The organism is Mycobacterium sp. NGS11, assembly GCF_059813315.1.
Genome location: NZ_JCALEJ010000026.1, coordinates 1 through 57,671 on the forward strand (window position 1 = coordinate 1; position 57,671 = coordinate 57,671).

Sequence of the window (57,671 nt, forward strand, 5' to 3'; positions counted from 1 at the left end):
TTGCGGGGCTGACAAGCCGTCCCCTCAGCCGCCCCGGGCCGCGATCATCGCCGAGCGATTGACCTTGGTTGCCGCGGTGCGGGGGATGGCGTCGACGAACTCGACGGTCTTTGGTGCCTTATAGGGGGCCAGCCGGCTCTTCGCGTACTCGATCACCTGCTGTTCGGTGACCTGCGCGCCGTCCGCGATTTGAATCACCGCGTGCACTCGGCGTCCCCACTGCCGATCAGCCAGCCCGATCACCACCACGTCGGCGATCCCGGGATGACCCGCGAGCGCCGACTCGACCTCCGCCGGAAAGACGTTGGCGCCGCCAGTGACGATCATGTCGACGCGGCGGTCGACGATGTAGAGGTAGCCGTCCGCGTCGAGGTGACCGATATCGCCGGCGGAGCGGAAGCCGTCGTCAGTTGACGGCAGCGGTGTCGCACCCCCGAGGTAGCGGGATCCCGCACTCATCGGCGCGCGCAGGTACACGTCGCCGTCCTCGCCGGGACCCAGCGGTCGTTTGTCGGCGTCCAGGATGCGGATCTCGGTATCGCGGAAGCCGCGGCCCACGCTGCCCGGGTGGGTGAGCCACTCGTCGCCGCGCAGCGCGGTGAGTCCGAGGTTCTCGGTCATGCCATACGCCGACACGATCCGCTCCGGGCTCAGGAGTTCGAACCAGGTGTGCATCAGCGACGGCGGCATCACCGCGGCGCCCTGCAAGATGAAGACGACGCTGGACAGGTCTCGCTGCCGGACGTCCGGCCGGGCCGCAATGCGCGCAAGCATGGTGGGCGTGGCGGTGAAATTGGTCACCCGAAACCGTTCGATCACATCCAACACCAGTGCGGCGTCGAACTTTTCGAGTATGACAAGGTGGTCGCCGGCAAGCAGGAAGAAAAACGTCGCAAAGCCGTTGGTGTGATACATGGGTGCCGGCACCATGATCGTCTGCGGCTGTGCCACCGGCGTCCAGTTCGACAGAAACGGCTCGCCGTGCTGAGGCGTCCACAACGACGGTGCCAAGCTCAGGATCACTTTGGGTACGCCGGTCGAACCGCTGCTGCAGATGCCGTTGACGTGCGGGGAGACGGCGGTGGGCAGCGGGCTTGCGGACTCGCCGGCCGCGCGAGTCTCCAACTCCCACCGCGTCTTTTCGTCGACCACGACGGCGGGGTCGATCACCTCACGCACCCGGTCTCGCTCCCACTCGGGAAGATCCCAGTGCATCGGGACGGGGACAGCGCCGACCTTCCAGCACCCCAGCGTCGCCAGCACCAGATGTACCGAGTTCGGAATGGCCAGTGCCACTAGCGAGCCCGCCTGCGCGCCCAGGCCGGCCAGCGCCCGGCCCCACTGGTTGGCGCGGGCATCGAGTTCGCCGAAAGTCAACGCCTCCGCGGTGCCATCGAGCGCGACAATGGTGACGCCTAAATCGTCGCGGCGTTGCTCAGCGAGCTCGTGCAATTTGGTCGCGAATGGTATTCCCTCGTCGAACGGATTGGGCGTCACCTCGGTTGCGGGGGACTCGGTCACGCCGATACCGGCCCGCTGAACAATGTCTCGAATGACCCATCCGAGACGCACGGCATGAGGCGCAACGCGAGTTCCTCGGTGCCCAGCGGCAATCGCATCAGCGGTTGGGTGTGCCGGTCGAGCACGCTCACGTCGGACTCGTCGCAGAAGCCCAAGGCTCCCAGTAACTGGTGCGACGTGCGCATCACCTGTCGTGCGGTGTCGGCGGCCTTGAGCCGAAGGATCAGGGCGTCGGCCGAATGAATCTGCGCGGCAAGCGATTCGGCGCGGCAGATGGTGAACTTAGCGAGTTCATGCAGTCCGCGGACCGCGACGGCCGCATCGGCGACGGCGAACCTGACGGCCTGAAAGTCCGCGAGCGGCTTGCCGAACTGAATCCGGGCGCGTACGTGCTCGGTGACAATCCGCAACGATTGCTGCACCGCTCCCAGAATCCGCCATGATCCCAGCACGAGATGAAGGTTAATGTCGGCGGCGGGCACGGTTGCATCGGGTGCGCTCAAGGTGGCCGGGACCAGGAACGGGCCCAGCTTGGCGCCGGTCCGCGAGGCCGGCTGAGGCCGGTACCGATTTCCGTCTAGGTCCGCCGCCACCCAGTCACCGGCCAGATCGCCATGGTCGATGCGCGGGGCCTTCGGATTGACCAGGGCAAGGCGCGCGCCATCAATGGCCAGCAGCTCCTCCACCAAGGGGTAGGGGAGCGCCGTGGCGCCGGCGGCCTGACACAGCACCGCCGCGGCCAGCAGGTCATCCGGCGCCGAGCGCACGTCGAGGTCGAACGCGCCGACATCGTGCAGCGCGACGCGCGCCGCGTCGCGGATGGCGTCGTCGGTCTCGGCGCGCAGCGCGGCCGGCGGTCCGCCCAACCGGATGAGTCGCTTGCCGGCGACTACGGCGAAATCGCTGACATCTTGTGGTAGATCGGTTTTCACCTGTGTTCTCCCAATACGTCTCGTGCCACCAGCATCCGTTGCACCTCGATGGTGCCCGACGCGACGGTCGCGGCTTGTGCGTAACGCCAGTGGTCCTCGATGGCTCCGTGCAGCGCCGCGGAACTCCCGCTGTCGAGCGCCGTCGGGCCGAGCACGTCGAACAGCAGCTCGGCGACGAGTTGGTCGCACGTCGTGGTGATGATGCGTGCGGCACTGGCGGCCGCCCCGGCCGCCGCGTCGTCCTGCAGGGATACGGCGCGATAGGCGAGCAATCGGGCGACCCGCAGATCGACGAGTGCGCGCACCCATCGGGTGCGGATTGTTTCGGGCAGCTGATCCCAGTCGTCGCCGAGTTGGGCGCGCATCCTTTCGAGCAGCGATTCACAGCGCGCGTAGCGTGCGATGCCCACTCGCTCGAAAGCCAGAGCTTCGCGCATCACCCGCCAGCCGTCGCCGACCTCGCCGAGCACGTCGCCGGGAAACGCCTGCACGTCGTCGAGGAACATCTCGTTGAGGTGGTGCGGTCCCAGCATCGACGGGATCGGCCGGACGGTGAAGCCGGCCCGGTCCATCGGAATCAAAAACAGGGTGAGCCGCTTGTTCTTTGGTGCCTCGGGGTCGGTGCACGCCGCCAACACGCACCACGATGCCATCAGCGCATACGACGTCCATACTTTCTGGCCGGTGATGCGCCACCCGTCGCCGTCGGCAACGGCGCGGGTGCGCAACGACACCAGGTCGGTTCCGGCCTCCGGCTCGGAAAAGCCCTGGCACCAGATCACATCGCCCGAGGCGATGGCCGCCAGGTGCTTGGCCTTCTGTTCGGCCGTCCCGTACCGCATCAGCGCGGGCCCGACCCAGTTGATGCCCATGTACTGCGGACCGCGCGGCTCGTGCTGTGCCCACATCTCCTCGCGCAGCACCGTCTGCTGCCAGACCGAACCACCGCCGCCACCATGCTCTTTCGGCCACGCCAGCGCCAGTAGCCCCTCGGTCGCCAGCAATTTGCAGAACGTCTCGGTGGTGGCCAGGTCCTGCGGGTTCTCGGTGCAGGCTCCCAGAAAGTCGGCCGGGATGTGGTTGGCAACCAGCTCACGCAGATGGCTGCGCAGTTGCCCTGCATCGTCGCCGAGGTCGTAATCCATTGTCGTCATCCCTTCGGCAACCCGAGCAGCCGCTCGGCGATGATGTTGCGTTGAACCTCCGATGTCCCGCCGTAAATAGTCGCGGCCAACGCGTCCTGGCGTTCGAACAGTAGATCCGGATCGGTGGCGGAAACCGGGCCCGTCACGGCCGCACTCAGTTCCCAAACACGCTGTAAGGTAAGCGATCCGAGCAACTTCATGGTGTCGGCTTCCGGACTGGGCCGTCCCGCGAGTTCGTTGCCCAAAGCGCGATATCCGGTGGCCCGCAACGCTTTAGCGTCTGCCAACAGCGAACCGAGTTCGGCATACACGTCCTGGCCCGAGTCCGCGGCGCCGGCATCACGCACCGAGGCCAGTCCGCGTTTGATCTCGACCCAGTTCATGATCCAGATCATCTGGCGTTCGTGGTGCAGCGACGACAGGGCGACATTCCAACCGCCGTTGAGCGGTCCCAGCAGATTTTCGGCAGGCACCTCGACGTCGTCAAGGAAGACCTCGCAAAAGGTTTCGTCGGAGATGGAGGCCATCCGGATGGGCTCGACCCTGACCCCGGGCGAATGCAGGTCGAGGATGAGGCAGGAGATGCCGCGGTGTTTCGGGGCTTGCGGATCCGTGCGCGCGTATAGCGTGCACCACCGCGACTCGTGTGCCTGGGTGGTCCAAATCTTGTGACCATTGACCCGGAACACGTCCCCGTCGCGCTCGGCACGGGTTCGCAGACCGGCGAAATCCGACCCGGCTTCGGGCTCGGACATGCCCAGCGCCCACCACTCGTCGCCGCGCAGCAGCGGAACGAGCAGACGCTCGATCTGGGCGGGCGTGCCGAACTGGCGAATGCCGGGAGCGGCGACGTTGGGTCCGGCGATGTTGGGCAGCTTGGGCGCCGACCGCATAGCCGCCTCGATCCGGACTTCCATGGCGTCGCGCAAGCCCAGCGATCGGCCGCCGTGCTCGCGTGGCCAGGTCGGCTGCAGCCATCCGGCCTCGAACGAGGCGCGCTGGTACTGGCGCCGCAACCCGAGATCCCATCGGTACTGCCGGTAGTTCGCGTAGTAGTCGTGGGGCAGGAACTCCGCGAGCCAAGCGCCGAATTCCGCCACGACCGTGCTCACGGGCACCGCTCCTCCTCATCGCTGCGCTCTGCATCGTCGCCGGTGCGGCTCATGCGGCACCCCCGCAAAATCGTCGCCCCACCTCGAAGTACAGGGAGCGGCTGTCGCCCAGCATTGCGGCGCCCTGCCAGGCACGCCTGACGTACAGGTGGGCGTCGTGTTCCCAGGTCTGCCCGAGCGCGCCGTGTACCTGGACGGCGGTACGCGCACAGCCGACCGCCGCGTCGTTGGCCGCCGCCTTGGCCAGCACCGCGGCGGTCCACACTTCGGTGCGCGGCGCGGCCGGATCGGCGAGAAGGGCCGCCGCCGCATAGGTCAGGCTGCGGGCGCGTTCGACGCTGACGTAGTTGTCGGCCAGTGCGTGTTTGACGCCCTGGAACCCGCCGATCGGCTGGCCGAACTGCCGCCGTGATTTGGCGTGCTCGACCGAGCGGTGCAACGCGGCGCTCGCCACGCCGAGGAGGTCGGCGGCCGCGGCCACCCAGGGCGCCGTAAATGCCGATTCGAGGTCGACCGGTGCAATAGCGATGGGCTCGGTGTCGATTTCGACGGCGGCCAACGGCTGAGCGGGATCGGTGGATTCGGTCGCCGGCACCGCGGTTACCCCGTCACCGCAGCGGGCGACGGCCGCCACAGTGTCACCGTCGTCGGTGCGAGCCAACGTGACGACGAGCTCCGCGCGCGACAGGTTGGGGACGGCAACGGCGGTGCCGCGCAGCCGTCCCTGGGACAGGGCCATCGGCGCGCCGGGCAGTCGCGATCCCTTGGCGTGGACAGCCAGGGTGGCCACCACACCGCCGGCGATGTCGGTCAGCACCGCGTCGAGCCCACTGTTGCGCAACACGCCCGCGGCCAGTCCGACGCTGCCCAGCAAGGGAATTGGCGCAAGGGCCGCGCCGCATTCTTCGAGAACCGCGGTTAGCTCGACCGGCCCGTAGTCGCCGGCGTCAGGGGCGGCCAGCTCGGTCCAGCCGAGATCGACGACGGTCTTCCACAGGGCGCGCCAGCGCTCGGGGTCGCTGATCGCTTGGCGCGCGGCGTCCGGCGGGCACTCCGTACGTAATATGTCGCGTACGGTGTCGCGCAGCGACAGCTGCTCCGAGTTCAGTCCGACATCCATAAGACCTCTAACATAGTAAAGATAATAAACTAGCCGTGCCGTCGCAATCGCACGGATATCAACGCATAGGTGGCGCATGGCCGAGTGGTATCTGTTTCTGCCGCAGGTAAGGCTGTCGGCGGCCGCCATCGCCGACCGGGCGCGTCACGCTGAGGCCAGCGGCTTCGACGGGATCGCGTTCATCGATCACCTCGAGGCCCCGGGGCTCCCCGACGAAAGCATCTGGGAGGCAATGGGCATTGCGACCTGGGTGGCGGCCAGGACCGAGCGGCTGCGGGTCGGTCATCTGGTGCTGTGTGACGCGTTTCGGCACCCGGCCGTGCTCGCCAAACAGGCCGTCACCCTGTCGGAGGCGTCCGAGGGGAGGTTCGAGCTCGGCCTGGGATCGGGATCGTGGCCCTCCGAATTCGCGAGATTCGATGTCGGCCAACAGGATCCGCGGGCCCGAGTCGAGCAACTGGGCCGTCACCTGGATCTGATCAGGCAGTACTGGGGCGACGGCGACGAAGGATCCGGCCCGGCTGCACAAGCCCCGCGCCGCTCGTACCCGATACCGCTGGTTCTGGGTGGGAGCGGACCAAGGATGATGGAACTCGTTCGCAGACACGCAGATTGGTGGAATCTGCCGGCGAATCAGCTCGACAGGCTGACCAAGCTCGCCCCGGCCGCGGGAACGGCCAGGATGTCGATTCAGCAGATGGTGGGTTTCGTGCGGTCGGGCAGCGACCCCGACACGGTGGGCGAGGTGAGCACCCGTCGGTTCGGCAACCTGGGGTCCGGACTGGTCTGCGGCGATGCCGACGAGTTGATCGGGCACTTCCGCGGTTTGGCCGCCCAGCGGGTCGAGCGGTTCTACGTGTGGTTTGCCGACTTCGCCGCCCCGGACTCCCTGCACGAGTTCGGCGAATCGGTGATCAAGGCGTTTGCCGGCGGCGGCGGGCTTCGGTAGGCACCACCGGCGGGCGGGCGAACGGGCCCCGTTCCACGGCGGACAACCGGATCTCCGGTAGATCGACCGACGGATCGACGGTGTCCAGCCAGGCGACCGCCTCGGCGACGTCGGACACTCCGATGGCGTACATCTCGAACGGAACGTCCTGCAGCATCTCGGTGGCCACCGGTCCCGGGGTGACGATGTGCACGCTGATGCCGTCGCGGTCGACTTCGAGCGCCAGGGCTCGCGCGAACGCGTTCATGCCGGCTTTCGAGGCGGAGTACGCGGTGCGGGCCGGCATGGGCTCGTGTGCGGCGGACGACGAAATGAACACCAGTCGGGAGCCCGCGGTCATTTTCGGCAGCACCGCCGAGGTGACCACGAAACACGAATCGAGGTTGGCCGACATGATGGCCTGCCACTGCTCGAAGGTCTGCTTGCGGGCGTAGGTTCCGCCGAGCGCACCGGCGGCGTGCACAACGAGGTCGATTGTCTCCAATGCGCTTATCGCGGCGCCGAATCCGCTGGGGTCGGACGCGTCGGCCACGACGTGTCGGGCACCGATCTCCTCGGCGGCCGCGCGTAACGGGGCTTCGCGGCGCGCCGAGAGCACCACGTCATAGCCGCGTTCAACGAGCTTGCGGGCGCATCCTTTTCCGATCCCGCCGCTTCCGCCGGTGACTAATGCGGTTCGCATGACCGTCGCAGGCCGCTCGTCAGGAGTGCCGAATGTCCCGCGGCCGCGACAACGCCTGCGGGGAGAGCGCATAGATGCGTTGATCGTGCTGACCGGACAGGACGTAGGTCTGCGTGTCGGCCAGGTGGCGACCCGCGATGCGGCGGGCGCGGTCGACGTTGCCCTCGGCGATCGTCTCGGTCAGCTTGACGTGCGTGTTGAGCACCGCGCGGCGCTGGGCAAGCGACGGGTAGGTGCCACGCGACGCGCTCTCGTCGGCCCACTGCCGTTCGTGACTGCTCCAGAGTGTCTCCAGGCTTCCCACGACCGCGATGATCGTGTGATTGCCGCAGCCGCGGACGATGAGATCATGGAACTCGCGTCCGATCTCGGTGAAAAGCCTTCCGTCGTCCAAGTTTTCGGCCATTGACTCGTTGATCCGGGTGAGCTCGGGCACCAGCGTGTCCGCCCGGTCCGGCCGGCGGGCGGCCAGGGCGGCGCAGGCGGGCTCGAGTTCCTGCAATGCCATGCCGAGGTCGGCGACCTCGACGGACTCGCTCTGCAGCAACAACCCGAGCATGTAGGCGGCGCTGGTCTTCGCCGGGGCGTGGACGACGGCACCGCCGCGGTTGCCGCGCCGCACCGAGACCAGGCCTTCGGTCTCCAGGATCCGCAGGGCTTCGCGCAGCGAGACCAGGCTGACGTTGAACTGTTCGACGAGCACCTCTTGGCGCGGCAAGAGATCACCGTCCGCGAGCTCGCCGTCGATGATTTGACGGCGCAACTCGTCGGCTACGATTTCGGCGATCCGCGGCGCCGACAACCGGCGCCGGGCGTCGGGGCCAATTCCCAAGGCGGTCATCCGATCCTCGAAACGAAATGCAACACGCTGGCTTAGCTATTTTAGCAGTAATGATATAAATAGCTTCTCTGATCGCTTGCCGATCGGAAGGGCGGGTGCAATTGAGCGAGCGGTCCGAAAGCCGGCCGACACCCCTAAACGATTTGTGTGTCGTCGAGATCAGTGACCGGATAGCGGGCAGCTATTGCGGCAAGCTGCTGCGCGACGCCGGCGCGCAGGTGCACAAAATCGAACCGCCGCAAGGGGATTGGCTACGACGATTCTCCGCCAGCGGTTCCCCGATTGCGCAGGAACGCAGCGCACCGTTTTTCAGTTACCTCAACGCGGGCAAACGCAGCATGACTTTCGCACCCGGGACCCAGCGCTACCGTGACGAATTGGCCGGCGCCGACGTCGTCGTCGTGACCGGCGGGCGGGCGCGCGCCGCGGCGCTGGGCGTCGACCCGCAACAACTGCTGGAACTCTCGCCGCGGGCGATCATCGTGTCCATCTCCGACTTCGGCTGGGCCGGGCCCTACGCGGACCGGGCGGCCACCGAGTTCACCCTGCAGGCGTGGGCGGGCTCGCCCGGCTTCCGCGGCGACCCCGCCGGGCCGCCGATCTCCATCGGCGGCGATCTCGGCGAGTACATGGGCGGCGTGTTCGCCGCCTTCGGCGTGCTGGCAGTCCGCCGCCGTGTCGAGCACGGCGGTCCCGGCGAACACCTGGACCTGTCCATGCTGGAAGCCATCACCACCATGCAGAGCAGCGAATGGCTGCATTCACAGCTGCTGCGCGTCCCGCCGATCCGGCGCACCACCGAGGTGCCGTCGATCGAGCCCGCCAAGGACGGGTACGTCGGGATCACCATGGTCACCGGTCAGCAGTGGCTCGACTTCGCCGCGATGGTGGAATGTCCGCAGTTGGAGGAGATCGAACAGCTGCGGTTCCAAATCGGCCGGTGGCAATACCGGGACCTGATCCGCGAGCAGATCCACCCGTGGCTGGCCGAACGGACGGTCGCCGAAATCGTCGAACTCGGGCAGCTGTTCCGGCTGCCGATCGCCGCGCTGGGCAACGGCTCGACCATCCGGGAGCTGGATTACGTGAGCGAGCGCGAGGTCTTCACCCGCAACCCCGCCGGGTTCGATCAGCCCCGGCCGCCCTGGCTGATGTCGGTGTGTGCGCCCGCGCGCTTGGGCGATACGCCCGCTCTTGGTGAGGCCGACGGCGAATCCCCTTGGCGCCGTGTGGAACCCGAGATAGAAGGGGCGCCGAACGGGCTTCCGCTGGCCGGCGTGCGCGTCGTCGACCTGACCGCGTTCTGGGCCGGCCCCGCCGCGACCCACCTGCTGGCCGCCTTCGGCGCCGACGTCGTCAAGATCGAGTCGATTCAGCGTCCCGACGGCATCCGGTACTCGGGCGGGATGCGCACCGACGTCGACGACTGGTGGGAGTACGGCTGGGTGTTCCACGCAATGAACACCAACAAGCGTTCGGTGACACTGGATTTGGGATCCGAGCAGGGCCGTCGCCTGTTCATCGAGTTGGTCGGCCGCGCCGACGTCGTGATCGAGAATTTCTCGCCACGGGTGATGGAGCAATTCGGGCTCACCGACGACGTGCTGCGCGAAGCCAATCCGAAACTGGTGTTCGCCCGGATGCCCGCGTTCGGCGTCGAGGGGCCGTGGCGGGAACGGGTCGGGTTCGCCCCCACCATGGAACAGATCGCCGGTCTGGCCTGGGTGACCGGTCTGCCGGAATCTCCGCCGGTGACACCACGCGGGGCCTGCGACCCACTGGCCGGCGTGCACGCCGCGTTCGCCGTGCTGGCCGCCCTGAACTTCGCCGAACGCACCGGGACGGGTCAGCTGGTCGAGCTGCCGATGCTCGAAACCGTGCTCAACGCCACCGCGATTCAGGCGATCGAGTCCGAAGTCTTCGGGGTGACCCTGAGCCGCCGCGGCAACCGCGGTCACAACGCGGGCATCCAGAACATCTACCGCTGCGCCGGATCGGACGACTGGATCGCGATCACCGTGCGTGACGACGCGCAGTGGCGGGCGCTGGTGGAATCGATGGGGCGACCAGCCTGGTGCGACGACGAGGAGCTTGCCACCATCGAAGGGCGCCAGGGGCTAGCCGACGAAATCGATCGCGGGCTGGCGGATTGGTGCCGCGGGCAGCCACTTGTCCCGACGGTGGAGCGCTTGGCCGCTGCGGGTGTTCCCGCGGCGCCGGTGGTGTCACCGTCACTGGTCACCGACAACTCGCAACTGCGCGAACGCGGATTTTTCGAGGCACTGCATCACGCGAGTACCGGACTCGGCCTGTACCCCTGTCCGCCGTTCGCCCGGCTCGGCGGTCAGGACCAGTGGCTGCTGCGGCCGCCACCGAAGCTGGGCGAGCACAATGAGGAGATCCTGCGCGATCGGTGCGGGCTGACCGACGAAGAACTGACACGCCTCGCGACCGGCGGGGTGATCGGGACCCGACCCAAGGGCCTCTAGAGAAGTGGAGGGCAATCAATGCGCGTGACGGTCGACGAGAACTTGTGTGAAGCCAACGGTTTTTGCGAATCGCTTGCGCCGGAGGTGTTCGAGCTGGGCGACGCCGATGTGGTGCAGATCGCGGACGGCCCCGTGCCGCCGCGGCTGGAAATCGACGTGCGCGCCGCGGTGGACCAATGTCCGAAGGCCGCCTTGCGGTTGGTCGACTGACGGCCGCACGAGCGCCGTGCGCTGACTCAGCGCCGCTCGGTCAGCTTGATGGACATCTCGTCGTAGATCGACATGTTGGTGGCCAGGTTCGGATGGGACACCTTCGCCGGACCGATCTCGATGTCGTCGCAGCGCAGAAACAGTTCGTCGAGGACCGCGCGGAGTTCCGCCCGGGCCAGCATGGCGCCCAGGCAGTGGTGCGGGCCGCCACCCCCGAAAGCCACATGAGGATTGGGCTGCCGGCCGATGTCGAAGGTGAACGGGGACTCGAAGACCTCCTCGTCGCGGTTGGCCGAACGCAGGGTGGACACCACGCGTTCGCCCTTGGCGATGTGCTGACCGTCCATCTCGACGTCGACCTTTGCGGTGCGCGTCCAGTACGCCACCGGCGACGCCCAGCGCAACACCTCCTCGACCGCGCTGGCGCGAAGGTCTTCGCGCTCGCGATACCGTTCGATTTGCCCGGGGTTGGCGACGAACGCCTGCAACCCGATGGCCAGTGCGTTCTTGGTGGTGTCGCTGCCGGCGAACGCCAGCACAAAGAAGAAGAACTCGAGTTCGTTCTCGGGGAGGCTGAACTGCTCGCCGTCGTCACCGGTGATCACCGCGGACGCGAGCGTGCTCCAGATGTCGTCGGTGGGATTGCGCCGCTTCTCGGCGGTGAGCTCCATCGCGTACCCGAAGACCTCGCCGAAGAGTTCGAGTTCCACCTGCCCGCTCGGGCCCGCCTCGGGCGCAAGCACCTTCAGGATGCGGTCGAAGATGTCGAATATCCGTGGCCGGTCTTCCTCCGGGATGCCAATGATGTCGCCGATGACCGACATCGGTAACGCGTCGGCGACGTCCTCGATCCAGTCTCCACCGCCCTGCGCGAGCAGGCCGTCGATCATCCGCGCCGCACGCGCCCGGATGCCGTTCTCCAGCTTGGCGATCGCGCGCGGGTTGAAGGCGTTGGAGATCAGTTTCCGGCGCTTGTTCAGGTCCGGCGGGTCCAGCGTGATGATCGTCGGGAACGACGAGAACATGGCGACTGGCTGAATGAGTGGGCCGTCGGCCGCGGTGAACGACTCGGTGTCGCGGTGCAGGCGGACCGCGTGACGGTGTTTGGTGGCCACCCAGAACTGACGCTGGACGGTGTCGACGACGCCCGGTGTCAGATCGTGCCGAAAAAGCGGCCTGGTGCGCCGCAGCTCGGCGAACAGCTCATCGGGAAAACCATTACGCCACAAGGCGAAATCGGAAAGGTCCACTGCAGCGGCCGTCATGCGAACCCCCATCGGCTCAGGCGTCACGCGGCGACCCGCCGGTGCCGCGTTGACGTTCAATGCTTAAAATAGTAAAAATAGACTTTAGTCGTCGAAACGCGGTGAGGTAAGAGCGGCCCATGATGCGCCCGGCCGCGTGGGAAACGGAGTTCTCGTGACGAATACGATTCCAGAATCAGACCCGTCAGAACGGGAGTTCGGGCAGGCCGGCATCGCGCTGTCGGCCTACCGCTTCCCGACGGGCTGGTTCATCGTCGCCTTTGGAACCGATCTGGCTCCCGGCCAGGTCAGGCGCGCGCACTACTTCGGTGAGGAACTGGTGCTGTTCCGCACCGAGTCGGGCCAGGTCCACGTGATGGAGGCCTACTGCCAGCACCTCGGCGCGAACCTCGGGGTCGGCGGCACGGTGGAAGGCGAGAACATCGTCTGCCCGTGGCATGGCTGGCAGTGGCGCGGCGACGGTACGAACGCGCTGATTCCCTACAGCAAGATCGGCTGCAAGAACAACGTCCGCATCCGGACCTACCCGAGCATGGAGTGGTACGGCTTCATCCTGGCCTGGCACGAGCGGCACGGACGGGCGCCCTACTGGCAGCCGCCGGTGCTGCCGGAATTGGAAACCAACGAGTACTACCCGCTGCACCCGCACACCCAAATGCTCAACCGGGTCAAGGTGCATCCGCAGATGATCATCGAAAACGCGGCTGACCCCTACCACGTTCAGTACGTGCACAAGGCCGCCAATCCGGCCACTACGGCGTCATTCGAGGTGGCCGGCTATCACCTGCACGCCACCGTCAACGCCCATTTCGGCGGGGGACGGGCGCAGACGTGGCTGACCCCGAACGGCCCGGTCGACGCCAAGATCATCTACGACAACTACTCGCTGGGCCTCGGCGTGGTGCGCTTTCCCAGCGAACTGGTTGCCACCGTGCAGGTCACCGGCCAGACGCCGGTCGACGAGGATTACACCGACTACTTCTACACCCAAGCTTCCGTACGTGAACCCGGCGACGGCGGTGACGTGCCCACCGGACGTGCCGCCCGGTTCCTGGCGCTGCAGCAAGAGGTCATCAAACAGGACTTCTTCACCTGGGAGAACATGAAATACCTGGAGAAGCCGAATCTGGCTCCCGAAGAAGCGCACGACTACGCGGCCCTGCGGCGCTGGGCGCACCGCTTCTACCCGGGTGAGGAGCCGTCGCCCTCCGACTTCGGTTACAGCGCCGACGGTGAGCCCGACCCCGCGGCCGCCAAAGCTTGATCAGAGCCAGACACCTCGATGTGCGCTGACCGCAGCGGGCCCGCACGGCCCTCCGATTTCGGCGTCGACAGTTTCACCGTGCCGGCCGTGCTCGATCGCCGCGCGCGGCAGCACCCCGATCGGGTGATGATGTCCATCGCCGGTGTCGACGTGACCTTCGAGCAGATGCGGCAGCGGTCCTGTGCGGCGGCAAACATGTTGGCCGGCTTGGGTGTCGGGCGCGGAGACCGCGTCGCGCTGTTCACCGGCACGTGTCCGGAGTGGGTGTACTTCTGGCTGGGCGCCGCGCGGATCGGGGCGGTGAGCGCGGCGGTCAATGCCGCGAACAAGGGCGACTTCCTGCTGCACGCCCTTCGGCTGTCGCAGGCCAAGGTGATGTTGACCGACGCCGAACGCCAGTCCCGCGCCGTCGAGGTTGCCGACGCGGCAGAATCTCTGACAAACATTGTGGTGCAGGGTGATTCACTGACGGAGGCGCTGGCTCGGAACGCAGAAGGCGCAGCCACCGACGCCCCCGGAGATCCGGGCGACCTTGGCTGCTTGTTCTACACGTCAGGAACCACCGGCCCATCCAAAGCAGTCGCCACGACATGGCACTACCTGTTTTCGGTGGCCGCAACCGTCGCGTCGGCCTGGGAATTTCGCGAGGGCGAAGTGCTGTGGACGGCGATGCCGCTATTTCACCTCAGCGCGGCGCCCAGCATCCTGGCGCCCATGCTGGTAGGTGCGACGACGGTGCTGGCCGGGGCTTTTCACCCGGGCGAGGTGTGGGATGACATACGCGCCCACGGTGCCGTCGGATTCGCCGGCGCCGGGGCGATGGTTTCGATGCTGCAGAGTCTTCCCGCGGATCCGGACGACGCACGGCTACCGCTGCGGTTCATTTCCGCCGCCCCGATCGACGCGAAGTCCCACCGCGACATCGAAAAGCGCTACGGCTGCCGCATCGTCACGATGTACGGGCTCACCGAGGCGTTCCCCATCGCGGTCAAGGCGCTGGCCGACGCCGGGGTTCCCGGTACGTCGGGTCGGCCCAATCCCGATTTCGACGTGCGGATCCTCGACGAACAAGGAAACCCGCTACCCGCCGACAGCGTGGGTGAGATCGCCTGCCGGCCCAGGCATCCGCACGTGATGAGCGAGGGTTACGTGGAGGCGGACTCGCGAATAAGGCCGCATCCGGAATGGTTTCGCACCGGCGATCTCGGGCGCCTCGATTGCGATCAGAATCTGACATTTGTCGACCGTGCCAAGGATGCGCTGCGCCGCCGCGGCGAAAACATCTCTTCGGTCGAAGTGGAGCGCGTCGTCATGTGCCATCCCGCGGTTGCGGAGGCCGCCGCGGTCGGCGTGCCCAGCGAACTGGGTGAGGACGATGTACTGGTGGTCGTTACGTTGCGACCAGGCACCACACTGGATTTCGTGGAGTTGCTCGACTTCTGCGCGTCACGCATGCCGTATTTCTGTGTGCCGCGATTCGTGGAGACCGTTGGCGAACTCCCGAAAAATGCGATCGGCCGGATACGCAAAGACTTATTGCGCGAACGGGGCGTCAATCCGACTACGTGGGATCGTGAAAAGAGTGGGTATGTCGTTAGCCGTTAGGTTCCGATAGTGTCGCTAGTAGTCGATGAGTTGTCTCAGTGTTCCGTCAGCCGTTGTTGGCAGTCATTTCCGAGAGAGGCTGAAAAGCGATGACCATGACTTATCAGGAACAGCAAATGCTCCAAGCGGCCACCGGACGCGGCGCCATCCTGGATTTGGATGCCCGGCACAATCGGGCCTATTCCGACGGTGACCGTGACCGCTGGATCGCCACCTTCCGCCACTCCGGCGCCAGCTACACCCGCGACGGCGAGCTGTTCAACGACCTGCGTTCGGCCTTCGACGGTGGCGATGGCCAGCGACTGATCACGGTCGATCACGAAATCCAGGTCGACGGCGTCAACGCGACTCAGCATTGCGTCGCCGTGCTTTTCGCAGCCCTTTATGGCGACACCGTGCTGCGCGCCACCGGGATATTCCGTGACACGCTGATCTACGAGCGGGGCGGCTGGTATTTCACTTCCCGCATGTTGCAGTGGGATTCGGTGCCAAGTCGGCACCCGCTCGTCATGTGAGCGGCGCCGATTACGTGGATCGGGATTTCGGTGAGCGGCTGGCCTTCGGCACGTACGACGACGCGCTGCGGATGGTCGGCGCGAAAGGCGAGCCCCGCACCGCAGCCACCGCGGTCAGCGCCGCGCGCATCCAGCTGTTCGCCGCGATGGTCCGCGACGCCAATCGCTCGTATTGGGATCCCGATTTCGCGCGCCTGCATTGGGGTGGCCTGCTGGCGCCGCCGGCGCTGTTGATGGGCTGGCTGGTCGCACCGCCATGGCAACCGGGAGGTAGGAGGGCGGCTTCCTTGATCGCCCTGCGGGTGCCGCTGCCCGGCACCACAATCATCAACGCGGCCAACGAGGTTGAGTTTCCACAACCCATCGTCGAGGGCGACGTGCTGACCGTCGTCGACGAGCTGGTTTCGGTGTCGCCGGAGAAGCGGACACGGCTGGGCGTCGGCCATTTCGTCGAGACGCTGGAGACCTATCGCCGCCAGGATCAGACCGTGGTGGCCACTTGTCGCAATACCTTGTTCCGGTTCACTCCGAAAGCGTCCACGTGAGCGCCGACGGCCTGGAGTGGCACCAGATCACCGTTCCGGTCGACCTGCCCGAGGTGATCGACCACATCAGCTACCAGCGGGTGGTGGAGAACGCCGGAGCGACGTGGGACTATTTCCCCGGCCATTTCGATCCGGAATACGCTGCGGCTCAGGGGAACCCGACAATCTACGTCAACACGATGCACCTGGCCGGATTCGCCGACCGCATCGCGACGGACTGGGCTGGCCCGCGCTCGCGCGTGGTGCGGCGGTCCATGCGGCTCGCCGGGTCGGTGTATGCCGGCGACACGATGATCGGCCGGGGCCGGGCCGTGGCGAAGCGCCGGGACACCTCGGTCGACCCTCCGCGCTGCTTGGTCGACGTCGAGATTCAGGTCACCAATCAGCATGGCGCGCTGTGCTGTCCCGTCGAGCTGACCTTGCACGTGCCCGACTCCCCGCGCGACGGCGATGGATGACGCCGGCGAACTGCATTTGGCGGTGTGCCGTCGCTTCGGCGCGGCGGTCGCCGCGGCGAACGGCAAGTGGGACCGTCCGTCGCCGTGCGATGCGTGGGACGCGCGGGGAGTGCTCGAGCACGTCATCGGGTTCCATGACGTTCTTCTATTGCGTCCCTTGGGATTGAAGCCCGACCGGCCACGCGATGATCCTCGGGCGCGGTGGCAACTCACCTACGACTCGCTGGCGAAGGCCCTCGGGTGCGGCGGAGCGACGCAGCTCGATGCCTACAGGTTGATGCCGAACCTGACCCGTGACGTCCTGGTGCATACCTGGGACCTCGCCCGCGCGGTGGGCGCCGACGACGGCGTGGACCCCTCGTGGTGCGAAATGTTCTGCGCCGCTCTCCCGGAGGACCTTCAGGCGTTGGCCGCATCGGGGATGTTCGGTGCGCCAGTCGTGATCGGCGACAGAAATGGTGCGCAGGCAACGCTTTTGGCGCGGCTTGGCCGCGACCCGCGGTGGCGAGCGGAAACCTTATACGGGCGGCAGCTGACCTTTGCAGATCAGCGTCTGCAGCTCGACATACTCATCTAGCCCCTCCGGTCCGAACTCGCGCCCGATGCCGGACTGCTTGAACCCGCCGAACGGTGCACCGATGTCCAGGGTGTACATGTTGATGCCATAGGTCCCGGTGCGGACGGCGGCCGCGACCTCAAGGCCGTGCTGGATGTCGGCGGTCCACACCGAACCGGCCAGGCCGTAATCGGTCTCGTTGGCGATGCGGACCGCGTCGTCTTCGTCACGGTAGCGAAGCACGGTCAGCACGGGACCGAAAATCTCCTCGCGGGCGATGCGCATGTCGTTGGTGGCGTCGGTGAACAGCGTCGGCTGTACATACCAGCCCCGCTCGGAAGGGCTCTGTTCGCCACCGAGCACCACGCGGGCGCCTTCGCTGCGGCCCGACTTGATGTAGTCCTGGACGCGGCGCTGTTGGCGTTGGGCCACAAGCGGTCCGATGTCCGTGGCGTCGTCGGCCGGATCACCGACATTCAGCGCGGACATCATGTCGGCCAGCGCGTCGACGACCTCGTCATGCTTGCGGTCGCTGACCAGAATCCGGGTCTGCGCGACGCACGCCTGGCCATTGTTCATCAGCCCGGCGGACTTCAGGCCCGCCACCGTCTTACCGATGTCGGCGTCGTCGAGAATGATCGCCGCCGACTTGCCGCCCAGCTCCAAGCTCACCCGCTTGAGCTGCTCGCCGCACAGCGCGGCGATCCGGCGGCCGACAGCACTGGACCCGGTGAACGCGATCTTGTCCACGCCGGGATGGCGCACCAGCGCCTCACCGATCTCGGGGCCGCCGGGCAGCACCGACACCACGCCTTCGGGTAGCCCGATCTCCTCGATCATCTCGGCCAACCACAAAGCGTCCAAAGGGGTTTCGGGTGCGGGTTTGATGATGACCGTGCAGCCGGCGATCAGCGCCGGGATCAGCTTGGGCATGATCAAGAACTGCGGCACGTTCCACGGTACGATCGCGCCGACCACCCCAACTGGGGCCCTGCGCAGATGTACTTCGCCGAGCACACCTTGGCGACGTTCCTCCCACGGGAACTCGCGCGCGGCGGCCAGCGAGAGGTGGATCAGCGCTACGGCGGCCGCCCCCTGGCCCATCCGGCTGAAGCTGCGCGGCGACCCCATCTCGTCGGTGATGAGGTCGGCCATTTCGTCGGCGTGGCCGGCGTAGATCCCGGCGAGCTGCTCGACTTTGGCCATTCGATCGGCATGGCTCATCCGTGGCCACGGACCGTGATCGAACGCGTGCCGTGCGGCGGCGACGGCGGCCTCGACGTCGTCGGGGCCCGCGACCTGGACATGCCCGACCGGCTCTTCGGAGTGCGGCGAGATCACCGAGAGCTGCTGGGGATTGGCGGGCTTGCGCCACTGGCCCCCGATGAACAGCTCGTTATAGGAGCGATGGCCGGAAGTCTCTGTCATCGGGGCACTTCCTCAGGGATCGGGCCGTGGCCGTAATTTCGCTATTCACGCTAACATAGCGAAAAAAGCAGCGAGGCCCTCTATGACCAGCGATTGGCGCAGTTACCCGTTTCAATTGGTGCCCGGCGACGGCCAGTTGGAGTTTCCCGCCGCCGAGGGCGAACACCCCGACCAGGAGTCGGACACCTGGTTCATCGCCGGGCAACTCGACTCCGCCCAGGCCGATCGGTCGTTCGCCTTCCTGACCATCTTCAACAAGAACCGGCCCGGGGGAACGGTCGTCGCAGACTTCTACACGATGGCGCTGTTCGACCTCGACACCGGTGAATACGGCACCTTCACCGATTACGACATGCCGCCTGCCAACATGGAGCCCGGCGCCCAGCGCAAGCTGACGATGGCGGTGGGCCATCTCGACATCAACTACCACAGCAGCGCGGGAACGGCGTCGTGGACGACCAGCCGCAACGGCGATGGCGAACTGCTGCCCTACACCTACCGGGTCAGCCTGGTCGGAAAGGATCAGTCCGAGCGGCCCATGCGACTTGATCTGGCCGTAACCCCAACGCGCGCACCGACACCAGTTGGTGCATCGACCTATAACGGAAAGATCGTCTGTTTCGGTCAGAGCGACACCTACTCCTATTTCCAGACCGGCATGGCGATGACCGGCACTCTGCGCTGGGGGAACGTGGTCGAGCAGGTGTCCGGCACCAGCGGTCACGTCGATCGGCAGTGGTTCCCCAAATACGCCGGCGGTGGGGGATCCGCGGGAGACCCGCGGGCCCGGTCACACGAATGGCGCACGATCAACTTCGACAACGGGGTGGACCTGAGCATCTGGCGGCAGTTCGACCGCAAAGACGGCAATGCGCTGCAGCCGTTCACCGGTGTCACGACGAGCTACCCGGACCCCGCGATCCCGCCGGAGTGTGCCGAAGACATCGAGGTCACGGTCAGCAGCTATGTGCGGTGGCCCGAGGCCATCCGGCCCCTGGTGCGGCCTCTCGCGCCGGCCCGGTACATGCCCGACCGGCACCGGATCACCTGCCCCACACTGCAATTGGATCTCATCGGCGAGCCGCTGGTGGCGGCCCCGGCCCACGGGTTGCCGATCGAGTACATGGAGGGCCCCTATCGCTACCACGGGACCATGTGGGGAAGGCCGGTGACGGGCTTCGCGTTCAATGAACGATCGCTGGCGCTGTACCGGGATTGGGAACTCGTCGAGGTGCTGTCCACGACTGTCGGGAGCCTGGCACCGCCGGAGCCCGAGCTGCAGGCGATGGTGGATCGGGTCGCGCCGCTGGTGGCGGCGGGCCGGCGCAAGGACGCCGTCGAACTGCTGTCCAACGTGGCGTCTGCCGAAAACCACACGCTGGCACAGCTTCTCGACGATCTGATCGCGGTCCTGTCAGCCGGGGTCAGCTGACCGCGACAGCGCCCGGTCCCACGTGATGTGGCGATGCTGCAACCCGGGTTCGTTGCGGCCGAAGAGCAAGTGGTCTCGGACCCCGGACTCGAGATTGGCCTGCAGCCCCTCGACCAGCCGGTAATCCTCGTCGCGCACGGTGGCGTGCGCGTACTCGAAGACGGCTTGGGCGCCGGCGGCCGCCGACTCATCGGCGAGGTCCTGCGGTGTTGCGTTCTGGTGGACGGTGATTGAGCTACCGGGCCGATCCCCGGGGTAGACCCGGAACAGCTCGCCGTTGGCGATGGTCACCGATAGCACGATGTTGGGGAACAACGCATAGATCACCACCATGTTGTGGAACGGATTCCATTGATCCTCGGGCACATCGTCGAGCTCCAGAATGGTGTTCAGCGGGAAGATCAGCCGGTGATGCGGCCCATAGGAGTCGAACACCGTGCAGTTGCTGCGCGCGATCGTGGCGAACGTCTGCTGATGCACGGTGGCGAAGTGGTAGTTCTCGGCGAAGGTGTCGATCGCCAATTTCCAGTTGATGGGGGAGTCCAATACCTTCTCGCCCAGCGGTGACCAGCGCCCGATGCCCCATGAGTCGAGCTCCTCGGCGAGCGGGCCCAAGTGTGCCGCCACATCCAACGTGGATCCGGGATTCAATGCCACCCAAAGGAATCCGGCGAATTCGGTGGCCGGGAGTTCGGTCAGACCATCGGACTTGACCGTCACTTCTGGGAAACCCTCTCGCCCGGGAACTGCCACCAGGCGACCTGTGTTGTCGTATGTCCAGGCGTGGTACGGGCAGGTGAACCGCTTTGCGGTGCCGCATCCCGTCGCCACCTGCGACTGGCGGTGCAGGCACACGTTGCTGAACGCCTTGACCGTTCCCGCTGATGTTCTGGTCAGCAGGATGGACCGCCCCATCACCGTTTTCGTGCAATACGAACCCGGAGTGGGAAGTTCCGAGACGTAGCCGACCAACTGCGGGCTGGCCAGCAGCATGGCCCGATCCCGGTGGTGCCGCTCGAGACTGGTGTAGTCACGCGCGTCGACCGTGTGCTGGGCCGGAGCGAGATCGGTCGCCTTGTCCCGCGCCAACTTCAACGCGCGCCGTGTCAGGTCGATGAGCTGGTCGTGATCCATCTGATCTCCGATTGCAGTCAAGCGCTCTCGATAACTTTACTAACTTTATAGTGACAATAAAATAAGGCCAACCGCCGTCCCGGCGCGTCAGCGGGGGCCGAGGAAGGGCAGCACCTGGGGGTATCGCCGCGCGATCGCGCGCACACGCTGATCGCTGTCGAGGTTGTGCAGGTAATCGGCGGTGGCAGGGTCAGCAGGGAAGAACGACTCGATGATCAGGCTCTCCACCGAAATGTCGAGCGGGCTACCGAAGGTCGCGATGGTGCTGACGAACCGGAGCTCGGTTTCGTCCAGGGTGACCATTCGAAACGGCACATACAGCTCGCCAGTCCGCTCGCCGCGCTGGACTTCCCGGGGCGCCGGATAACTCGACAGCTCCTCGTAAAGACGGCGGATGTCGGGTGCCGCGGTGGCCTGCGCGTGCCGGCGAACCCGACCGATGATCGCCGAGTGCACCTCGGCGCGGTTGAGTAGTCGCTGCGCCAATCCCTGCGGATGCAGGCACAATTTCATGACGTTGATTGGCGGGCGCAGCAACTCCGGGTCAACGCCCTCGGCGAGCACGACGCAACCGACATTTCCGGCTATCAGGTTCCAGCACGCATCGGTGACGATGGCCGGATACGGGGCATGGCCGGCCAGCACCGAGTCGACGGCCGCCTTCACCGGCCTCATCCGTTCGGCATCCAGGGTGTGCTCGCCGAACACGGGTGCGTAGCCGCCGTCGAGCAGCAGGCGGTTGCGCGCGGCGAGCGGAAGATCCAGCGACTCGCCGATGCGCAGCAACAGAGCGCGGCTGGGATTGGCCCTGCCGGTCTCGACGAAGCTGAGGTGGCGAGGCGAGACACCGACCTGATGCGCAAGTTCCATCTGGCTCAATCGCCGGCGAGTGCGCCACTCGCGCACCGCTATCCCCGCGGACATATTTCGAACCTAACGCGGGTGCGCGAGGTGAACCACTACCTCGAAGGTAATCGACACACTTACGTCGGCGGCGAAAACTGCAATTATGAACACCACACTGACACGCACATCGCCTCCGCAACCCAGGGTTCTGCGCCGGGCATTCACCGCGGCCGCCGTCGGGCGGATCCTGTTGGGCGCCACCGCATTTGCCTACCCGGCTTCTCAGACTCGCATGAACGGAGTGCCCGACCACATGCTGTCCACGGAGCTCAAGTATTTGATCCGCATTTTCGGCGCCCGCGCCCTGGCACTTGGTGTCGGTTACCTCGGTAGTGACGAGCCCAACCGCCGGCGTTGGCAACGGATCGGCCTGATGGTGGACACGCTCGACAATGTCAACGCCCTGATGGAGCTGAGACGCCTCAAGCGTGGCGACCCCAAGATTCGCTCGCTGCTGAGCCTGATGGCGGTGACCGGTCCCTATGCGGTGTTGGGCGCGGCGGGCGCGCTTCAGCGCCGATGTGGCACTGTGACACACCTGTGACCCGTGTGATCAATGTGGTATCTGAGGTGTTTGTCGTACTCTGTGGCCTGTGTTATCCGTTTCGCGTCGCGATTTGCTCAAAATCGCGGCCGCGACCCCGGCCCTGCTTGGCGCGGGCGTCGCGGGCGCGTCGCTGAGCGTCCCGAGGGCATCGGCGTCGCTCGGCACTCTGCTGGACTACGCGGCCGGAGTCATCCCGGCCAGCCAGATCCGGGCGGCCGGCGCACTGGGGTCGATTCGGTACGTTTCCGATCGGCGCCCCGGCGGCAACTGGATGCTCGGCAAACCGATTCAGGTCAGCGAAGCGCGTGACCTCGACAGCAACGGGCTCAAAATCGTGTCCTGCTATCAGTACGGCAAGGCCAGCACCGCGGACTGGCTGGGCGGTGCCAACGCCGGCCTGCAGCACGCGCAGCGGGGGATGCAGCTGCACGCCGCGGCCGGCGGGCCCGCCACCGCGCCTATCTATGCCTCGATCGACGACGACCCGTCCTATGAGCAGTACAAAAGCCAGGTGGCGCCCTACCTGCGCTCGTGGGAATCGGTGATCGGCCATGAGCGCACAGGCGTGTACGCCAATTCGAAGACCATCGACTGGGCGCTGCATGACGGGTTGGGCTCCTACTTCTGGCAGCACAATTGGGGCTCGCCCAAGGGCTACGCCCACCCGGCAGCCCATCTGCACCAGGTTGAGATCGACAAACGCAGCGTCGGAGGGGTCGGCGTGGACATCAACGAGATCCTCAAGCCCCAATTCGGCCAGTGGGCCTAGCGGCCGATGCCGTCGCCGGGCGCGGCCGAGACTCCCGTTCTTAAAAATTCCAGCAAACACTCGTTCGCTCATTTTCTAGAGGCGCGCGGGCGGCCGATCGGGGTCAGCCGCGGCCGACGGCGCCGCGTCGCCACTTTGCGACCGAAAATTTTTATGTAACGATTCGATAACAAGACAGCTTTGATCTGCGCAGTTATAGCTACTCGACCGTAACCACCTGCATGCAGCGGGTTTGTGAATCGGCTCCGCGCCGCCGGCGAAACCGCGTGTTACCCAGGACACGGTTACCCATGCGTAGAACTCACCAGTAACCGATCCTCACGCAAAACGAGGGCCGATCCTTATGACACTCTTAGTACAGCCGATGGAGTCCGTCGCGCCGCCCGCGCGGTTCGCCGACAACACATCGGCCGGCCGTTTCCCGGTTAGTGATTCGACGCTGAACCACGCCGCATCGACAGGACCCCGCCCTGCGGTGGTGAACCGCCAGACGAACGAGACCTAAAGACGCATACAGGGGAGACAACAAGGTGACGATCCACCAGCACGATCGGGTGTCCGCTGACCGCGACGGGCACGGCCCGCAGGGGAGTCAGAACTCCCACGCCGGGGACGCCCTCGCTCTGGTCGACCGGCTGACGGCCGGTGAGCCCTACGCCGTGGCATTCGGCGGCCAGGGCAGCGCCTGGCTGGAGACCCTCGAAGAACTGGTGTCGTCGGCAGGGATCGAGTGCGAACTGGCAACGCTGGTGGGCGAGGTCAACCTGCTCTTGGAACCGGTGGCCAAAGAGCTGGTCGTGGTACGTCCGATCGGCTTCGAGCCGCTGTCGTGGGTGCGTGCGCTGGCGGCCGAGGATCCGATCCCGTCGGACAAGCACCTCACTTCGGCCGCGGTGTCGATCCCGGGCGTGCTGCTCACCCAGATCGCGGCCGTGCGTGCGCTGGCCCGGCAAGGCATGGACCTGAAGGCGACACCGCCGGTCGCCGTCGCAGGACACTCGCAAGGTGTGCTCGCCGTCGAGGCGCTGAAGGCCGGCGGTGGCCGCGATGTCGAGCTGCTGGCAATGGCCCAGCTGATCGGTGCGGCCGGGACGCTGGTGGCCCGTCGGCGCGGCATCTCGGTGCTTGGCGACCGCCCGCCGATGGTGTCGGTCACCAACGCCGATCCCGAACGCATCGGCCGGCTGCTCGACGAGTTCGCACAGGACGTGCGCACCGTGTTGCCGCCCGTCCTGTCCATCCGCAACGGCCGCCGCTCGGTCGTCATCACCGGCACCCCCGAACAGCTGTCCCGGTTCGAGCTCTACTGCCAGCAGATCTCGGAGAAGGAGGAAGCCGACCGGAAGAACAAGCTGCGCGGCGGTGACGTCTTCGCGCCGGTCTTCGATCCGGTGCAGGTCGAGGTGGGCTTCCACACGCCCCGGCTGGCCGATGGCATCGACATCGTCGGCGGCTGGGCCGAGAAGGTTGGCCTGGACGTCGGGCTGGCCCGGCAGCTGACCGAGTCGATCCTGGTGCGTCCGGTCGATTGGGTGGAGGAGATCACCCGGGTCAACGATGCCGGGGCGCGCTGGATTCTCGACCTGGGGCCCGGCGACATCCTGACCCGGTTGACCGCGCCGGTGATCCGCGGTCTGGGTGTGGGAATCGTGCCCGCGGCGACCCGCGGCGGGCAGCGCAACCTGTTCACCGTCGGGGCCGTCCCCGAGGTGGCGCGGGCCTGGTCCAGCTACGCTCCGACGCTGGTTCGCCTGCCCGACGGCAGGGTCAAGCTGTCGACGAAATTCACCCGGCTGACCGGCCGCTCGCCGATCCTGTTGGCCGGCATGACCCCGACCACCGTGGACGCCAAGATCGTGGCCGCCGCGGCCAACGCCGGACACTGGGCCGAGCTGGCCGGCGGCGGGCAGGTCACCGAGGAGATCTTCGCCGACCGCATCGAGCAGATGTCCGGGCTGCTCGAGGACGGTCGTACCTACCAGTTCAACGCGCTGTTTCTGGACCCGTACCTGTGGAAGCTGCAGGTCGGCGGCAAGCGGCTGGTGCAGAAGGCGCGCCAGTCCGGCGCGGCCATCGACGGCCTGGTGATCAGCGCCGGCATCCCCGACCTCGAGGACGCCGTCGACCTGATCGAGGAGCTGGGCGAGGTCGGCATCAGTCACGTCGTCTTCAAGCCCGGGACCGTCGAGCAGATCCGCTCCGTCATCCGCATCGCGACCGAGGTGTCCACCAAGCCGGTGATCGCGCACATCGAGGGTGGACGCGCCGGTGGCCACCACTCCTGGGAAGACCTCGACGACCTGCTGCTGGCGACGTACTCCGAGTTGCGGTCGCGCTCCAACATCACCGTCTGCGTCGGCGGTGGCATCGGCACGCCGGAGCGGGCGGCCGAATACCTGTCTGGGCGCTGGGCGCAGGCGTACGGCTTCCCGCTGATGCCGATCGACGGCATCCTGGTCGGCACCGCGGCGATGGCGACCAAGGAGGCCACCACGTCGCCGTCGGTCAAGCGGATGCTGGTCGAGACGCAGGGCACCGATGAGTGGATCGGCGCCGGAAAGGCCTCCGGCGGAATGGCTTCCAGCCGTAGCCAGCTCGGTGCGGACATTCACGAGATCGACAACAGCGCGTCGCGGTGCGGCCGGCTTCTCGACGAGGTCGCCGGTGACGCGGACGCGGTCGCGGAGCGCCGCGACGAGATCATCGCGGCGATGGCCAACACCGCCAAGCCGTACTTCGGCGATGCCGGTGAGATGACCTACCTACAGTGGCTGCAGCGCTACGTCGAATTGTCCATCGGCGACGGCGATTCCACCGCAGACACCGCGTCGCCGGGCAGCCCGTGGCTGGCCGACACCTGGCGCGACCGTTTCGAGCAGATGCTGCAGCGGGCCGAGGCGCGTTTGCACACACAGGATTTCGGTCCCATCGAGACGCTGTTCGACGGGTCCACCGACGACGGCGTGCGGCTGCTGGAAAATCCTTCCGAGGCCATCGCCACCCTGCTGGCGCACTACCCCGACGCCGAACGTGTGCAGCTGCACCCGGCCGATGTCCCGTTCTTCGTCTCGCTGTGCAAGCTGCTGGGCAAGCCGGTCAACTTCGTGCCGGTGATCGACAAGGATGTGCGTCGCTGGTGGCGCAGCGATTCGCTGTGGCAGGCGCACGACGCGCGCTACGACGCCGATCAGGTGTGCATCATTCCGGGTACCGCCGCCGTGGCCGGCATCACCCGGATGGACGAGCCCGTCGGTGAACTGCTGGACCGCTTCGAGCAGGCGGCCATCGAGGAGGCGCTCGCCGCCGGGGTGGAGCCCACCGCGGTCACCTCCCGCCGGACCGGCCGCGCCGACGTCACCGGGCCGCTGGCCGTCGTGCTGGACGCCCCCGACGTCCAATGGGCGGGCCGCACCGCGACCAACCCGGTCCATCGGATCGCCGATCCCTCCGACTGGCTGGTGCATGACGGGCCCGAGAGCCGCCGCGCCACGCATTCGTCCACCGGGGCGCAGCTTCAGGTCGACGACGACCGAGTCGTGCTCAGCGTTCCCGTATCGGGCACGTGGATCGACATCCCGTTCACGTTGCCGTCCAACACTGTTGACGGCGCCACCCCGGTGGTCTCGACCGATGATGCCGCCACGGCCATGCGGGCGGTGCTGGCCATCGCAGCAGGCGTCGACGGGCCGGAGTTCGTGCCCGCCGTCACCGACGGAACCGCAACCGTCACGGTCGACTGGGACCCCGAGCGCGTCGCCGACCACACGGGTGTCACGGCCACTTTCGGAGAACCGTTGGCGCCCAGCCTCACCACCGTCCCCGACGCACTCGTCGGACCGTGCTGGCCCGCCGTCTTCTCGGCGATCGGCTCGGCCGTCACCGAAGCCGGTGTGCCGGTCGTCGAGGGCCTGTTGAGCCTGGTGCATCTCGACCATGCCGCCCACATGACCGGCAACCTGCCGAAGGCCCAGGCCCGATTGACAATCAGCGCAACGGCTTCGGTGGCCCTCGACACGGACATGGGGCGCGTCGTCCCCGTCTCGGTCACCATCGCCGACACCGACGGTCAGGTGATCGCCACCCTCCAGGAGCGTTTCGCGATCCTAGGACGCACCGGCGCCGCCGAACTGACGGACCCGACGCGCGCCGGTGGTGCGGTCTCGCAAAACGCGACCGACACTCCGCGTCGGCGCCGCCGCGACGTCGCCATCACCGCCCCGGTCGACATGCGGCCGTTCGCGGTGGTCTCCGGTGACCACAACCCCATCCACACCGACCGGGCCGCGGCGCTGCTGGCCGGCCTGGATTCGCCCATCGTGCACGGCATGTGGCTGTCGGCCGCCGCCCAGCACGCGGTGACCGCCACCGATGGTCAGGCGCGCCCGCCGGCGCGGCTGATCGGCTGGACCGCCCGGTTCCTGGGCATGGTGCGTCCCGGCGACGAGGTCGCGTTCCGCGTCGAGCGGGTCGGAATCGACCAGGGCGCAGAGGTTTTGGAGGTCGCCGCCAAGATCGGATCGGATCTGGTGATGTCGGCGACGGCACGCCTGGCGGCCCCGCGCACGGTCTATGCGTTCCCCGGGCAGGGTATTCAGCACAAGGGCATGGGCATGGACGTCCGGGCCCGGTCCAAGGCCGCCCGCAAGGTGTGGGACAAAGCCGACAAGTTCACCCGCGACACGCTGGGCTTCTCGGTTCTGCATGTGGTGCGCGACAACCCGACCAGCATCATCGCCAGTGGTGTGCACTACAACCACCCCGAAGGCGTGCTGTACCTGACGCAGTTCACCCAGGTCGCGATGGCCACGGTGGCCGCCGCGCAGGTCGCCGAGATGCGCGAGCAAGGCGCCTTCGTCGAAGACGCGATCGCCTGCGGTCACTCCGTCGGCGAGTACACCGCGCTGGCCTGCGTGACCGGCATCTACGAGCTGGAAGCCTTGCTGGAGACGGTGTTTCACCGCGGATCGAAGATGCACGACATCGTGCCGCGCGACGAGCTGGGCCGGTCCAACTATCGCTTGGCGGCCATTCGGCCGTCGCAGATCGATCTGCCCGACGACGAGGTTCCGGAATTCGTCGCCGATATTGCGGCGAATACCGGTGAGTTCCTTGAGATCGTCAACTTCAACCTGCGCGGGTCGCAGTATGCGATCGCGGGCACCGTGCGCGGCCTGGAGGAGCTCGAGGCCGAGGTGGAGCGGCGCCGCAAGATCACCGGCGGCAAGCGCTCGTTCATTTTGGTGCCCGGTATCGACGTGCCGTTCCACTCGCGGGTGTTGCGGGTCGGTGTGGCGGAGTTCCGGCGATCGCTCGACCGAGTCATGCCGCGCGACAAGGATCCCGACGTCATCATCGGGCGCTACATCCCCAACCTGGTGCCGCGTCCGTTCACCCTGGACCGCGACTTCATCCAGGAGATCCGCGACCTGGTGCCGGCCGAGCCGCTCGACCCGATCCTCGCCGACTACGACACCTGGCTCGCCGAGCGCCGGATCGAGATGGCCCGCATCGTCCTCATCGAGCTGCTGGCATGGCAATTCGCCAGCCCGGTGCGCTGGATCGAAACCCAGGACCTGCTGTTCACCGAAGAGGCCGCCGGCGGTCGCGGCGTGGAGCGGTTCGTCGAGATCGGTGTGAAGTCCGCACCGACCGTCGCGGGCCTGGCCACCAATACCCTCAAGCTGCCCGAATATGCCCACAGCACAGTCGAAGTGCTCAACGCCGAGCGCGACGCGGCGGTGCTGTTCGCCACCGACACCGACCCCGAGCCGGAGCCCGAGGACGAGCCGGAGGTGCCCGCCGAGAGTGCGTCAGCGCCGGAAGGGGCCGCGGCCACACCGGCCCCCGCCGCCGCGCCGACCGCGCGGTCGGGCGCGGCCCGACCGGACGACATCGGATTCGATGCCGCCGACGCCACACTCGCGCTGATCGCGCTGTCGGCGAAGATGCGCATCGATCAGATCGAGGAGCTGGACTCCATCGAATCCATCACCGACGGCGCGTCGTCGCGGCGCAACCAGCTGCTGGTGGACCTGGGTTCGGAGCTGAACCTGGGCGCCATCGACGGCGCGGCCGAAGCCGACCTGGCCGGGTTGCGCGCGCAGGTGACCAAGCTGGCCCGCACCTACAAGCCTTACGGCCCAGTGCTTTCCGACGCGATCAACGACCAGCTGCGCACGGTGCTGGGGCCCTCGGGCAAGCGCCCCGGGGCCATCGCCGAGCGGGTCAAGAAGACCTGGGAACTGGGCGAGGGTTGGGCGAAGCACGTCACGGTCGAGGTCGCACTGGGGACCCGCGAGGGGACCAGCGTCCGGGGTGGCGCCATGGGTCACCTGCACGAAGGTGCGCTGGCCGACGCCGCGTCCGTCGACAAGGCGATCGATGCCGCGGTGGCTTCCGTCGCCGCGCGTCGTGGCATCGCGGTTGCGCTGCCGTCTTCGGGCGGCGGTGGCGGAGCGACCATCGACGCCACCGCGCTGGGCGAATTCACCGACCAGATCACCGGCCGCGACGGTGTGCTGGCCTCGGCGGCCCGCCTGGTGCTCAACCAGCTGGGCCTCGACGACCCGGTCACCGCTTCGCCGGCGGCCACCGACGCCGAGCTCATCGACCTGGTCACCGCCGAACTCGGCGCCGACTGGCCACGCCTGGTGGCGCCGGTGTTCGAGCCGAAGAAGGCCGTACTGTTCGACGACCGATGGGCCAGCGCGCGCGAAGACCTGGTCAAGCTCTGGCTGAGCGACGAGGGCGACATCGACGCCCGGTGGGTCGATCTGTCCGAAAGGTTCGAGGGCGCAGGCCATGTCGTGGCCACGCAGGCCACCTGGTGGCAGGGCAAGGCCCTGTCGGCCGGCCGTCAGATCCACGCGTCGTTGTACGGCCGCATCGCGGCCGGCGCCGAGAACCCGGACCCGGGCCCGTACAGCAGCGAAGTCGCCGTGGTGACCGGCGCATCCAAGGGCTCGATTGCCGCGTCGGTGATCGGGCGACTGCTCGACGGCGGTGCCACCGTCATCGCCACCACGTCCAAGCTCGACGACGAGCGGTTGGCTTTCTACCGCGGCCTCTACCGCGAGCACGCCCGGTTCGGCGCGGCCCTGTGGGTGGTCGCGGCCAACATGGCGTCCTACTCCGACATCGACGCGCTGGTCGAGTGGGTGGGCACCGAGCAGACCGAAAGCCTTGGGCCGCAGTCGATTCACATCAAGGACGCGCAGACCCCCACGCTGTTGTTCCCGTTCGCCGCACCGCGGGTCGCGGGCGACCTGTCCGAGGCCGGCTCTCGCTCCGAGATGGAGATGAAGGTGCTGCTGTGGGCGGTGCAGCGGTTGATCGGCGGGCTGTCGAAGATCGGCGCCGAGCGCGACATCGCGTCGCGGCTGCACGTGGTGCTGCCGGGTTCACCGAACCGCGGAATGTTCGGCGGCGACGGCGCTTACGGCGAAGCCAAGTCGGCGCTGGACGCCCTGGTGAGCCGTTGGCACGCCGAGTCCTCGTGGGCGGCCCGGGTCAGCCTCGCGCACGCGCTGATCGGCTGGACTCGTGGCACCGGGCTGATGGGCCACAACGATGCCATCGTCGACGCGGTCGAGGAGGCCGGTGTCACGACATACTCGACCGACGAGATGGCCGCAATGTTGCTGTCGCTCTGCGACATCGAGTCCAAGGTCGCCGCGGCCGCCGCGCCGATCAAGGCCGACCTGACCGGCGGGCTGGGCGAGGCCAACCTCGACATGGCCGAGCTGGCCGCCAAGGCCCGCGAGCAAGCCACCTCGGCATCGGACGACGAGGCCGAAGCCTCCGGGGCCGAGGGCACCATTGCCGCGCTGCCGTCCCCGCCGCGCGGCTTCGCCCCGGCGCCGCCGCCGGAATGGGCGGACCTCGACGTCGACCCGGCCGATCTGGTGGTCATCGTCGGTGGCGCGGAACTGGGCCCCTACGGCTCGTCGCGGACCCGCTTCGAGATGGAGGTCGACAACGAACTGTCGGCGGCGGGCGTCCTGGAGTTGGCCTGGACCACCGGCCTTATCCGCTGGGAGGACGACCCCCAACCCGGTTGGTACGACACGCAATCCGGTGACCTTTTCGATGAGTCCGAGCTGGTGGAGCGCTACCACGACGCCGTCGTCGAGCGTTGCGGCATCCGCGAATTCGTCGACGACGGCGCGATCGACCCCGACCACGCCGCGCCGCTGCTGGTGTCGGTGTTCCTGGACAAGGACTTCGCGTTCGTGGTGTCCTCGGAGACCGACGCGCGCGCCTTCGTCGAGTTCGACCCGGAACACACGGTCATCCGGCCGGTGCCCGACTCCAGCGACTGGCAGGTCATCCGCAAGGCCGGCACCGAGATCCGGGTGCCGCGGAAGACCAAGCTGTCGCGGACCGTTGGTGCGCAGATTCCCACCGGGTTCGACCCGACCGTGTTCGGCATCAGTCAGGACATGGCCAGCTCGACCGACCGGGTGGCGCTGTGGAACATCGTCGCGACCGTCGACGCGTTCCTGTCGTCGGGATTCACCCCGGCCGAGTTGATGCGGTGGGTGCACCCGGGCCTGGTGGCCAGCACGCAGGGCACCGGCATGGGCGGGATGACGTCGATGCAGACGATGTACCACGGCAACCTGCTGGGCCGGAGCAAGCCGAACGACATCCTGCAGGAAGTTCTGCCGAACGTCGTTGCCGCGCATGTCATTCAGAGTTACGTCGGCAGCTACGGCGCGATGATCCACCCGGTGGGCGCGTGCGCGACCGCGGCGGTGTCGGTCGAGGAGGGCGTCGACAAGATCCGTCTCGGCAAGGCGGAGCTCGTGGTCGCCGGCGGATTCGACGACCTGACGCTGGAAGCCATCATCGGCTTCGGTGACATGGCGGCCACCGCCGACACTTCCATGATGCGGGGCCGGGGCATCCACGACTCGAAGTTCTCGCGGCCCAACGATCGACGCCGGCTGGGATTCCTCGAGGCGCAGGGCGGCGGCACGATCCTGCTGGCGCGCGGCGACCTGGCGCTCAAGATGGGTCTGCCGGTACTGGCCGTGGTGGCCTACGCGCAGTCGTTCGCCGACGGCGTGCACACCTCGATCCCGGCGCCGGGGCTGGGCGCGCTGGGTGCCGGTCGCGGCGGCAAGGATTCGATGCTGGCGCGGTCGCTGGCCAAGCTCGGGGTGGGAGCCGACGACGTCGCGGTGGTGTCCAAGCACGACACGTCGACCCTGGCCAACGATCCCAACGAGACCGAACTGCACGAGCGGCTCGCCGACTCGCTGGGCCGTTCCGAGGGCGCTCCGTTGTTCGTGGTGTCGCAGAAGAGCCTCACCGGGCACGCGAAGGGCGGCGCGGCGGTCTTCCAGATGATGGGCCTTTGCCAGATGCTGCGCGACGGGGTGATCCCGCCCAACCGGAGCCTGGATTGCGTCGACGACGAACTGGCCGGCTCGGCCCACTTCGTCTGGGTGCGCGAAACGCTGCGGCTCGGGGACAGGTTCCCGCTCAAGGCGGGGTTGGTGACCAGCCTTGGGTTCGGCCATGTTTCGGGGCTGGTCGCGCTGGTGCACCCGCAGGCGTTCGTCGCCGCGCTCGACCCGGAGCAGCGTGCGGACTACCAGCGCCGCGCGGGCGCACGCGTGCTGGCCGGTCAGCGTCGGCTCGCGTCGGCGATCGCCGGTGGAGCGCCGATGTATGAGCGGCCGCCGAACCGGCGCTTCGACAACGAAGCGCCGGAGAAGCGTCAGGAGGCCGCGATGCTGCTGAACCCGGCCTCGCGCCTGGGTGACGGCGAGGCCTACCGGGTCTCCGCCGGATGACGTCGGCGATCCGTTAGCCTGGCGACCCATGGGAATTGTCGGTGTGGGGATCGATCTCGTCTCCATTCCTGATTTCGCCGAGCAGGTCGATCAACCGGGAACCGTCTTCTCCGAGACGTTCACCCCGGGGGAGCGCCGCGACGCCTCGGACAAGAGTTCGTCGGCGGCGCGTCACCTGGCGGCCCGCTGGGCCGCGAAGGAGGCCGTGATCAAGGCATGGTCGGGGTCGCGGTTCGCCCAGCGTCCGGTGCTGCCGGAGGACATCCACCGCGACATCGAGGTCGTCACCGACATGTGGGGCCGCCCGCGGGTTCGATTGAGCGGCGACATCGCCAAGCACCTGGCCGACGTGATCATTCACGTGTCGCTGACGCACGAAGCGGATACGGCCGCCGCGGTGGCCATTTTGGAGACGGCGGCCGACTAGCGCTGGCGTCGAGGGTCACGCCAGCGTGACGCCCGCGAGCGGGAGGTGCCCCCAGCTCGGCGCGGGCCGACTAGCCTCGATCCCATGAGCGATCTGGTTGAGCGCGTCCGCGAGCTGCTGCCGTCGGTGCGCCGCGATCTGGAAGACCTGGTGCGCATCGAATCGGTGTGGGCGGACCCCGGCCGCCGCGACGAGGTACACCGCAGCGCGCAGGCCGTCGCGGATCTGTTGTCGCAGGCCGGTTTCGGCGATGTACGCATCGTCAGCGAAGGGGGAGCGCCGGCGGTCATCGCTCACCACCCCGCGCCTGCCGGCGCGCCGACGGTGCTGCTGTACGCCCACCACGACGTGCAGCCCGAGGGCGACCGCAGCCAATGGGTGTCGCCGCCTTTCGAGCCCACCGAGCGCGACGGCCGGCTCTACGGCCGCGGAACCGCCGACGACAAAGCCGGCATCGCAACGCATTTGGCGGCATTTCGGGCGCACGACGGTCAACCGCCGGTGGGCGTCACGGTCTTTGTCGAGGGCGAGGAGGAATCCGGGTCGCCATCGCTGGGCCGGCTGCTGGCCGCCCACCGCGACGCGCTTGCCGCCGACGTGATCGTCATCGCCGACTCGGACAACTGGAGCACCGAAGTCCCGGCGCTGACGGTGACGCTACGGGGCATGGTCGACTGCGTCGTCGAAGTCGCCACGCTCGATCACGGCCTGCACTCCGGCATTTGGGGCGGCGTGGTGCCCGACGCGCTGAGCGTGCTGGTGCGAATGTTGGCCAGCCTGCACGACGACGACGGCAACGTGGCCGTCGCCGGACTGCACGAAAGTACCGCCGCCCCAGTGGATTACCCACCCGAGCGGGTGCGTTCGGACTCCGGCCTGCTGGATGGGGTGTCCGAGATCGGATCGGGTTCGGCACCGCAGCGACTGTGGGCCAAACCCGCGATCACCGTGATCGGTATCGACACCACACCCATCGAGAAAGCCTCGAACACCCTCATCCCACGGGCCCGGGCCAAGATCAGCATGCGCGTCGCGCCGGGCGGGGACGCCGCGGCGCACCTGGATGCGTTGGCCGCCCACCTGCAACAGCACGCGCCGTGGGGCGCACACGTCAGCGTCACCCGCGGCGACGTCGGCGAGCCCTACGCCATCGACGCAACCGGCAGCGTCTACGACGCGGCGCGGGCCGCGTTCCGGCAAGGGTGGGGGACCGATCCGATCGACATGGGCATGGGCGGATCGATCCCGTTCATCGCCGAGTTCGCCGAGGCATTCCCGCAGGCGAAGATCCTCGTGACCGGCGTGGAAGATCCCGCCACGCAAGCCCACAGCATCAACGAGAGCCTGCATCTGAGCGTGCTCGAACGCGCGGCCATCGCCGAAGCTCTGCTATTAGACAAAGTAGCTAAATAAACGTTTTCCTGGCCATTGAGGCCAGGGTAGCCAGAAAACAGCGACGCCGTCTGGCGAAGTCTTCCGCTTTCGCATCGATATCGCTTCTGCCCCATCACATTCCGTGGAGCAGTTCCTCAGCGACCCTCGGCATCAAAGCCATCTGCTCGTTCGCTTGCAAGGTCCATCATTTCGTGTAACCTTCTTAAATATTAAGTAAGTGAATAGATTGGGAGTTGCGAGAGGTGGACGTGCGGGCGCAGCTGTCGCACTTGAGCTCGGAAGCACGCGAGACCTTGGCGACCAGGATCAAGACCCTGTTGGACGACGACAGCCTGGCCGCCGATCACGACGTCGCCGTCATCGGGGGCGGCGTCGCCGGCCTCACCTTGGCGTTGGAAATCCTCACAGCGCGCCCGCTGACCAGGATCCTCGTCATCTCATCGAATGCCCACCCCGTGCCTGAGGTCACCCACACGGTAGGCGAGTCGACGGTCGAGGTTTCCGCACATTACCTCCGAGAGCGCCTCGGATTGGCCGACCATTTGCATAGCTCGCAACTCCGCAAAATGGGATTGCGAATGTTTTTCTCGAACGGCGCAAACACCGACATCGCGCGGCGCCTGGAGCTTGGCAGCTCCTCTTTCATACCCCAGGTGACTTACCAAATCGACCGCGGCAGGTTGGAGAACGAGCTCAACCGGCGTTGCCTGTCCGGCGGGGTCGAAATCACCTGCGGGCGAGTGGTATCGGTCGATCGCGGACCAGGAGTCCGCTCACACCTCGTTTCCGTGCAGAGCGGTGACACGATTACCCGCACGACGGCACGCTGGGTCGTCGACGCGTCGGGGCGAAACCGTGTGCTGCCGCGTCGGCTGAAACTGACGCGCCCCAACGAGCACAACTGCAATGCGGTGTGGCTACGCGTCGGCGCTGAATTGAACGTGGGCGAGTGGAGCGACGACCCGACGTGGCAAGCGCGACTCGTCGAGGGTGATCGTGGGCTTTCAACCAATCATCTGATGGGGCAGGGCTACTGGGTTTGGCTGATTCGGCTCGCGTCGGGGTCTACCAGTGTCGGCATCGTCGCCGACCCCGCCTTCCACGATTTCGACCGTTTCAACACGCTCGCCAAAGCCAGGTCTTGGCTTGCCGAGCACGAGCCACAGTGTGCCGCGGTCCTGGCGGAGCACGAACACTTGATAAAAGACTTCAGGGTCATGAAGAACTACAGCCACAGCGTCGATAAAGTCTTCGATGGCCGTGACCGCTGGTGTCTGACCGGGGATTCCGGAGTCTTTCTAGATCCGTTGTATTCATCGGGACTCGATCTCATCGCGATCGGCAACGGCCTGATCACCGACATGATCGCCCGCGACCTCGACGGTGAAGACGTCGTCGCACGAGCGGGCATCAGTGACTCGTTATTCCGATCACTCACCGAAATGTGGCTTGCTGTGTACTGCAATCAGTACACCCTGATGGGCTCGCCCACCGTGATGTCGGCCAAAGTGATCTGGGATATCGCTTTCTATTGGGGATTCATAGGTCTGCTCTATCGCAACGGTCGATTCGTCAGCGTCGCGGACGATCCTCAGGTCGTGCCGCACTTGAAGGGCCTCATCAGTCTCAGTAACCGTACCCAGGCGTTCTTCCGGGAGTGGGCCGCCATCGAAACGTCTCCTCCGTCAGCGGGATTCATTGATTTGTACTCGCCTTTCAATTTCATGGTGACCCTCCACACCGCAATGATGCGAGAAAGCGACGAGTTCTCCGCGCAATTCGACGCGAACGCCCGGCTGCTACATCAGCTTGCGGGCCAGCTGGTCGACACCGTGATCTCTGAGAAAGCCGGCATTTTTGGCCAAGATGACGTCATGCGGCAGGTGCAATCCTGGCAGCGGGATCCTCTTCTGCGCGACCTCCGGTCCATCTATCGCCGCGAGCAGATCACCAACCCGATTCGCCGAGAGTGGATTCTTGGCGCCGCGACCGCGCTAGAAGCAAGTTGACCCGAAGAGTAATCGGCCACGAAAGCCGCGAGCCGACCTTCTGCTGGCGATCCGGTGTGAACCCGTGAACGGCTTTGAGGCGAAAGGATGAACATGCGTAGCGCACAGGGAATGCGCGAGCCCTTGGCAATCGTGGGAATCGGGTGTCACTTTCCGGGCGGTGCTTACACGCCGCACAGCTATTGGAGTCTGCTGGCCAGTGAGACCGACGCCACGTGCACAGTCCCTGAGACACGATGGAACGCTGCGAAATACCACGACCCGAATCCCGCCAAAGTCGGCAAGATGGCGACCCGACGGGGCGGGTTCCTCAGCGAGATCGACCAATTTGACCCCCAGTTCTTCGGTATCTCGCCACGGGAGGCGAACTTAATCGATCCGCAGCAACGCCTCTTGTTGCGGACCACCTGGGAGGCGTTGGAAGACGGCGGGATTCCCGCGGACAGCCTCGCCGGGACTGACGTTGGTGTGTTCGTCGGAGGCTTCACCCTCGACTACCAACTTCTGCAGAATCAGGGGCGGGTCAGCCGCTATCGCTTCAAGAGCCATTCCGCCACCGGGATGATGATGACCATGCTGGCCAACCGGATCTCGTTCGCTTTCGATTTTCGCGGACCAAGCATGACGATCGACACGGCGTGCTCGAGCTCGCTCGTCGCGGTGCATCTTGCGGCGCTGAGCATCTGGAACGGCGAATGTGATTTGGCGTTGGCCGGTGGCGTCAACATCATGATCGGACCCAACACCGCTATCGCCGAGTCGAAGAGCGGATTTCTCAGCCCGGACGGGCGCTGCAAGGCTTTCGACGAATCCGCTGACGGTTACGCGCGAGGAGAAGGCGGCGCGGTCGTCGTCATCAAACCGCTGGAGCAGGCCCTCGGTGATGGCGACCAAATCTACGCCCAGATCCTCGGCACCGCGGTGTCACAAGATGGTCGCACCGACGGCATCACCGTTCCCAGCGCTCAGGCGCAAGAAGCCGCAATCGCCACAGCCTTGCGGAGAGCGGGCGTTCGGCCCGATGAAGTCGGATATGTGGAGGCACACGGCACCGGAACGCCCATCGGTGATCCCATCGAGGTCCGGGCGCTGGCCAATGTCCTCGCCGCCAACCGTCCGGCTTCGGATCCGCTGCTTATCGGATCGGTCAAAACCAACATCGGCCATCTCGAGGCGGGCGCGGGGATAGCCGGACTGATCAAAGCAGCACTGGTGCTCAAACATGGCTACATTCCGGCTAATCTGCATCTGAGGAATCCGATTACCGCAGATAGCACGGGAATTGACATTCCCCGCGTCGGTCGGCCGTTTCCCGACAGCAAGCGGCGCGTCGCGGGCGTCAACTCGTTCGGCTTCGGCGGCACCAACGCCCACGTTGTGCTGAGTGAACCCCCCGTTGGGGCGGGAGGCAACAACGCGGATTGCTCTCAGCCGCTGCCGCTGGCCGTGTTGCCGATTTCGGCGCGCAGCGAAGAGGCCCTGGCAGCGACAGCCGAGCGATTGGCCGAGCATGTGAGCCTTCACCCCGACATCACACTGCTGGACCTTGGATACACCCTGAGCCGTCGGCGCTCGCACCTGAATCATCGTCGTGCAATTGTCGCGGGCGGCCTCGCCGAGGCGCGGGACCAACTTCGGGCGGTCGCTGAACACGGCTCGCTGGGCCGCACGCCATCGACCGCGCCCAAGTTGGCATTCGTCTGTACCGGGATGGGACCCCAGTGGTGGAAGATGTGCCGAGGATTGCTTGACGTCTATCCCGCTTTCACCGACAGCATCATGCGCAGTGACCGCGAGCTGTCCCGTTACACCGGTTGGTCGTTGATCGATGAACTTCGAACTGACGAAACCCGCTCTCGGATGGCGGAGACGAATGTAGCCCAACCCGCCAACTTCGCCGTTCAGATAGCGCTTGCTGAGCAGCTCAAGGAGTTCGGCGTCAGACCTGACGCCGTGGTTGGGCACAGCGCCGGCGAGGTGGCCGCCCATTATCTGGCCGATCTCCTGACCTTCGAACAAGCAATTCAAGTGATCTATCACCGAAGCCGCCTGCAGCAGCGCACCAGTGGATTGGGCCGGATGCTCGCCGTTGGGCTCAGCGCCCAAGCGCTCGCAGAATCGATCGACGACGGAACATTCGAGGACAGCCGGCGAATATCCCTCGCCGCGGTCAACGGCCCGTCATCCGTCACGGTCGCGGGCGATAGCGACGCGCTGGACGACATTGCCCGCCGACTGGACGAACTCAGGGTGTTCAACCGGTTCCTCACCGTCAAAGTCCCGTATCACACCCATTACATGGAAACAGTGCGAGATGAGCTCCACGCCGCGCTGGAGGGGCTGTCTTCCAACGCCGCGACGATCCCGCTGTACTCCACCGTGACCGGCGAACGACTGGATGGATACGCTGCCGGCGCCTCCTACTGGTGGCAAAACACCCGCGCCACAGTTCTTTTCGAACCCGCGATCAGCAGGATGCTCGATGACGGGTACACCCACTTCGTCGAGCTGGGACCGCATCCGGTGCTGGCGACGTCGATTGTCGAGATCGCGGCAGCCCAGAAGACGGACGTTGTCGTCTTGGCGGCCCAGCGCCGCGGCGATGACGATAGTCGGACGCTGATGAACTGCGTTGCGGCGCTGCACTGCAATGGTCACCCGGTGGGGTGGGACGCTCTGTATCCACGACAGGCGGCGCGGCTGCTGAGCCTTCCGTTGTACCCGTGGCAATCGAAGCGGTACTGGAACGAGACCCAGGAAGCTGCGGAGGACCTGCACTACCATCCGGTGCATCCGCTTCTCGGGCAATCGGTGAGTGCGGTGCACCCCACCTGGGAAGTCGAGTTGAGCACGGCGGCCGTGCCTTTCCTCGCGGATCACCAGGTCCAGGGAAGTGTTCTGGTGCCCGGGGCGGTATTTATCGAGATAGCCCTGGCCGCTGGAAAAGAAGCGTACGGGTCAGCAGACCACAGAGTAGACAACTTGACGCTGCGACGCGCCCTCATCCTCGACGACACCTGCGACCCCATTCTCAGGACGACCCTCAACCAGGACACCGGCGCGCTCGAATTCGCCGCATTCACAGCAACAGCCGGTGGGGACCTGAAGTGGACGATAACGGCAACCGCCGAACTCAGCACACTGCCTACGTCGCCTGACCGCGCCGAGACCCGCTGTGGCACGGAACAGGTCACCACGATCGACGGTGACGAGTTCTATGCCCGTACCCGAGCCGCCGGATTGAATTACGGTGATGCGTTCCGGACTGTCACCGGGGTCGCTGCAGGAACTGGGTGGGCGAGCGCCCGCGTCACCATCCCCGCGCAGCTCGACGACGAAATCGACTCGTATCGCTTCCATCCCGCTCTTATCGACGGCGCCTTCCAAACACTGCTCGGCGCACCTCTGTTTGGGAACGACCAACATGAAAGCCCTTACCTTCCCGTCCGAATCCGCCAATGCGCCATATATCGTCCGCCCGCGCAAAACATGACCGTCCACGTGCGTGTCGTATCGGCCGACGAAGACGAGATTCACAGCGACATCACGATCGCGAACGAAGACCGACAGCCGCTCGCTGTCATCAACGGCTTCGTCGTGCAATCCCTCAGTGCGTCATCTCGCATCTCGCCCGAGCGAGTCGACAAGGGGCTCTATGAAATTCAGTGGGTCGCGCATGCCGGCATCCAGCGAGATCAACACGAGGACGCGGTCGCGACCGACGGCACGTCGTGGCTCATTTTCATCGATTCCGCCGGTACCGGAACAGCGCTCGCGGAGGAGATGCGCCGAAGCGGCCAGCGCGTCCGAACGGTCGAGCATCGACCCGTCGATGCGCTGACAGAACTTGACGGCGGGTACGCCCTTGATCCGCAGCGCCCCGAGCAGCTGCAACAACTGCTTCACACGCACTTCGACAGGCACGGCGACCTCTCCGGCATCATCGACTGCTGGCCGTTAGACATCAGCCCGCTTCCAGACGGTGAATCACCTCGCCTCGGCGTCATCGAGCATGTCGGCCAAGACAGCCGGTCTCCGGACGAGGGTGTCGCTGAAACGAACGAACGCCTAGGCCTTTTCACCATCCTCCACTTGGCCAAGGCCCTCGCGGACAACGACACCGTTCAGCCACGCCTCTACCTGGTCACCGCTAACGCGCAACCGGTACTTCGAACCGAACCGCTTGCCGTCGAACAAGCGGCCATCTGGGGACTCGGTCGTGTGATGGGTCATCAGGAACTGGTCAAAAACTGGGGCGGACTTATCGACATCGACGACGGCGACCGCCCCGAGACAGTTGCCCGAATCTGCGAGCATCTTCTCGTCGATGAGACCGAGGACCAGCTCGCCATCCGCGGCGGTGCGACGCTCGTTCCGCGCTTTCGCCCGATCAGCAGCCTGACGAGGCCCTTCCCAACCAAGCTCACCCCCGACGCCACCTACGTTGTCACCGGCGGAGCAGGTGCCCTCGGTCGTACCGTAGCCACATACCTCGCCCAGCGGGGAGCGCGGCATATCACGTTGCTGGGCCGCAGCGAAATACCGCAAAGGATTCATTGGCCGTCCCTGCCCCGCGACCATCGGCATTACTCAACGGTCAACGCGATCCGACACATCGAAAGCCTCGGTGCTCGGGTCACGACGGCCAGTGTCGACATAACCGACCGCGATCAAGTCGAATCTTGGTTGAGTCAGCACATCCGAGACGGAGGTCATCCGGTTCGTGGAATCGTCCATGCCGCAGGGTCTGTCGACGATCGACTCCTCGTGAATATGACCGAAGCGCATTTCGCCACCGTGATGGGGCCCAAAGTCACCGGTACTCGGGTGCTGCACAACGCTTTCAAAAAACACGAGCTGGAATTCTTCGTGATGTTCGGATCCGCAGGGTCGGTTATCGCATCGCCGGGGCAGGGCAACTACGCCGCCGCCAACGCATTCCTCGATGCCTTTGCGCACTACCGACAGTCCGAAGGATTGCCGGCGCTCACTATCGGGTGGGGCCCCTGGTCAGTCGGCATGGTGGAAGAGCTCAACCTCGAAAGGGTTTACGCTGAGCGAGGAATCGAGCTGATCACGCCCGCGGCCGGCACGCAGATCCTCGATCGACTAATCAACCAAAAAGCGCCGAACGTCATCGCCATCAGCGTCGACTGGACGCGGGCCCGCCGTGTCGGGCTTGTCGGACAACTGCCGTCGATGTTCTCTGAACTGGGAACAGATCAGGCTTCACCCGATGACACCGATTCCGAATCGTCCCTGCTCGACGCTCTCTCGGAATGCCCAGAAGCAGAGCGGCTCGACATGGTCAGACGCCTCGTGCGGCAAATCGTGTCCGCGGTGTTCGAGGTCGGCGTTACCGAAATCGCACCAGACGACGCACTCGACGATCTCGGGTTGGACTCAATGATGGCAATGGATTTCAGGACACGGATCAGCGCGACCTTCGCGATCGATCTACCGGTGCTGGAACTGCTCAGGGGGGTTAGCGTCAACTCACTGGCCGATCGCATACTCGTCGAGCTCCAACCAGGCGAGGGCAACCCGCCCGATGATCAGCGATCGGCAGCCCCCACGTTCGAAGACGTGGATCAGCTAATCGGGCAGTTATCTGATTCAGACCTCCGGCAAATGTTGGCCGATCTCCAGGGACGTCCCTCCGAGGATGGGGCAGAAGGAGCACAGCCGTGAACCCGGCACCACCGGCGTCGGTTCGGTTATGACAATGGCCGACCGCACATTCGCGGTGCATGTTCGGGGCCTGTCGAAAGCCTACGGACAGTTGCAGGCGGTGCGTGATCTGAATCTCGATGTCGGCCATGGCGAGATTTTCGCGATCCTCGGGCCGAACGGTGCGGGTAAGTCGACGACCATCGAAATCCTTGAGGGGCACCGACACCGCGATAGTGGGCACGTGCGAGTTCTGGGTGAAGACCCCGGAACCGCGGGGCGTAGTTGGCGCGCCAAAGTCGGCGTAGTGCTACAAGAAGTCAGCGACTCCGGCATGCTGACGGTGTCCGAGACCGTGCGAATGTTCACCAAATGCTATGAGAAGGCGCGTGTTCCGGAGGAAACGCTTGAACTCGTGGGACTCGCTGCTGTTTCCGGCTCCAGAGTGAAAAATCTTTCCGGTGGGCAGCGGCGCAGGCTCGACGTTGCTCTCGGCATCATCGGCTTGCCCGAACTGCTCTTCTTGGACGAGCCGACGACGGGTTTCGATCCAGACGCGAGACGCCGATTCTGGGACCTGATCAGGTTATTGGCCAGCGATGGCACAACCATCCTGTTGACCACCCACTATCTCGACGAGGCTGCCGCCCTGGCGGACCGCGTGGCGGTCCTCGCCGGCGGCAGGGTGGTGGCTCTCGACTCGCCGGACAGACTGACCGAACACGTGAAATCCGCCGCGACGGTCCGGTGGGTGGAGGGAGACCGGGTCCACGTGGAGGAGACGGATCACCCCACCGATTTGATCAGGCGGCGCTCGAAGGAGGGAGCGGAGTTGGCTCAGCTCACGGTCTCTCGTCCGACGCTCGAAGACGCTTATCTTCAGTTGGTCGGACTGGTGTGATGGCCATCGACCGCGTCGAAAGCGCCGCGTCCCCGAAACAGGGCCTCTCGGCAGTAAAGTCGCCGCTCCCGTCGCCGCTGCGCATCGGGGCATCCCGAATCGTGCCCGAGTTGAAGATGTTCTACCGCCGGCCGGAGCAACTGGTTTTGACATTCTCGATGCCGGCCGCGATCGGTATCCTCCTAGGCTCGATCTTCTCGATGAAACTGCCGCATAGCGATACCAGCACGGGCGCTGTGATCGCCGCGAGCATTCTCGCGTACGGGATCCTCTCGACTTCGTTCATCAACCTTGGTATCAGCATCGCTGCCGACCGTGAAAGCGGTGCGCTCAGAAGGCTCCGGGGTACCCCGGCGACCGCGACGTCGTACTTCATCGGAAAAGTTTCTCTGGTTGCCGTCGCCAGCCTGGCCGAGGCGGCTGTACTCCTGTCGGTAGGCGTGCTGGTCTTCAAATTGCATCTACCGACAACTGGTTTCGGATGGTTCACGCTGATCTGGGTGTTCATCCTGGGCATCGTCAGCTGCTCGTTACTGGGCATCTTCGTCAGCAATCTGGCGAGCAACGCGGTATCGGCCGCCGTGATCACGAACGGGCCGGCGGTAGCTCTGCAATTCGTCTCGGGCACATACGTTCCGCTGATGGCTTTGCCGGCATGGATGTTGACCCTCGGTTCGGTGTTCCCGGTCAAGTGGATGGCTCAAGGATTCCGCTCGGTGCTGCTGCCACCGGACATGGCCGCATTCGAGCCGGCCGGCAGCTGGGAACACGGGATGACGTTTCTGATGCTGACGGTATGGAGTGTCGGCGGACTGATCGCCTGTCTCACCGTTTTTCGTTGGTCGGACACAAAATAACGGGTTTCTCACATGCTGCACTACTGCCGATAGGAAGCAACCATGCCTTCCCTACTCGCTATCACGTCTCACTTCTTCCTCCAGATCGCATTCATACTGCTTACCTACCGTCTGTTGTGGCCGCTCTTCCGCCGCTTGGGTCAGGTGCAGGTGGTGGCGATCATGGTGGCTGGATTCGTGCTCGGCCCTTCGGTTTTGGGCTGGATATGGCCGGCGGGGCAGCGATGGTTGTTCCCCACCAAGCTGACCATCGGCGCGGAAACCTTCACCCACCCAAACCTCACGGCCATCTACGTCGTCGGCCAGCTCGGGCTGGTGCTCTATATGTTCCTCGTGGGCGCGTCTTTGAAGCTGGAAATTTTGAGCGCACATTTCAGGCAAGCGGGAGCCACCGCGGCCGCCGGTATCGGTGTTCCGTTGGTGCTCGGCGGCGTCACGGGTTGGCTGATGGTCAGCTTTGGCGGCTACTTCACAGCCAAGGTGGCGCATTGGCAAGGCGGCCTGTTCGTCGCCTCCGCGATGGCCATCACGGCATTCCCGATGCTGGCGTGGATTGTTTACGACTCCGGATTGCTCAACACCCGATTGGGGACAATGTCGCTGTCGTGCGCCGCTGTTGACGACGCCTGCTCGTGGATTCTGTTGGCGACGCTGGTCGCGACTTCCAAGGGAACCCTGTCCGGAGCGGTTCTGGCGATCGGAGGCGGGTTGGCGTACTTGCTGTTCATGGTGTTCGTCGGCCGGCCGCTACTTGCCAGATTGGAGACCTGGACACCGCGGCGTACCGCGGTCGAGCGCACGGGCGGGTTGTCTATCGCGCATCTGTCCATCGTCCTTCTCGTCGTGCTGACTGCGAGCTGGTTCACCGATCTGGTCGGAATCTATTCCGTCTTCGGCGCTTTCGTGGCCGGTGCGGTGATGCCGCGCGGTGCCTTGCTCGATGCAATCCGAGACCGGTTCGAACCGCTGGTCGCATACCTGTTGATTCCGGCCTTCTTCATCTACTCGGGGCTCAACACTCAGCTCAGCCTGATCTTCGACGGATCCACGCTCCTGATGGCGATCGTCGTCTTGGTCGTGTCGTTCGCCGCGAAGTTCGCCGCCATCGGACTGACAGCGCGTTGGCAGGGCATGAGTTGGAACGAAGCCGGCGCGATGGGGGCTCTCGCGAACGCCCGCGGCCTGATGGAGCTGATTTTGATCAACATCGGACTCGACGCGGGACTGGTCACCGGCAAGACCTACACCATCCTGGCGCTCATGACGATCATCACCACCTTCGTCGCGACGCCCCTGCAGCGTGTGTTCGAACGTCGGCTGAAAAGACTGGGATCCGTGTTCGGGCCCGCGGGCGAAGAACCTTGCCCCGAAGGCGTTGGCGGAGCGAAGCGGCAATAACCACCTTCACCACCCCACCGGATCGGCGAAGCCTGTTGTAGGCCAACGAGGGCTGAAGCGAAACTCGAGCCGGATGCCTGTATAGATCGACCGTCGCGCCGCATACTGCTTCTATATCCAGCCACTCGTCCGCAGGAGACGCCACCGTGAGCACGGAAGACACCCTGACCGGAGACGCCGGCAACACCAACCGTTACCACTTCGATCGCCACACCCCGGAGTACCGCGAGCGGTTCACCGCAATCACCGAGGACATGCACGCCAGGTGCCCGGTGGCGTGGACCGAAACCTACGGCGGGCATTGGGTGGCCGCGGGCAACCGGGCAGTCTTCGAGCTCGCTCGATGCCCGCACGTGTCCAACGACCACGACGTGACCGGCGAAGGCACCGGCTACAAGGGCATCACAATCCCCACGCTGCCGCAGGGCACCGGCGTCCGTGGCGGCATGCTCGAAATGGACGAGCCCCTGCACTCCGCCTACCGCGGCATCCTCAACCCCTACCTGTCGCCGGCGGCCGTCAAGCGCTGGAAACCATTTGTCGACGAGATCGTGCGGGCGAGCATCGACGAGAAGATCGAAGTCGGACGGATCGACTTCGTCGACGATCTCGCGAATGTCGTGCCCGCCGTCCTGACTCTGGCAATGATGGGCGTTCCGCTGAAGAAATGGCAGCTCTACTGCGAGCCGGCCCACGCCAACGTGTACACCCCCGCCGATTCCCCGGACGCCCCAAGGGTTTTGGAGCAGACGATGGCGATGGGGGCGGACCTGTTCAACCACCTTCTCGAGATCCGCGAGAACCCGCGCCCGGGCATAGTGGACGCATTGGCCAGACTGAAGATCGACGGCGAACCCGCCCCCGACGCCGAACTGCTCGGAATGCTCGGCTTGATCATCGGCGGGGGTTTCGACACGACGACGGCGCTGACCGCGCATGCCCTCGAATGGCTGGGCGAGAATTCCGAGCAGCGCGAACTGCTCAAGCGGGATTTAGCAACGCTGCTCGACTCGGCGACCGAGGAATTCCTGCGTTACTTCACGCCCGCGCCCGGCGATGGTCGCACGATCGCCGCCGACCTCGAACTCGCGGGCACGCGGTTCAAGGAGGGGGATCGCCTGTGGCTGTCCTGGGCGATGGCCAACCGCGACCCCGCGGTGTTCCCCGATCCGAATCGATTGGACCTGAGCCGAAAGAACAACCGGCACTTCAGCTTCGGGCTCGGCATCCACCGCTGCATCGGCTCCAACGTCGCGCGCGTCGTGTTCAAGTCGATGCTCACGGCGGTGCTCGATCGGATGCCCGACTATCGCTGCGACCCCGATGGCACGGTGCACTATCCGACGATCGGCGTGATCCAGGGCATGCAGCACCTGCCGGCGATCTTCACCCCCGGCAAGCGGCTTGGCCCGGGGATCGACGAGACGCTGGAGAAGCTGCAGCGGGTCTGCGACGAGCAAGGAATCGCGCGGCCGATCACCGAATACACCGAGGCCGCCGTCATCGGCGACTAGACCGACAGGTCGCGGCGAAGCTTGGCGACATGGCCCGTCGCCTTCACGTTGTACTGCGCGACGGCGATCTTGCCCTTCTCGTCGACCACGAAGGTGGAGCGGATGACGCCGGTGACCTTCTTGCCGTACATCTGCTTCTCGCCGTACGCGCCGTAGGCCGTCAGGACCTTGCGGTCGGGGTCGGACAGCAGCGGGAACGTCAGCTTCTCGGCGTCACGGAACTTGGCGAGCTTCTCCGGCTTGTCGGGGGAGATTCCGATGACCTCGAGGCCGGCGCCGTTGAGCTCGGCCAGGCTGTCGCGAGAGTCGCACGCCTGCTTGGTGCAGCCCGGCGTCGACGCGGCCGGGTAGAAGTACACGACGACACGACGCCCCTGGTAGTCGCCCAGCGACACCTTGTTGCCGTCGGCGTCGGGCAGGCTGAAGGTGGGCGCCTTATCACCCGGAGCAAGCCGCGTGGTCTCGGTCAAGGTCAGCACCTTTCTGTTCACCGGAGCGACGGGGTTACCGCCAGCTGATCTAGGGTAGTTCGGGCAGGTGTAGGAGCTGGATAGTGGGCGACTTGGAGGACACAGTGGCGGACCGGGACCCCGAAGCCATCAAGCAGGACATCGACGTCGCCCGTGACCAGCTGGCGGCCACCGTCGACTCGCTTGCCGAGCGGGCCAACCCCCGGCGCCTCGCCGACGACATCAAAATCCGGGTGATCGGATTCGTGCAGAAGCCGGTAGTGCTGGCCTCGCTTGCCGGCGTCGGGGCCCTCGTAGTGGTGGTGGCGGTACGCCGCGTCAGGAATCGGTGACGCGACCGGTCTGGACGTACACCGGAATGTCGTCGGCCCAGGGCTGGTTGGTGGCCATGTCGTCGACGTCGCAGTAGCCGCGTTCGAATTCACCCGTCGCCGCGTCCACCAGCCGGTACTCCTGCCGCTGTCGGTGGATGGGCTGGGCGTCCAGGATGACGACCCGCACCTCGCCGGGCTCGAACCCGCATCGTTGTTGCAGCGCGTCGATCAGGCACTCGTTGTGCATGTGCCCGTCGCCGAAATTCCAGCCGAGAACCATTGAGCACAGGACTTCGCCCTCGCACAGGTTGTAATCGTCCTCGTCGTAGTCGGCCATGGCCCGGTGCGCCAGGGTCAGCAGTGCGCGTCCGTGCGTGTTCATGCCCCGGAACGCCAGGGCGAGGTGCAGGGGGATCAGGGTTTCCTCTTTGCTGCCGTACAACCGCTCGAGCTGCAGGTGCTGCATCGGGCCCAGGGCGCGCGAGCCGACGCGGAACTTCTCGTCGGCCGACGGCCGCACGCACCACAGCGTGGTGTCCCAGTTGCCGGCGTAGTACCGCATGCCCGGCAGGAACGAGACCTTGCGCGGGTACAGGTTCCCGAGCGCGACGGTGCCGGCGATGACCGCGAACAGGACGGCGATCGGCAGCGGGTGGGCGACGTCCGACAGCCCCAGGCGCGCGTGCGCGACGAACAGCCACAGCACCCCGAAGATCATGAACACGTTCCACTCCAGCGGCACACCCATCGGGAAGGCCAGCAGGATGTTCAGGTGGAAGACGATCATCACGAAGGCGGCGAGCGCCGTCGGCCACCCGCCGTGTGAGAAGAGCAGCACCAGCGGTACCAGACCCTCCACCGCGGTTGAGAAGTGCGCGATGAAGCCCGCCAACGCGCTGGGCCGCAGGTCGTCTGGGTGATGCTTGAACATCGACCGCTTGAGCGCGCCGGACGGGATGAACGGATTGTTCGCCAGCATCGTCGAGATCACGAACGGGAAGTGCTTGTTGAGCTTGGAGGTGGCCGCGCCGAGCCAGATCACCATGAACACGACCTTGGCCCCGACGACGATGTCCGCGCCGGCGAACAGGAACGTCAGCGCCAGCGGCGCATACACCTCGCCACGGGCTGCCAGGAAGATGACCTTGTCGCGCAAGCTGAGCGCCGCCAGCACCCCAAGGATCGCGACGGTCTGCCACCGAGGCAGCACGCCGATCATTGTGTCCAGGGCCGGAATCGGCCCGCTGCCAGCGGACAGCAGCGCGGACACGAGCAGCACCAGCAAAATGCCGTAGAGCAAAGCATCGAACGGGGTGCGGTTGCTGCCGTTGGTCAACGGCACCCGAGCGGGCCAGGGTGGCAATCGGATGGTGCCGGGCCGCAGCCAGTACAGGATCGATCCCATCGGGGGGAAGTAGCGCCCGGCCAATGGCCCGAAGCAGCAGCCGAGACCGATGACTTCGAACAGCATCGTGTAGAGCACGGCCTTCTGGAACACGATCGGCTCCGACCACCACGCGCCGACCTGTGTGAAGCCGCCGATGCCGGAGGTCGACCACGCGAACAGCCAGCCGCCCAGGATGTACAGCGCGATCTTCACGCCGTACATCACGTGCATCACCAGTGGGGTGCCGAACCCGTGCTCGGCGATGTGGCGCGCCATCGGGACGATCCGTTCGGCGCGTGAGCGCGTGCTCCATTCGGTCATGTCGACGACCGGCAGGTTGGGCCGGATGAACCCCATTGCAGCTCCTTCGACGCAGCGTGTCCCACGGGGCCTATCGGCGCCGACGGCGCCAATCGGTGCCAGCAAAAAGTTACCTGCAAGAGCGGCTATTGCGGCGGGATACGACGGCAAATGGTGCGCCGAAAATGGTGACGCCTCGCGACAACGGGCGACCGGCTACTCCCAGCCCGGCGGGTCGTTTTCGGCCATGTAAGCCTCCCAGGCGGCGCGTCGCATGGCCCGGGTGTGCAGGTCCTGACAGATCGCTTGTGCCTCGGCGGCGGTGCCGCCCCTGCCCAGGTCGTGGTGCACAAAGCCGTCATCGACGCGCTCGGCGCGGAAGCCGCCCGTCGAGACCGCGTGGACTCGATACTCGCTGCGGTCGTCGATGCTGGCTTGGAAGTGGCCCTCATGCGGCTCGACCCACTTCAGCTCAGTCTTCACACGTCTCCTCTGAAATGGTCATCGGAGCGATGGTAGGACTCGCGGGCCATTGCCGGTGCGACGAAATTCGCTTGATCCATTCGCCGTATCGCAGTGACGAAGCATCAACTCTGATTAGCTGAAGCTGCGCATCGACCGCCATCGTGTCGCGGCCAGTTAAGTACCGGATGGAGGAGGCAGTCATGTTCCTGTCAGAAATTGATCCGCGACGGGTGCTGTTCAGCGCGATCGGCGCCGGCGCGGTTACCGGCACACTGTTATGCGCTACTGCGGCGACCGCCGCAGCTGATCCCCCGCCACGGCCGCCCGACTGCACAGCTGCAAACGTGGCCAGTGTCGCGGCTGGTGTTGCGACGGCACTTTCGAGCTACCTGTTTCTGCACCCCGATGTGAACGATTTCTACACCGGCCTTCAGGATCAGCCCAAGGATCAGGTCCAGGGCGCTGTGCAGAATTACTTCAGCGCGAACCCGCAGGAGCAAGCCGACCTGGAGGGCATTCGTCAGCCGATGGTCGACATCAGGCAGCGCTGTCAGTGGACTCCATTGATTGGCCAGCCCGGCGTAACCCCGTGACCGGTAGGGCGCGGGTTCTGCTGACGAATTCGGGTCGACCGTGCGGTGACAGAAATATAATGCTGCCCAGCTCATTCATTGGCCCATCGGGCCAAGTGGAGCTGGCGGTCACACAAAGGAGATCGCGATGAAATTGTGGGTGCGGTCCTGGACTGTCGCGGGGATAGCGGTGCTGGCTCTGACGGCGATTCCTGAGCTCTATGCCGTCGTGGAGCCCACCGGTGTGGCCCACGCCGACGTATGCGCAAGCGCCGGCAGGCGTGTTTCGGTGAGTGGGTGTACCAACGTTGCCGATACGGTCAACAGCTTTGCCCCACCGCCGGACGCCTACGCGCCGTTGCCGGGGGATTTTCCGCCCCCGCCGCCACCCCCACCCCCGGTAGGGGTCTGCGTGGGAGCCGGCCGGCGAATCCATGTGAGTGGGTGCTTCTAAGAGCGCAACTTCGCCGGCCGATGGTCCGCCCCTGGGGGAGGGGTGGACCCCGGTGAACAACTCTGATGTGCGCCGTCAGGGTTTCGAACCCCGGACCCGCTGATTAAGAGTCAGCTGCTCTACCAACTGAGCTAACGGCGCTTGTGGTCGGTCGAGACCGCGTAGGCGACAATAACAGGCGTTGCGCTACGGAGTGAAATCCCGACTTCGTTCCAGGATAGCGGCCCGGCGGCGAGCAAGCCGGTAGGCGTCCGAGGTCGCCCTGGTCGGCCAGCGCCGGGCCGCCCCCGACTTTTGGCACGCCATCCCTTGTGCTGGTGAAGAATGCTGTCGCGCAACGAGATCGGCCTACAGCACCGTGCCGGTGTACGGTGACCGGTCGGTGCTGAAGGCAGCGTCCAGCTCACCCAACGCTCCTTGGCGCACCTCGGTGATGCGGTTGGCGCGGACAAGCTGGGCCGCCCGGTGTGCCCCCATGTAGATGGTGGCCAGGTCGGCCAGACCGATCTTGATGTCCGGTGGGCCCTCGTGGGGGGTGCATTTCCCGATGCCGTCGCGGGTCTGTAGCTGAAAGGTCCCTCCCGCAAGGTCGAGCGGGTCCGTGACTTCCAGCACGATGTCGGCATCGGCGGCATAGCTGCGCGCGCCGAGCGTTTCGGGAATGTCGTTGATGCGCACCCACAGAAAGTCGCTCACGCCTTTGGTTTCAGCGGCGCGTTGGTCGACGAGTTTAAGCGGTAGCGGATCGTCAGGAGCTACGTCGATTTCGATGCGATAGAACATCTCCAATACCAGGAGCGTCTGCAGCAGCTCGGTGTGCGCTTCGTCGGTGATTGGGCAGAAGTCTTCGACGACCACGGTGCCAAGCGGCGGACGGAACGCATGCTGCTGCGAGCCGACCACCCGGTAAGTCAAGAAACCGTCCGGATGGATCGTGTAGTGCAGCGCAGATCCGTTGCCGCGCTGGGTTGCTCGGTCGTCCAGGTAGTCGGCCCACCACTCGTCGTCGCGCGAGATCGCGCCAGTGGTTGCGGCACACCACCTTTCGTAGAGGTCGGGCAGCTGCCGCCGCGCCTCGGCGGTGTTGACCTCGCGTGCCCGAATCTGGCCCGGCGCGGCGCGCAACTTCGCAAAGCGGCGGTCAATGGAGTAGGTGTGGCTGTAGCTCGACACCCCGGCGCCGAAGCCGTCGTACATCGCTGTCTGCGTCGGAACGCCGCAAACGATGGGATAACCGCGCTCCAACAGTATTCCGAGTCCCTGGGCGCTGAGCTGCGCCCAAAGACCCTTGCCCTGATGCGTTGACGCAACGGCGATCATCGTCAGCCAAGCGACCCGCAACTGGGCGCCGCCCGGTGCGGTGAGCCGCGAGGGGTAGATGATGGACGTTCCGACCAGATTCGGATTCTCCGGATCGCAGACATCCTCGGCGATCAAAATGTTGTCGAGGCTGACACGACGTCGCCACGCCTCGAGGTCTGCTGGGCCCACCGGATCGCCGAAAGTCCTGGCCTGATTCTCGAAAACCGCCTGCCAGTCCGCTTCGGTGGGATGCCGAATATTGATGCCGTCGTCCTTATCGTCCATCGCACATCCAATCTGCTTGTAGCCCAGGCAAACCGGCACTGCGCACGCCGAATCCAGGTACCAAGTGTGCTTTTAGATTCGATACCCGAGCGCCAGCAGGTCAAACCTCGATCCCGGAGATCGCCGACGACGCGCCGCAAGGACGCCGATGTGAGCAATTCCATACTCGGCGGGTCAACCCGCGCGGTTTGGGGTAGGCGATACGCCATGCTGCAAGTGATCACCCGGCTTGCGATCGCCGCGCCGCGCCGCATCATCGCGATCGCCGTGTTGGTGCTGCTGGGGGCCGCGATTTTCGGGCTGCCGGTGGTCAACAGCCTGTCCGGCGGTGGTTTCCAGGACCCCACGTCGGAGTCTTCCCGGGCGAGCGACACCCTTCGCGACAAGTTCAACCAGACCGATCAGCAGATGCTGATCGTGCTGACTGCGCCGACCGGCGCCCTCGGTGCTCAGGCGCGCCAGGTCGGTACCGACATCGTCGACCAGCTAAAACGTTCGCCATGGGTGCTCAACGTGTCGTCAGCATGGACGTCGCCGCCCGCGGCCGCGGCCCAGCTGGTCAGCAAGGACGACAAGTCCGGAATGATCGTGGCCGGCCTCAGGGGCGGGGAAAACGACGCGCAGAAATACGCCCGTGCGCTGACGAAGGACCTGGTGCATGACCGCGACGGCGTCACGGTGCGCGCCGGCGGCATGGCCGTGGCGTACGCGCAGATCAACGACCAGAACCAGCGCGACCTGCTGTTGATGGAGTCCATCGCGATTCCGTTGAGTTTCGCAGTGCTGGTGTGGGTGCTCGGCGGAGTCGTGGCCGCTGCGATGCCGATCGTCTTGGGCACATTGGCCATCGTCTGCACAATGTCGGTGCTGCGGCTGATCAGCTTCGCCACCGATGTGTCGACCTACGCCTTGGACCTGAGCATCGCGATGGGCCTCGCCCTGGCCATCGATTACAACCTGCTGATCATCACCCGCTACCGCGAGGAGCTGGCGCGCACCGAGGGCCGCGACCGGAACCAGGAGCTGATGCGGACGATGGCCCGCCACGACGCGCTGATTCGGACCATGGCGACCGCGGGCAGGACGGTGCTGTTCTCCGCCACCACGGTGGGGCTGTCGATGGCGGTGATGGCGCTGTTCCCGATGTATTTCCTGAAGTCTTCCGCCTACACCATCGTGGCCACCGCGGCAATCGTCGCGATTGCGACCGTGGTCGTCACCCCGGCCGCCATAGTGTTGCTGGGGCCCCGATTGGACACGATGGATGCTCGCAGAGTGATGCACCGAATTCTGCACGGGCAGCGGCCCTTTCGTGACCACGCGCACAAGCCGCTGGTGGCGCAGTTCTGGTACCGCTCGACCAAGTTCGTGCTGCGCCGCGCGATGCCGGTCGGCCTGAGCGTCGTCGCGCTGCTGCTTTTGCTTGGGGTGCCGTTCCTGGGCGTGAAGTGGGGCTTTCCCGACGAACGCGTGCTTCCGCGATCGGCGTCGGCGCGCCAGGTCGCCGACATGCTGGACGACGATTTCGCCAACGGGTTGGGGACCTCGGTGTCCGTCGTCGTCCCCGACGCTCACGGCGTGACGCCCGGCGACCTGCAGCACTACGCCGCCCGGCTGTCCCGGGTGCCGGGGGTATCCGCGGTCACCGCACCGGCGGGGACGTTCGTGGCCGGAAATCCGGCGGGGCCGCCCGCCGCCCCCACGGGCATGGCCGACGGCAGCGCATTTCTCACGGTAAAAACCACCGCGCCGCTCTACTCGCGCGCCTCGAACACCCAACTCGACCGACTGCATCAGGTCGCCGGGCCGGCGGGACGGTCGGTCGAGATGACCGGACTGGCGCAGATCAACCGCGACAGCGTCGAAGCGATCACCAAGCGACTGCCGCTGGTGTTCGGACTGATCGCGCTCATCACCTTCGCGCTGCTGTTCCTGCTCACCGGCAGCGCGGTGCTGCCGCTGCAGGCAATGGTGTGCAACGTGCTCTCACTAACGGCGGCATTCGGGGCGATGGTGTGGATCTTCCAGGACGGCCACCTGGGCGCCCTAGGCACCACGCCCAACGGGACACTGAACGCCAACATCCCAGTCTTGTTGTTCTGCATCGCTTTCGGGCTGGCCATGGACTACGAGGTGTTCCTGGTCTCGCGCATCCACGAGTACTGGCTGGCATCGCAAGCCTCGCGCAGAACGCCACCGACCGCGGCCGAAGCGCGCGCCGCCACTGACGAGAGCACCGCGCTGGGCATCGCCGGCATCGGCCGGGTGGTCACCACCGCCGCGGTGGTGATGTCGATTTCCTTCGCCGCGTTGATCCCCGCGCATGTCTCGTTCATGCGAATGCTGGGCCTGGGACTCACGCTCGGTGTGCTCGTCGATGCCACCTTGGTGCGAATGGTCTTGGTGCCGGCCTTCATTCACCTGCTTGGCCGATGGACGTGGTGGGCTCCCCAGTGGTCGGCGTTGTTGCGGAACCGGTCCGCGACCGGCGAGGGCGAGGCCGTTGCGGTGGGCCGGGGCCGCTGGGCCGCCGATGCGCGCAGGGAGCCCGTGGCCAGCAGGTGGACTGCCGGAGCCGCGTCCGATCGTGGCTGATAAGCAAGATGCTCTGTGAGGGAAGGACTTTCGCATCACTAGTGCCTGAGTTGCCGGATATCGACGGAGATATTTATGACCCAATGGCATATCGCCGCACTGTTGGCGCTGAGTTCTGCGCTTTGCGTGGCGATCGGCGACGTCTTGCAGCAGCGCGCCGCGCACTGCATCGCCGACCGGGCGATCGGCTCGGTCGAATTGTTCGCCGGCCTGGTTCGAAATCAACGATGGTGGTGGGGCGCACTGCTTCTCGTGGCGAGCATCGCGCTACAGGCCGCGGCGCTCGGTGAGGGCTCGGTGCTGTTGGTGCAGGCGCTGCTGATGTCTTCGGTGCTGTTCGCGCTGCCCATCAACGCCAGGTTCCTGCACCGCAACGTGACCGCAGGCGAGTGGGTATGGGCCGCGTTGCTGACCACGGCGGTGATCGTGGTCGTGATCGTGGGCAACCCGCAGGCCGGGCATCCGGGCGCCTCCCTGCGAACCTGGACTGCGGTTGCCGCTGTCCTCGCGCCGCTGTTGATCGGCTGCATCGTGGCCGGCCGAACATGGGGTGGCGCCGCGGCGGCGGCGCTGTTCGCCTTCGCGTCGGGGTCGTTGTGGGGCGTCTTCGCGGTGCTCGCCAAAGAAGTGGTCGCCCGGCTCGGCGAGGGAGCGGCCGCGGTGACCCGGACCCCCGAGCTGTATGCCTGCATACTGGTCGCGCTGGGTGGCGTGGCGTGGAGTCAGTCGGCGTTTCGGGCCGGTCCGTTGACCGCGTCGATGCCGACCCTGCAGATGTCGCAGCCGGTGGTGGCGGCGGTGCTCGGCGTCGTCGTCCTCGGCGAGACGCTGAACACCGGTCGCGCCGGGGCGATCGCCCTGGTGGCGGCGGCGCTGGTGATGACGGCGGCCATCGTCAGACTCGCGCGCGTCGAGGCCGTCAACACCCGCGACATGGTCGACGAGCAGCGGCACGACGAGGTCGGCTCGCCGGCGTAGAACGGGCCCCGGCGGGCTCTGGACCACGCCTGAATGACGAATTCATTGCGGTGGTGACACCGATCGGCCGCCCGGGCTCGCATCCGCGGGGGAGTGTCGGCAAAAGCCAGTAGAATGCCTGCAGCTACCTGACTGGTCAGCGGTGACCAACTGGAGAATTACATGGAAGGTCACTGGATGACGCGTTTGCGGAGGCGACGATCGTGGCTGGTGGCCGCGATTATTCCGATTGCCGTGTTCAGCGGCGCGTGTACCGGCGACCACGCGGCGGCACCGGCGAAAGTCATCTTCGACAAGGGCACGCCACTGGCCGACCTGCTGGTGCCGAAGCTCACCGCCTCGGTGACCGACGGCGCCGTCGGTGTGACGGTGGATGCGCCGGTGACGGTGACCGTCGCCGACGGCGTGCTCGCCTCGGTCACCATGGTCAACGAGAACGGTAGGTCGATCAATGGGCAGTTGAGCCCCGACGGCCTGCGTTGGTCGACCACAGAGCCGCTCGGCTACAACAGGCGCTACACGCTGAATGCCAAGGCCACCGGCCTGGGCGGCGCGGCCAACAAGCAGATGACGTTCGAGACCAGCTCACCGGCGCACCTGACCATGCCCTACGTCAGTCCGGCCGATGGTGACGTGGTGGGCATCGGTGAGCCGGTGGCGATCCGCTTCGACGAGAACATCGCGAACCGCGCGGCGGCGCAGAAGGCCATCAAGATCACCACCAATCCTGCGGTGGAGGGCGCGTTCTATTGGCTGAACAACCGCGAAGTTCGTTGGCGCCCGGAGCGTTTCTGGAAGTCGGGGACAACCATCGACGTGGCCGTCAACACCTACGGGGTCGACCTGGGCGACGGGATGTTCGGCGAGGACAACGTCAAGTCGCACTTCACCATCGGTGACGAGGTGATCTCGACGGCCGACGACACCACGAAGACGGTGACCGTGCGGGTCAACGGTGATGTCGTCAAGACCATGCCGACGTCAATGGGCAAGGACAGCACCCCAACGGCTAACGGCATCTACATCATTGGTGGGCGGTTCAAGCACATCATCATGGATTCCTCGACATATGGCGTTCCGGTCAACTCGCCCAACGGATATCGCACCGAGGTCGACTGGGCCACCCAGATGTCTTACAGCGGCGTCTTCG

The 57,671-nt window shown here is 65.9% G+C and carries 42 protein-coding genes, 1 tRNA gene and 1 pseudogene (1 of these 44 running past the window's edge); 27 read left to right on the forward strand and 17 right to left on the reverse strand.

Annotated features, from left to right (window positions below):
- Nucleotides 1-24 precede the first annotated feature (24 nt).
- From AC5Y4T_RS21650 to AC5Y4T_RS21675, 6 genes and pseudogenes are all read right to left on the reverse strand, one after another.
- Nucleotides 25-1,521: a class I adenylate-forming enzyme family protein gene (locus tag AC5Y4T_RS21650; protein WP_499915223.1), complete on the reverse strand. Its 1,497-nt coding sequence runs from the start codon at nt 1,519-1,521 to the stop codon at nt 25-27.
- A complete protein-coding gene (locus AC5Y4T_RS21655; protein ID WP_499915225.1) occupies nt 1,518-2,453 on the reverse strand; it encodes an acyl-CoA dehydrogenase family protein in 936 nt (311 codons plus the stop codon). The genes AC5Y4T_RS21650 and AC5Y4T_RS21655 overlap by 4 nt, the downstream gene beginning before the upstream one ends.
- Entirely contained in the window at nt 2,450-3,607 is a 1,158-nt protein-coding gene (locus tag AC5Y4T_RS21660; RefSeq protein WP_499915226.1) for an acyl-CoA dehydrogenase family protein, read from the reverse strand. Before AC5Y4T_RS21660 ends, AC5Y4T_RS21655 begins: the two co-directional genes overlap by 4 nt.
- A complete protein-coding gene (locus tag AC5Y4T_RS21665) occupies nt 3,604-4,071 on the reverse strand; it encodes an acyl-CoA dehydrogenase family protein (protein ID WP_499955335.1) in 468 nt (155 codons plus the stop codon). The genes AC5Y4T_RS21660 and AC5Y4T_RS21665 overlap by 4 nt, the downstream gene beginning before the upstream one ends.
- Nucleotides 4,072-4,086: 15 nt before the next feature.
- Nucleotides 4,087-4,716: pseudogene (locus AC5Y4T_RS21670) on the reverse strand (acyl-CoA dehydrogenase family protein); the annotation flags it as partial.
- A 43-nt stretch (nt 4,717-4,759) separates the two neighbouring features.
- A complete protein-coding gene (locus tag AC5Y4T_RS21675) occupies nt 4,760-5,830 on the reverse strand; it encodes an acyl-CoA dehydrogenase family protein (RefSeq protein WP_499915230.1) in 1,071 nt (356 codons plus the stop codon).
- Nucleotides 5,831-5,906: 76 nt separating this feature from the next.
- On the opposite strand from AC5Y4T_RS21675, the gene AC5Y4T_RS21680 reads away from it, so the two are divergent.
- Nucleotides 5,907-6,779 carry an LLM class flavin-dependent oxidoreductase gene (locus AC5Y4T_RS21680; RefSeq protein ID WP_499915232.1) on the forward strand — a complete coding sequence of 291 codons (873 nt, stop codon included), beginning with the start codon at nt 5,907-5,909 and terminating at the stop codon, nt 6,777-6,779.
- Here AC5Y4T_RS21680 and AC5Y4T_RS21685 read toward each other — a convergent pair.
- Nucleotides 6,745-7,461 carry an SDR family oxidoreductase gene (locus AC5Y4T_RS21685; protein ID WP_499915233.1) on the reverse strand — a complete coding sequence of 239 codons (717 nt, stop codon included), beginning with the start codon at nt 7,459-7,461 and terminating at the stop codon, nt 6,745-6,747. The genes AC5Y4T_RS21680 and AC5Y4T_RS21685 overlap by 35 nt on opposite strands.
- 19 nt (nt 7,462-7,480) lie before the next feature.
- The gene (locus AC5Y4T_RS21690) at nt 7,481-8,302 is read right to left on the reverse strand and encodes a FadR/GntR family transcriptional regulator (protein ID WP_067127936.1); all 822 of its coding nucleotides are present in this window, start codon (nt 8,300-8,302) and stop codon (nt 7,481-7,483) included.
- A 95-nt stretch (nt 8,303-8,397) separates the two neighbouring features.
- On the opposite strand from AC5Y4T_RS21690, the gene AC5Y4T_RS21695 reads away from it, so the two are divergent.
- Entirely contained in the window at nt 8,398-10,791 is a 2,394-nt protein-coding gene (locus AC5Y4T_RS21695; protein WP_499955284.1) for a CaiB/BaiF CoA-transferase family protein, read from the forward strand.
- An 18-nt stretch (nt 10,792-10,809) separates the two neighbouring features.
- A complete protein-coding gene (locus tag AC5Y4T_RS21700) occupies nt 10,810-11,001 on the forward strand; it encodes a ferredoxin (protein ID WP_499915237.1) in 192 nt (63 codons plus the stop codon).
- 26 nt (nt 11,002-11,027) lie between these two features.
- On the opposite strand, the gene AC5Y4T_RS21705 is transcribed toward AC5Y4T_RS21700, so the two are convergent.
- Nucleotides 11,028-12,326 carry a cytochrome P450 gene (locus AC5Y4T_RS21705; protein ID WP_499915238.1) on the reverse strand — a complete coding sequence of 433 codons (1,299 nt, stop codon included), beginning with the start codon at nt 12,324-12,326 and terminating at the stop codon, nt 11,028-11,030.
- A 94-nt stretch (nt 12,327-12,420) separates the two neighbouring features.
- On the opposite strand from AC5Y4T_RS21705, the gene AC5Y4T_RS21710 reads away from it, so the two are divergent.
- The 6 genes from AC5Y4T_RS21710 to AC5Y4T_RS21735 all read left to right on the forward strand — a co-directional run bounded on the left by AC5Y4T_RS21710 (nt 12,421) and on the right by AC5Y4T_RS21735 (nt 17,230).
- Nucleotides 12,421-13,530, forward strand: coding sequence for an aromatic ring-hydroxylating oxygenase subunit alpha (locus AC5Y4T_RS21710; protein WP_499915239.1), 1,110 nt, complete (start codon nt 12,421-12,423; stop codon nt 13,528-13,530).
- Nucleotides 13,531-13,548: 18 nt separating this feature from the next.
- Nucleotides 13,549-15,135 carry an AMP-binding protein gene (locus AC5Y4T_RS21715; protein WP_499915241.1) on the forward strand — a complete coding sequence of 529 codons (1,587 nt, stop codon included), beginning with the start codon at nt 13,549-13,551 and terminating at the stop codon, nt 15,133-15,135.
- 89 nt (nt 15,136-15,224) lie between these two features.
- Nucleotides 15,225-15,650: a nuclear transport factor 2 family protein gene (locus tag AC5Y4T_RS21720; protein WP_499915243.1), complete on the forward strand. Its 426-nt coding sequence runs from the start codon at nt 15,225-15,227 to the stop codon at nt 15,648-15,650.
- 14 nt (nt 15,651-15,664) lie between these two features.
- A complete protein-coding gene (locus AC5Y4T_RS21725; protein WP_499916670.1) occupies nt 15,665-16,195 on the forward strand; it encodes a MaoC family dehydratase in 531 nt (176 codons plus the stop codon).
- Nucleotides 16,192-16,653: a MaoC/PaaZ C-terminal domain-containing protein gene (locus AC5Y4T_RS21730; RefSeq protein WP_499915245.1), complete on the forward strand. Its 462-nt coding sequence runs from the start codon at nt 16,192-16,194 to the stop codon at nt 16,651-16,653. The genes AC5Y4T_RS21725 and AC5Y4T_RS21730 overlap by 4 nt, the downstream gene beginning before the upstream one ends.
- Nucleotides 16,646-17,230 (forward strand): maleylpyruvate isomerase N-terminal domain-containing protein, encoded by a 585-nt coding sequence (locus tag AC5Y4T_RS21735; RefSeq protein WP_499915246.1) that lies wholly within the window; start codon nt 16,646-16,648, stop codon nt 17,228-17,230. The genes AC5Y4T_RS21730 and AC5Y4T_RS21735 overlap by 8 nt, the downstream gene beginning before the upstream one ends.
- Here AC5Y4T_RS21735 and AC5Y4T_RS21740 read toward each other — a convergent pair.
- A complete protein-coding gene (locus tag AC5Y4T_RS21740) occupies nt 17,171-18,637 on the reverse strand; it encodes an aldehyde dehydrogenase (protein ID WP_499915248.1) in 1,467 nt (488 codons plus the stop codon). The two genes, AC5Y4T_RS21735 and AC5Y4T_RS21740, sit on opposite strands and share 60 nt — an antisense overlap.
- A gap of 82 nt (nt 18,638-18,719) precedes the next feature.
- Between AC5Y4T_RS21740 and AC5Y4T_RS21745 the strand changes: the two genes are divergently transcribed.
- Entirely contained in the window at nt 18,720-20,069 is a 1,350-nt protein-coding gene (locus AC5Y4T_RS21745; protein WP_499955286.1) for a lipocalin-like domain-containing protein, read from the forward strand.
- Here the strand turns inward: AC5Y4T_RS21745 and AC5Y4T_RS21750 are convergent.
- Together AC5Y4T_RS21750 and AC5Y4T_RS21755 are read right to left on the reverse strand one after the other, a co-directional pair.
- On the reverse strand, nt 20,052-21,203 hold the full coding sequence (locus AC5Y4T_RS21750) for an aromatic ring-hydroxylating oxygenase subunit alpha (protein ID WP_499955288.1): 1,152 nt from the start codon (nt 21,201-21,203) through the stop codon (nt 20,052-20,054). The genes AC5Y4T_RS21745 and AC5Y4T_RS21750 overlap by 18 nt on opposite strands.
- An 87-nt stretch (nt 21,204-21,290) precedes the next feature.
- Nucleotides 21,291-22,127 (reverse strand): helix-turn-helix domain-containing protein, encoded by an 837-nt coding sequence (locus AC5Y4T_RS21755; protein WP_499955290.1) that lies wholly within the window; start codon nt 22,125-22,127, stop codon nt 21,291-21,293.
- An 85-nt stretch (nt 22,128-22,212) separates the two neighbouring features.
- On the opposite strand from AC5Y4T_RS21755, the gene AC5Y4T_RS21760 reads away from it, so the two are divergent.
- The 11 genes from AC5Y4T_RS21760 (at nt 22,213) to AC5Y4T_RS21810 (ending at nt 47,399) form a co-directional block, all read left to right on the forward strand.
- On the forward strand, nt 22,213-22,653 hold the full coding sequence (locus AC5Y4T_RS21760; RefSeq protein WP_499955292.1) for a hypothetical protein: 441 nt from the start codon (nt 22,213-22,215) through the stop codon (nt 22,651-22,653).
- A gap of 49 nt (nt 22,654-22,702) precedes the next feature.
- Nucleotides 22,703-23,425 (forward strand): DUF1906 domain-containing protein, encoded by a 723-nt coding sequence (locus tag AC5Y4T_RS21765; RefSeq protein ID WP_499955294.1) that lies wholly within the window; start codon nt 22,703-22,705, stop codon nt 23,423-23,425.
- Nucleotides 23,426-23,955: 530 nt separating this feature from the next.
- The gene (locus tag AC5Y4T_RS21770) at nt 23,956-33,228 is read left to right on the forward strand and encodes a fatty acid synthase subunit beta domain-containing protein (protein WP_499955296.1); all 9,273 of its coding nucleotides are present in this window, start codon (nt 23,956-23,958) and stop codon (nt 33,226-33,228) included.
- A 28-nt stretch (nt 33,229-33,256) separates the two neighbouring features.
- Entirely contained in the window at nt 33,257-33,655 is a 399-nt protein-coding gene (gene acpS, locus AC5Y4T_RS21775) for a holo-ACP synthase AcpS (protein WP_499915260.1), read from the forward strand.
- Between the two features lie 84 nt (nt 33,656-33,739).
- The gene (locus AC5Y4T_RS21780) at nt 33,740-35,068 is read left to right on the forward strand and encodes a dipeptidase (RefSeq protein ID WP_499915262.1); all 1,329 of its coding nucleotides are present in this window, start codon (nt 33,740-33,742) and stop codon (nt 35,066-35,068) included.
- 224 nt (nt 35,069-35,292) lie between these two features.
- Complete coding sequence (locus tag AC5Y4T_RS21785; protein ID WP_499955298.1) at nt 35,293-37,059, forward strand: NAD(P)/FAD-dependent oxidoreductase; 1,767 nt, start codon at nt 35,293-35,295, stop codon at nt 37,057-37,059.
- 93 nt (nt 37,060-37,152) lie between these two features.
- Complete coding sequence (locus AC5Y4T_RS21790; protein WP_499955300.1) at nt 37,153-42,750, forward strand: type I polyketide synthase; 5,598 nt, start codon at nt 37,153-37,155, stop codon at nt 42,748-42,750.
- Nucleotides 42,751-42,784: 34 nt separating this feature from the next.
- Complete coding sequence (locus AC5Y4T_RS21795) at nt 42,785-43,630, forward strand: ABC transporter ATP-binding protein (protein WP_499955337.1); 846 nt, start codon at nt 42,785-42,787, stop codon at nt 43,628-43,630.
- On the forward strand, nt 43,630-44,487 hold the full coding sequence (locus AC5Y4T_RS21800; protein ID WP_499955302.1) for an ABC transporter permease: 858 nt from the start codon (nt 43,630-43,632) through the stop codon (nt 44,485-44,487). The genes AC5Y4T_RS21795 and AC5Y4T_RS21800 overlap by 1 nt, the downstream gene beginning before the upstream one ends.
- 42 nt (nt 44,488-44,529) lie before the next feature.
- A complete protein-coding gene (locus AC5Y4T_RS21805; protein WP_499955304.1) occupies nt 44,530-45,885 on the forward strand; it encodes a cation:proton antiporter in 1,356 nt (451 codons plus the stop codon).
- 146 nt (nt 45,886-46,031) lie between these two features.
- A complete protein-coding gene (locus AC5Y4T_RS21810) occupies nt 46,032-47,399 on the forward strand; it encodes a cytochrome P450 (protein ID WP_499955306.1) in 1,368 nt (455 codons plus the stop codon).
- Here AC5Y4T_RS21810 and bcp read toward each other — a convergent pair.
- Nucleotides 47,396-47,869 carry a thioredoxin-dependent thiol peroxidase gene (gene bcp / locus AC5Y4T_RS21815; protein ID WP_499955308.1) on the reverse strand — a complete coding sequence of 158 codons (474 nt, stop codon included), beginning with the start codon at nt 47,867-47,869 and terminating at the stop codon, nt 47,396-47,398. The two genes, AC5Y4T_RS21810 and bcp, sit on opposite strands and share 4 nt — an antisense overlap.
- 104 nt (nt 47,870-47,973) lie before the next feature.
- Here bcp and AC5Y4T_RS21820 point away from each other — a divergent pair, with 104 nt between their 5' ends.
- A complete protein-coding gene (locus tag AC5Y4T_RS21820; RefSeq protein ID WP_499916672.1) occupies nt 47,974-48,201 on the forward strand; it encodes a DUF3618 domain-containing protein in 228 nt (75 codons plus the stop codon).
- On the opposite strand, the gene AC5Y4T_RS21825 is transcribed toward AC5Y4T_RS21820, so the two are convergent.
- Both AC5Y4T_RS21825 and AC5Y4T_RS21830 read right to left on the reverse strand, forming a co-directional pair.
- A complete protein-coding gene (locus AC5Y4T_RS21825) occupies nt 48,188-49,927 on the reverse strand; it encodes a DUF3556 domain-containing protein (RefSeq protein WP_499955309.1) in 1,740 nt (579 codons plus the stop codon). The two genes, AC5Y4T_RS21820 and AC5Y4T_RS21825, sit on opposite strands and share 14 nt — an antisense overlap.
- Nucleotides 49,928-50,086: 159 nt before the next feature.
- The gene (locus AC5Y4T_RS21830; RefSeq protein WP_499915280.1) at nt 50,087-50,353 is read right to left on the reverse strand and encodes a hypothetical protein; all 267 of its coding nucleotides are present in this window, start codon (nt 50,351-50,353) and stop codon (nt 50,087-50,089) included.
- A gap of 182 nt (nt 50,354-50,535) precedes the next feature.
- Here AC5Y4T_RS21830 and AC5Y4T_RS21835 point away from each other — a divergent pair, with 182 nt between their 5' ends.
- Both AC5Y4T_RS21835 and AC5Y4T_RS21840 read left to right on the forward strand, forming a co-directional pair.
- Nucleotides 50,536-50,928 carry a heme-binding protein gene (locus AC5Y4T_RS21835; RefSeq protein ID WP_499955311.1) on the forward strand — a complete coding sequence of 131 codons (393 nt, stop codon included), beginning with the start codon at nt 50,536-50,538 and terminating at the stop codon, nt 50,926-50,928.
- 139 nt (nt 50,929-51,067) lie between these two features.
- Nucleotides 51,068-51,361 (forward strand): hypothetical protein, encoded by a 294-nt coding sequence (locus tag AC5Y4T_RS21840; RefSeq protein WP_499916674.1) that lies wholly within the window; start codon nt 51,068-51,070, stop codon nt 51,359-51,361.
- Nucleotides 51,362-51,429: 68 nt separating this feature from the next.
- Here the strand turns inward: AC5Y4T_RS21840 and AC5Y4T_RS21845 are convergent.
- A tRNA-Lys gene (locus AC5Y4T_RS21845) sits at nt 51,430-51,502 on the reverse strand.
- Between the two features lie 207 nt (nt 51,503-51,709).
- Entirely contained in the window at nt 51,710-52,948 is a 1,239-nt protein-coding gene (locus AC5Y4T_RS21850; protein ID WP_499955313.1) for a GNAT family N-acetyltransferase, read from the reverse strand.
- A 207-nt stretch (nt 52,949-53,155) separates the two neighbouring features.
- On the opposite strand from AC5Y4T_RS21850, the gene AC5Y4T_RS21855 reads away from it, so the two are divergent.
- The 3 genes from AC5Y4T_RS21855 to AC5Y4T_RS21865 form a co-directional block, all read left to right on the forward strand.
- Nucleotides 53,156-55,543 carry an MMPL family transporter gene (locus AC5Y4T_RS21855; protein ID WP_499955315.1) on the forward strand — a complete coding sequence of 796 codons (2,388 nt, stop codon included), beginning with the start codon at nt 53,156-53,158 and terminating at the stop codon, nt 55,541-55,543.
- 75 nt (nt 55,544-55,618) lie between these two features.
- Complete coding sequence (locus tag AC5Y4T_RS21860) at nt 55,619-56,521, forward strand: DMT family transporter (RefSeq protein ID WP_499955317.1); 903 nt, start codon at nt 55,619-55,621, stop codon at nt 56,519-56,521.
- A 162-nt stretch (nt 56,522-56,683) separates the two neighbouring features.
- Nucleotides 56,684-57,671, forward strand: partial view of a L,D-transpeptidase gene (locus AC5Y4T_RS21865; protein ID WP_499955319.1) — the 5' portion only. Its footprint extends 224 nt past the window's final position; the window shows 988 of its 1,212 coding nt (coding positions 1-988); it begins with the start codon at nt 56,684-56,686; the stop codon falls past the right edge of the window.

Coding starts and splice junctions, on each gene's coding strand:
- AC5Y4T_RS21660 (WP_499915226.1), bottom strand. CDS start 3,607: ATGACGACAATGGATTACGACCTCGGCGACGATGCAGGGCAACTGCGC.
- AC5Y4T_RS21675 (WP_499915230.1), bottom strand. CDS start 5,830: ATGGATGTCGGACTGAACTCGGAGCAGCTGTCGCTGCGCGACACCGTA.
- AC5Y4T_RS21680 (WP_499915232.1), top strand. CDS start 5,907: ATGGCCGAGTGGTATCTGTTTCTGCCGCAGGTAAGGCTGTCGGCGGCC.
- AC5Y4T_RS21685 (WP_499915233.1), bottom strand. CDS start 7,461: ATGCGAACCGCATTAGTCACCGGCGGAAGCGGCGGGATCGGAAAAGGA.
- AC5Y4T_RS21690 (WP_067127936.1), bottom strand. CDS start 8,302: ATGACCGCCTTGGGAATTGGCCCCGACGCCCGGCGCCGGTTGTCGGCG.
- AC5Y4T_RS21700 (WP_499915237.1), top strand. CDS start 10,810: ATGCGCGTGACGGTCGACGAGAACTTGTGTGAAGCCAACGGTTTTTGC.
- AC5Y4T_RS21715 (WP_499915241.1), top strand. CDS start 13,549: ATGTGCGCTGACCGCAGCGGGCCCGCACGGCCCTCCGATTTCGGCGTC.
- AC5Y4T_RS21720 (WP_499915243.1), top strand. CDS start 15,225: ATGACCATGACTTATCAGGAACAGCAAATGCTCCAAGCGGCCACCGGA.
- AC5Y4T_RS21735 (WP_499915246.1), top strand. CDS start 16,646: ATGGATGACGCCGGCGAACTGCATTTGGCGGTGTGCCGTCGCTTCGGC.
- AC5Y4T_RS21740 (WP_499915248.1), bottom strand. CDS start 18,637: ATGACAGAGACTTCCGGCCATCGCTCCTATAACGAGCTGTTCATCGGG.
- AC5Y4T_RS21745 (WP_499955286.1), top strand. CDS start 18,720: ATGACCAGCGATTGGCGCAGTTACCCGTTTCAATTGGTGCCCGGCGAC.
- AC5Y4T_RS21750 (WP_499955288.1), bottom strand. CDS start 21,203: ATGGATCACGACCAGCTCATCGACCTGACACGGCGCGCGTTGAAGTTG.
- AC5Y4T_RS21755 (WP_499955290.1), bottom strand. CDS start 22,127: ATGTCCGCGGGGATAGCGGTGCGCGAGTGGCGCACTCGCCGGCGATTG.
- AC5Y4T_RS21760 (WP_499955292.1), top strand. CDS start 22,213: ATGAACACCACACTGACACGCACATCGCCTCCGCAACCCAGGGTTCTG.
- acpS (WP_499915260.1), top strand. CDS start 33,257: ATGGGAATTGTCGGTGTGGGGATCGATCTCGTCTCCATTCCTGATTTC.
- AC5Y4T_RS21780 (WP_499915262.1), top strand. CDS start 33,740: ATGAGCGATCTGGTTGAGCGCGTCCGCGAGCTGCTGCCGTCGGTGCGC.
- AC5Y4T_RS21790 (WP_499955300.1), top strand. CDS start 37,153: ATGCGTAGCGCACAGGGAATGCGCGAGCCCTTGGCAATCGTGGGAATC.
- AC5Y4T_RS21795 (WP_499955337.1), top strand. CDS start 42,785: ATGGCCGACCGCACATTCGCGGTGCATGTTCGGGGCCTGTCGAAAGCC.
- AC5Y4T_RS21800 (WP_499955302.1), top strand. CDS start 43,630: ATGGCCATCGACCGCGTCGAAAGCGCCGCGTCCCCGAAACAGGGCCTC.
- AC5Y4T_RS21805 (WP_499955304.1), top strand. CDS start 44,530: ATGCCTTCCCTACTCGCTATCACGTCTCACTTCTTCCTCCAGATCGCA.
- AC5Y4T_RS21825 (WP_499955309.1), bottom strand. CDS start 49,927: ATGGGGTTCATCCGGCCCAACCTGCCGGTCGTCGACATGACCGAATGG.
- AC5Y4T_RS21835 (WP_499955311.1), top strand. CDS start 50,536: ATGTTCCTGTCAGAAATTGATCCGCGACGGGTGCTGTTCAGCGCGATC.
- AC5Y4T_RS21850 (WP_499955313.1), bottom strand. CDS start 52,948: ATGGACGATAAGGACGACGGCATCAATATTCGGCATCCCACCGAAGCG.
- AC5Y4T_RS21855 (WP_499955315.1), top strand. CDS start 53,156: ATGCTGCAAGTGATCACCCGGCTTGCGATCGCCGCGCCGCGCCGCATC.
- AC5Y4T_RS21860 (WP_499955317.1), top strand. CDS start 55,619: ATGACCCAATGGCATATCGCCGCACTGTTGGCGCTGAGTTCTGCGCTT.